The following is a 55,903-nucleotide window of genomic DNA, read 5'->3' on the forward strand; positions in this document are numbered from 1 at the left end:
TAATTGTAATTTTGTTGTTGATGAACTCCTAAAGGCTGTAAATTTAGCATTCAATATATCACCAAATAGGATTTTTGTAAGTAAAAGATCGTCTAGATTTAGTTGATTCATATCCCATTCTGAATTGGGGTCTAAATCTGGGGATGGAGTAATAAAGCTAGTTACCAATATACCTCCTGGAATTAATGCTTTGAAAAACTGTCGGTATAACTCCGTAACTTTTTCATCATCAGGTTCATAAACATTTAAACCATTGCTCCTCAATAGCGTAAATTCATCTTCAAAAGGCAAATTCCACGCATCTTCCTGGTGAAATTCTACTTTTTCAGATAACCCATATTCTTCAGCTAATTTTTTTGCCAATTCTAAACTTTCATAATCAATATCAATTCCCACTAAACGGAAATTTTCTACACCTGAAAAATCCAACTTCAACAAATCTCTCATTATTCCACAAGGTAAAGAAGCAAAAACTAAACCATCTTGCACATAATCCTGAATAACTTTACCGAAATTGACATATCTTTGCTGTGTAGACAATAAACTTTTATCCAGCAAAAATTTTTCCAATTCTGTTAAACTACGACCTTCTCTATCAACACCTGTCACCCTTCCTTGATACTGATGTTCCATTACATAATCTATCCAATATCCATTAAAACCTCCATTTTGTAATAAAAATTTTCCTAAAGGAAAACCTGTTAACTCATTCATAAGTTCTAATTGTCTAGCAACAGTAACATGAGGTTTATCTCCAGTCTGAATAATTCTTTGTTTAACCCTTTCTATAGTTTCTTCAAGAGTTTCATTTTGATTTCCATGAGAGAGGATACGTTGTTCGTTAAATTCTTGAGATTGTTTAGTCATTGACTTTTTTTTGATTAAATTACGCTGTTTAACTATAACTTTTTTCGGGCAGCTATCGCCACCTTAAAACTAATATTTTCAACATTTTTGACAAATAAAATATAACCCACTCATATCTCGAGCCATACTATAATTATCAACCTTATATAAGAGTTCCTTTCTCAACCCTGTTTCTAACATTTCTTCATGTTGAAGATGCTAACCCTCCTGAACCTGCACCTATCACAAATAGATCGTAATCGTATGCCATAATTTTATATCCTTAAATTGATATGTTAATTATTGTGTTGAGTAAATTATAACAAAATATGGCGTTGCTGATTCTGGGTATGATTTGATAATTTTGTATTTAGGATTTTTTATTTTTTATGGTTTGAACTACTTGCTAATATTAACTGTTTCCTATTCCCTATTCCCCATTCCCTATAAACCTACTTTCATACCTTAATTCAGCAGTGCCCAAAATATAAACAAACTCAACTATTTAGATTCTAGTTGAGCGAACAAACTTGAGAAATAAAGTTTGAATATCAGCCAAATCTTCTGGTCAAAAAAGAAACTTCTACACGCCCTATTTAGGTTTACGCCCTACTACTGTTGGGTACATCCTGGCATTATCCCAAATTAATTCTATTTCATCAAACCCAACAGTTTGTAATTGTAATTTTGTCGTTGATGAACTCCTAAAGGCTGTAAATTTAAAAAACAAGTTCCGACAAAAATTTTTTCCTTGATTAATATAATTATCGTCGAATTTTTGATAATTTCCTTTGTTATGATTTCTCTGTTATGGAATCTTATAGAAGAATTATATTTACTTAATCTTTTAGCTCCCACGTTTCTCTCAGAAAGCCATGGTGGGGATCTGTGAAAACAGAGCCATCAGGCATAATAGTATTATAAAATACAGCATCTTTCATACTACCAATAAGGTTATCAGCATTTATCATATTAGTACCAGTGAGATTAGCACCATCGAAAATAATAGAAGTTAAACTAGCATTAGTTAGGTTTGCGTTTGTTAAGTTAGAACCACACCATTTGCTGTAATCTAAATTAGCGCCACTCAAATTGGCATTAGTAAAATCAGTATTACTAAAGTCAGCCGACTCTAAGTTTGCATTTACTAAATTGGTATTACTAAGGTCAACATCGTTCAAAATAATCCTTTCCAAATTAGCTCCATTTAAGTCTATCCCTCGCAAGACTGTTCCATTAAATACTCTCTGTCCTGCCATATAATATTTGAGAAATTCTTGTTTGTTCATAACTCCTCTGAAAAACCTATTTATTTGCTTAAAGTTATCTAAAAAATATCCTTTCATTAATTTATAATTGATAATGGATAATTGATAATTACCTCGGGTTTTAACCTTTACGGAATTGAATATAAGGAAATATTATTTCTTCTCTTGGTCGATGGTCGGACAGCGAGGAAACCTCGCCATCCCACCCTTCGGGAAGCTCCGCTTTACATGTTGCGTAGCAAAACGACCGCTTTTTTCCCCGATCAAGGGGAGGCTTCAAGGCGCGAATTATTTAATTATTAATTATTAATTATTAATAATTCGGTAAATCTAAAACAAATCCAGGCAGAATATTTTCCCCTGATAAAGTTGCTGGATTTTTGATAATTTTCACAGTTTGATGAGGGCGATAAATTTCTACCTGCTAATTTCAAAGCTAATATCGCGACAACACCTTCCTGTTATATTTCCATATCTTTTATCAAAATAACATGGGTCTAAAACCCCGCCTTGACTGGCGCAATATTTTTGGAGCGGGGCTTAAATCCCCTACTTCCCCTCCTGGGAGGGGTTAGGGGTGGGTTAACTTCTGACTTGGGGACTTGGGGACTTCTGACTTCGTTAACCCCTCCCACTCAGTTTGACCCACAGCAATAAACCCTTGAACTAATTCAGCTCCCAAAGCATTTTTGAGAACATCATTGTTATTAAAGTGAGCGATCGCCTCATCTTTTCAATTGCCATTCTTTATATTAGCTCTAGAGAAATTTAGAAAAGTTTTACTTAATCTATGGAAGTATTAAATTTGATTTGAAATAACTTTTTGTTGCTGTGGAAAAATCAGGTTTGTTGTTGTGCACTAAAGACATCTAGAAATTGGGTGCCTGAAATTTACATCTTATTATCTACTATTTGTCAATAGCTAGAATTACTTAGACATTTATACTTATTCAAAATTTGTTTTTTTGAGGTTATCTAACTCTGCTGAAAATTAGCAGATTTGAGATGCAATGAACGTAAATACAAGGTTATAGCTTTCTTTAAAAGGTCTTTTTTTGGATTTAAATATAAGACTGGCATCATATCTCAATGTACAGAGTATGATACAAATCGCTGAAATAACGCAAGTTCGTGAAATATTTTGTAATAATTAGCGAAAAATGAGGTTGTTTTGATTGGGATAAATCATATTAAAAATTAATTTGATTAGTATAATTTATGTTGAAGGGTGAGAATTTAGTTTTGTTTTTGAAATTAATTTTGCGCTCTCTTGGAGAAAGTAGAACAGAAAGTAATGGTAACTTTCTGATTACTTTGTCATACTTTAAGTGGTTGGAGCGATCGCTCTATTTTTGATTTTTTATCTTTTGAGAGTTAAGTAGGTAGGTCTAATTAAACGTTAAAAAAATTGTCGGGGGTAGGTTTAACCGAAAGCTTTGACTTAAGCGCGCTCGAGTTCTAAAAACCCGCCCTCTAATATTGCGTTTATTTATGCTCAACTACTTATACCAAATTGAAATGAAGCTGCATAGAATAATATTTCAAGCATAATTGACCGCAGATAGGAGTAGATAGAGATAGATCGATTTAATGAGTTTCATAATTCTATGCAACCTCATATAAAACTGGTATTAGTAGGGAGGTTTTCTGCGACAAATTTTATTTAGTTGTAAGCATTCAGCTATCAGCAGTCAGCTATCAGCAATTAGTAATTATTCATTACTTCTAAGGTTTAGGAAGGGGACTTTAACACCTAGTAAATGTTTTTCCACAACTGCCGAAACTTCATCAATATGAACATGACTATACCAAACTTCCTCCGGCAAAACTAAAACCATCGGACCATTGCCACATTTACCCAAACATCCGCTTTTTTCAACTGCAATATTAGGAATATCAAATGTCTGAAAAGCAGCTAATACTTTTGCCGAACCTTGCTTCTTACAAGTGCGATTTTGACAGACCAATAAAAGTCTCTCAAATTGACTATTTTCCATCATAAATCATCTAAAATTATGTAAGTATTTAGCTATTAACTGTTAGTTCTTAGCAATAATACTAATTAAAAAAAAGGTAAGCATTCAACTATTAACAGTCAGCTCTCAGCTTTTTAATAAATTAAGTAAACATTGGTTTACCTTCTACTACATTTTCAACCTATAAATTAAAGCACAAGAACAACGACTTGACTTGTCAACTAAAGGTAATTAAGCTGATAGCTGACGGCTGTTTGCGCAGCATTCCGGAGGAAATGCTTACTAAAAAAGAATGCTACGAATAGTAAGGGCAATATGGTATAATACCAAATTAAAAAAATAATGCTATACTTAAGTGGTACTTCAATTATTAAGTAATTAGCACAGACTGAATAACTTTTTTAATAATTATAAGCTAGTTATTGTTAATTATTCTTGTTTTTACTTCTCCCCTACTACCCAGCTTAAGAAAATGTAGCAAACATTGATCAAAATTGTATAATACCCCGCTTTTAAGAACATGTTTTAAATGAGTATAGACTTTAACAACTTTTTTAGTAAAATTACAGTTATAGCTCAATTAATACAGCTTTAAAACCCACGAAAAAATAGCTGATAGCTGATAACGCAGTTCCTCCGATAGGAGGCTAGCTGACAGCTAAATGCTTAGAAAGTTATACTTCATCCGGCAATAAATTTTTAGCAGCTAACCACTCACTATTAAATAATTTTGATTGATAACGAGCGCCACTATCACATAATACAGTCACAATAGTATGACCGGGACCCATTTCTTTTGCTAAAGCCACTGCTGCACCAACATTAATTCCTACAGAACCTCCCATAAATAAACCGTCTTTTCTTAATAGTTGATAAACTACTCTAACCGCCTCTTTATCATCAACCCTAATTGCATCATCAATCGGCACATTTTCCATATTTTTCGTAATCCGACTATTACCAATACCCTCAGTAATAGAATTACCCTCTGTAGAAATCTCACCAGTTTTCACATAACTATAAATACCACTTCCCATGGGGTCAGCTACTACAGTTTTAATTTGGGGATTTTTTTCTTTTAAAAATAATGAAACACCAGCAAAAGTTCCACCAGTACCAGTAGCAGCTACCCAAGCATCTACTTTTCCATCTGTTTGTTCCCAAATTTCCGGTCCGGTTGTTTCATAATGAGCGATTCTATTTGCCAAATTATCAAACTGATTTGCCCAGATAGCATTTTCCATTTCCGACGCTAATCTACCTGACATTTTTACATAATTATTCGGGTCTTTATAGGGAACCGCAGGAACGGGACGAACCTCTGCACCTAAAGTTCTCAAAGCATCCATTTTTTCAATAGATTGAGTTTCCGGAATAATAATCAAACATTTATAACCTTTAGCATTACAAATATGTGCCAAACCAATTCCTGTATTACCAGCAGTTCCTTCCACAACTGTTCCACCAGGTTTCAGTAAACCTTTTTCTTCTGCATCTTTAATAATATAAAGAGCAGCTCGGTCTTTCACCGAACCCCCTGGATTAAGAAATTCTGCTTTGCCTAAAATTTCACATCCAGTTTCTTCACTGAAGCTATTTAATCTAATTAATGGAGTATTGCCAACTGTACCGATAAAACCTTGTTTAATATCCATTTTTTGACCAATATTTTATTTACAAAATATTATTTTACCAAATTTTGCTCATATTTAAAACAAATCCAGGCAATACTGATTCTCCACTCAGACTGTCAGGATTTTCTAAACATTCGGTAGTCGTTCCTGGGCGATAAATATAAACTTTCTGTTGTTTTTTATCGATTAACCAACCCAGTTTTACTCCCGGTTCTTCCATATATTCTGTCATTTTTGCTTGGAGAGTTTTCAGACTATCTGAGGGTGACATTAATTCCACAATAAAATCTGGGCAAAGAGGAGCAAACTTTTCTTTTTGTTCTGGGGATAAACTATTCCATCTTTCTAATTTTATCCAGGAAGCATCTGGAGATTTTTTTGCCCCTGTAGAAAGAGTAAATCCTGTACTATAACTAAAAGCTATACCTGTACGATTTTGTTCTGACCATATTCCTAATTGCACACATAGATTAAATTCTCTATTTCCTGTTTATGAACCAGTAGGAGACATAATTAATAATTCTCCAAATTTATTAGTTTCTATGCGTAAATCTCGGTTAATTTGACAGAATTCAAAAAATTGTTCCTCTGTCATTTGTAAATCTGGAGGCATTTGCAGAATAATTTGGTCGTCAAGCATAATTTATTTCCCTCCCATTTACCAAATTTTGCTCATATTTAAAACAAATCCAGGCAATACTGATTCTCCACTCAGACTATCAGGATTTTCTAAACATTCAGTAGTAGTTCCTGGGCGATAAATATAAACTTTCTGTTGTTTTCTATCGATTAACCAACCCAGTTTTACTCCCGGTTCTTCCATATATGTAGAATATGACACTAACAGATTGGGTATGTGTAATATGAGGTTATTTGTGGAATCCAGACCTTGTTACAAAAAAACTATTACTCGTTACCAGGAAGGAAAACCAATTCTTTACTATGCCTCTCAACCTGAATGGATATTTAGTGCCTTAAAACAAGGAGAAGATGTAGTTTGGTTGGAAGTTCCTTTTACCTTGGATAATCTAACTGAAAAAGATACATTACTAGATAGAAAAAATCTTGGTTTTCCAATAGTTCAACAACGTATTGTTGCTAACAAAAAATTTCTAGAAGCTAATCCAGTTGTTAAAAGGTGGCTGGAGTTAGTTCAAATTCCTCTGGCAGATTTGAATGTTGAAGAATTACGTATAAAAGAAGCTATAGACAGGTTAGAAAATAATGTTTCTGATTTTAGTCTCTATCGATTAGAAATAGAAAAAATTTATTCCTTTTTAGATCGTAACTTAGGAAGTAGTCATCGCCAAGCAAAAAAATGGGTAAAAAATAATCAGCAACAATTTGATAGATGGTTAAAAGAGGCAAAACAAATGGAAGCTGCTACTACTAATCAAGGCTGAAAAATTAGAGGTCTCAATCAAATAATTGAATCATAAAACATGAATTTTACTCCTAAAAATTATCAGTATTCAGTACTCAATTATTAGCTATGAGCTATTAATTCATTGCCTTGAGAAAAAAATTGTTATTAATATCATGTCCGGTTGAACAGTTATAAATAAACTACTCAGAATTCAGAATTCAGAATCCAGAATTCAGAATTCAGGAGGGAAGAAAAAAGAAAAGAAGGAGAAAGTTTTTTTATCACTAATTATCCGGACATGATATAAGAGATAGATTAAGGGATTAAGTAAAAAAGCAAATCTAAACTTTAAACAATCAATCTATATTTAATTAAGGATTAAGAATCCTAGTTAAAATCTTAATCCTCAATTAAATTATATAGCAAGGAACGAGTTGATATTTGACTTATGTTGTAAGCTTTCAGCCGTCAGTAATCAGCAATCAGCTATTGCTTTTAATTTTAGATAAAAGCTTTACTGATTGAGTCAGAATTTATACTTACTATAAAAGCTGGCCGAAACAGTATATATTCATTAAAACCCCCTTTTTTTTGCTGAGAGCTGACTGCTAATAGCTGTTTGCGCAGCATTCCACAGGAAATGCTTACCTTTTGTTGATGATGAAACTGAGAAAGAAAAAAGCTTTTGCTACTGTTCTCTGCTCCCTACTATAACTTTACTTATTTGGTTGAGGGGTCATCCGCAAATATGACTTAACTTCTGTGTAACCTTTGGGGAATTTTTCTTTCAATACTTCTGGATCTTTTAGAGAAGGAACAATTACACAATCATCTCCATCTTTCCAATTTACAGGAGTAGCAACTTGATAATTATCTGTTAGTTGCAAAGAGTCAATTACTCTAAGAATTTCCTCAAAATTACGACCTGTACTAGCAGGATAAGTAATAGAAAGACGGAGTTTCTTTTGGGGGTCGATAATAAAAACAGTACGAATTGTGAGATTATTTAAAGAATTAGGATGAATCATATCGTACAAATCAGAAACCTTTTTATCCACATCTGCCAGGATAGGATAATTAACCGTTGTACTTTGGGTTTCATTAATATCTCCAATCCAACCCTTATGAGATTCTGCATCATCCACACTTAGGGCTAAAACCTTAGCACCTCTTTTGTCAAATTCTGGTTTGAGTTTGGCAACTGTCCCTAGCTCTGTTGTACAAACAGGTGTGTAATCAGCAGGGTGAGAAAATAGCACTACCCAGCTATCTCCAGCCCAGTCATAAAAGTTGATTTCCCCTTCAGAAGAATTTTGGGTAAAGTTGGGTACTGTATCACCTAATCTAAGGCCCATAGCTTAACTTCCTATATTGTTTATAGTGAACAATTCTCTATGTTTTCATCCTATAATCATTTAAGCTTTTAACTTTATATAATCTTAAAAATTGGATTAAGTTGAAAGTTACGTTATCTGTTATGAATTAGTAACCATGTTTCAATTTATTTATTTTGTTATTCATGCCATACAACCATTTTTGGTTCCTTTCTGTTTTGTCCTTGCTTGGGGATTGATAATTTTAACGGTTTGGAGTATAATCAGCGCCCTTGTTGATTCAGTCCGTAGAGCGAAACAAATGCACGAAATTCCCTGTGCTAATTGTCTATTTTTTACTGGAGATTATCACCTCAAATGTCCTGTACAACCTAAAGTTGCTCTTTCAGAAAAAGCAATTAATTGTATTGACTATAAACCTAAATCTGTGAGTTGGTACGACCGGATTAATTCCTATTGAAGAAGGAAGAAGGCAGAAGGCAGAAGGGTTCAACAATTAATAATTAATAATCACCTATCTTTGAAAACGGATAGGATTGACTAAAAGGAAAATTTTTTCTTTTTTCTCCTTTAAAAGAGAAGCTTTAAACCTTAACTATTCAGTAAATATTGAAAGAAAGGGAAAAACGATAAAGATAACTATCTAAAATGAATTGGAGCAGCTATTTTTAAGCATATCCAATCAAGATGAACTTTTGATCGCATTCTTTTTTTAAACTGATATTAGGCAATAGTTAGGGTTTGCGTATGGAAAGTCTTTTTGCTCTTTGTAGGAGACAGCTATACTGGAGACAACCCACCCGCAGGCCCCTCCCAGGAGGGGAAGACAGGAGGAACGGGGAATTTCGAGGAGATAGGAGTAAGAATTGCCCCAAGATTGTTCTGCCCAACTATGAGCCTAAAATACGCTCCATGCATGAGCATGAAGAGCTGAAAAACAAGTACTTTTTTCGATCCCAAAAAGGCTAAAGTCTTTATATTTCAATGCTTTTAGATTTAATCACCAAGCCCTAGTTAGAAATAGTTTTGATCAAAACAATTGGGTCGCGCCACCCCACCTTTTAAGGCGAAATATTTTTGGAGGGAAGCTCAAATCCCTGTTACAAAAATAACTTCTAACTTCTAAATTCTAACTTATGACTTCGTTAAGCTTGCTACTTTTTGATTTGAGGCATATAAATTTAATTTCAAAAAAAACAACAGCCTATTCCTGCCCAATATCTATTAATACTTTTAATACTCCCTTCTTCTGAGCATGAGCAAAAGCATCAATTCCTGCCTCTAGGGGATAATGAGCTTGGATTAATGGCCTAATATTAACCTTCTGTTGTGATAAAAGTTCCAATGCAGGTTTAAAAGGTCCGCAACGAGAACCAACTAAAGTAATTTCATCCACCACCAACGACGAAATATCCAAACTCAGATTCCCAGCATAAGTACTTTTGAGGACCAAAATACCACAAGGACGAAGGGCACGACGAGCGATCGCAAATCCCTCTGGGTTGCCAGTACATTCGACTGCCACATCAAAAGCTCCTGTAGTTACAGCATCAGCAAACCCAGTTTTAATTCCCCGCTCTTCTAAATTTGCCAGTTTTTCCCGGTGACGACCGACAACCAATAACTGACAATCAGTTAAAGCTAAAGTTTGTGCCACCAACTGTCCAAGTTTGCCATCCCCCACAACTAAAACTTTATCTACTGGACAAATTTGTATCTGTTGCTGAATTTCCAATGCTGCTGCCACTGGCTCAGTAAATGTAGCTTCATCGGTTGAGACATTTTCAGGTACCGGATGGAGATTTTTTGCTGGCAAGGTGAGATATTCGGCAAAAGCTCCATTGCGGTTAACTATTCCCAAGACTGTCCGATTTTCACAATGGGTGGGTTGGTTGCTTAAGCAAAAGCGACAATGACCACAAGCGGCATTAATTTCTCCGACCACTCGTCGATTGAGTAAATTTTCGGGTCCTTGTTCGACCACACCGACAAATTCATGGCCGAGGATACCTTTGTAAGGGTAGTAACCTCTAAGAAGTTCTAGGTCTGTATTGCAGATACCAGCACGCAAGACCCGGACAAGTGCTTCTCCTTCTGGGGGTTCGGGTGTGGAGAGGTCGGTGCGGAGTTGGAGTTGTTGGTTTTCTAGCCAGATTCCTTTCATTATTTCTATTGTCTTTTTTGAGTAGGTCTGCTTAATTTGATTTTAGCTAAATCGTCGAGAAGCCTCGCGCCATAATCTCTGATTTGGCGACCAGATTAATCGGCGGTAAATTAATGGGGTGAGTACGCCTCATTAATTTACAAATATTGCTTTTTGCTCAAGACTTCAATTGTTGACGTTATCATAACAATGAGCGAACTAATGTTGATAGTAATGCGGACAGCTTATCAGTACAAATTAAAGCCTAATAATGAACTTGTGTCTACCATAGAACTATGGCTGGACTTGTTGCGTCGGCAGTACAACTATCGGTTGGGGGAGCGGTTTTCGTGGTGCTCAGAAAATCGCTCTTCCGTTAATCCTTGCCCTTTAATAATGCCAATTCCTCAACTAAAAAATAACCCGGATTATTACTCGTAAGAATTAAGATTTAGTCAATACTAAAGATAAATTTCCTGACTACAAGCTAATTCATTCTCAAGTATTGCAAGATTGTATTAAACGGGTCATTTCAGTTATCAGTTATCAGTTATCAGTACCTCTGCAATAAGGAGGCAAGAAAATACATAATTTTATTTTTTTTATCCCCTTAAAAAGGGAGGTGCATACCTACAATTGCTCGGTAAAACTTTCCTTTGATAGATGGTTGAAGGCAGATAAAAATGGGCATAAATTAGGCAAGCCAAGGTTGAATGGAATTGGTCGTTATCGTAGCTTTACTTATCCTCAAATAAAGCAAAATTGTATTGAGGGAAATAAGATTAATTTACCGAAAATTGGTAAAGTAAAGTTGATTCAACATCGACCATTGCCGTCAGGTTTTCAAATTAAAACCGTTACTATTAGCCGTAAAGCTGATGGCTATTATGTCACGCTATCCTTAGAATATAAATCGGTTCCTAAATTTAATTGTGATGTCGAACCGACAACAGAAAATACTCTCTTAATCGATATGGGGCTGAAAAACTTCTTGGTAACAAGTGAAGGAGAATCGGTTTCAATTCCTCAATATTATCGCTCATCTCAGAAGCGATTAAAGACTCTACAAAAACGTTTATCCCGTAAAAATAAAGGCAGCAAAAGATGGTTAAAAGCTCTTCTAACTGTAGCTAAACAACATAAAAAGGTAGCCGATAAACGTAAAGATTTTCATTTCAAAACAGCCAATGAATTGTTATTAAAAGCTGAAGTTATCCAATACGAAAACTTAAATATTAAAGGGCTAGCAAAGACCCGTTTGAGTACATCAATTAATGATGCGATTTGGGGGACAATTCCTGTATATTTTGACTGTCAAAGCCGGAAATGCTGGAGGTGAAGACTATAGCAGTAAACCCCAAAAATACTAGCCAAGATTGCTCGAATTGCGGTGAAAAAGTCCCGAAAGAATTAAACATACGAACTCATTCTTGCCCACACTGCGGTATCGTTATGGACCGCGACTTAAATGCAGCAATAAATATAAAAAATAGGGCGGTGGGGCATCCCGTCCTTAAAGCACGCGCTTGTCCGATGCAGTGGCAGGACTGCGAAACGAGAGAGCTTACACTATAACGTCAGCTTAGTGTGGGAGTATGTCACCGAGTAGTTTCTTTCGGGCATAGTTGAATTTTTGAGAAATTATTCCAAAAATGATAATTGTAGGCTTTTGCTAGACTATAACTAATGGGACTCACACAAAATAGAACCATAAAACCCACATCCAGATTACAGGCAACAGTTACAAGCCCTAACCTAAAAAGATCAAAAATCAAAAATAGAGTGATCGCTCCAACTACTTAAGAGTATGACAAAGTAATCAGAAAGTTATCATTACTTTCTGTTCTACTTTCTCCAAGGGAGGGCAAAATTAATTTCAAAAACAAAACTAAATTGTCACCCTTCAACATAAGTCATACTAATTAAATTAATTTTTAAGATTATTTCTTCCAATCAAAATCGCCTCATTTTTCGCTAATTATTACAAAATATTTCACGAACTTGCGTTATTTCAGCGATTTGTATCATACTCTGTACACTAAGATATGATGCCAATCTTATGATTAAATTCAAAAAAAGACCTTTTTAAGAAAGCTATAACCTCGTATTTACGTTCATTGCATCTCAAATCTGCTAATTTTCAGCAGAGTTAGATAACCTTAAAAAAACAAATTTTGAATAAGTATAGATGCCTAAGCAATTCTAGCTATTGACAAATAGTAAATAATAAGCAGTAAATTCCAGGCACTCAATATCTAAATTTCTTCAAGTGCAGAAAAACAAAGCTGATTTTTCCACAGCAACAAAAAGTTATTTAAAATCAAATTTAATAGTTCTATAGATTAAGCAAAACTTTTCTAAATTTCTCTAGAGCTAATATAAAGAATGGCAATTGAAAAGATGAGGCGATCGCTTACCTTAGTAATAAGAATGTTCTGAAAAATGCTTTGGGATTTGAGTTATCTCAAGAGCTATTTATATAGTAAAGTTTCGAGCGCAGTGGAAAATCACCAACAATTTTATTGTGTGAAGCTCCTAAAAAATTGCAGGTCAAAGGGAAGTAGGTTGAGTTGAGGCAACGCTCTTCGTAGCTTATCCGTAGGATAAACCCAAAATATATAGCACAACACATTTAAGGTTAGGGAATCCTGCTATTAATATTCTGGTGCTTTTTTCAAGCAAAATTTACTCTCTTAAGTAAAAAAAACTACTGCCATACAAGTTTTTGTCAGGTTGCGCTGTCTCTTAACACAACCTACAACTAAGTTAAGGCAATTAGGAAGTAATTTATAGATAGGAGAAAAATATGTATATTATGAAATTTCGCTTTGATAGATTTTTGGCTTAAATTCCCTAAAAGAAAATTTTTAACTGCCTAAAATTCTCTACAGTTTCTTAGGTGAAAGGATATCTTAAAAATTAATAAAACTCCCAGTTATATTTCTGAGGCAAGAAATAAAATCAGATAAAGATAATTGCAGGGTAAAAATAGCAAATAAATGAGGTAATCAAATGTTAAAGACAATCAATACAATTACAACTAGACTATTTGTTGGTGTTACAGCTTTTGCCTTAATAGTTGGTTCTTTACCTAAAGAAGTAAATGCAGGAACAGGAGATGGAGGTAGCACAGGTTGGGAGAGAGTGAGTACCACAGATATCGTAAGCTGTGAGCAGAATGCTAAACAAGAAATGGACAGATTGGTACAACAAGGGACAATCCAAAAAATTCCTGGTTGGAACAGTCGCTTTAAAAAAGGAAATAATACTGTTTTCAATGTTATCTGTACTAATGATGGTCGATGGGTAAGGGTTGACGTAATTTGTTTTAATCAGTGTGCAGATGGCTTTAGTCGTATTCGCAGTAAAATAGAGGCACTTCTAGTATGGTAAATCAAAGCATTTTCAGCATTTGTAGGTTGACTTGAGGTAAGGAAACCCAAATCATATAGCATAACGTACTAAAATTAGGAAATCCTACTGTTAATATTCTGGTGCTTTTTTCAACCAAAATTTATTCTCTTATAGCGCTTTTCAAATCAATACCTCACGTCGCAAAATATAGTACGGACGTTCCATGGAACATCCCTACCACTTTGGTTTACCAAAATGAAAACCACTGTAACTAAAAAATGTACTGCCATACAAGTTTTTGTTGGGTTGCGCTGTCGCTTAACCCAACCTACAACTATATCCCTCCTTCTTCCTCCTTCCTCCTTCCCTCTTCCTTCTTCCTACTCCTCTAAATCTCCTATTCCTCCTGAGGACTGAGGACTGACTCCTTCTTCCTACAATAAATCCTTAAACTTAGGATGATTAGCCAAACTCTTCAAAACTTGCTTAATATCCTGAGACCGCTCCTTTTTCACAATCAAAGTCACATTCCCATCCCTAACAACAACCACATCCTCCAAACCAATAGTCACAATAGCATCATCATCACTCGTGGCATAAAAAATCGACCCCTCCGTATCCAACCCCAAATGATTAGCCAACTCCACATTAACTCCATCACCCTTAACCAAACGTTCCAAAGCATTCCAGTCACCCAAATCATCCCAACCAAAAGCCACAGGTAACACAAAAGCCTTATCAGTCTTCTCCATCACAGCATAATCAATACTCTTCTTCTCCAACTGAGAATAACCCTCAGCACCCATCGCCTCCAAAACAGTCATCATCGTCGGGGCATATTTTCGTAACTCAGCCAACATTACTCCCACCCGGAACACAAAAATACCCCCATTCCAACTAAAACGACCAGTTGCCAAAAACTCCTCAGCCTTCTCCCGGTTAGGCTTTTCCGTAAACCTGGCCACCCGATAAGCATCAAACCCACCAAAATTTCCTGCTTTTTCTCCCTGTTCAATGTATCCATAACCAGTAGAAGGGAAAGAGGGCTTCACACCGAGGGTGACAATAGCCTCCTGGTTCATTGCCAACTCAGCTGCTGCCTCCAAGGTCTTCTGGAATACTTCCGGTTCCCCAATCCAATGGTCAGCCGGAAAAAACCCAACTACTGCATCTTCCCCATAACGACGTGCTGTCTCTATTGCTGTCCACGCAACAGCAGGAGCTGTATCCCTTCCTTCTGGTTCTGCCAATATATTTTCCTTTGGCATCTGGGGTAACTGTTGTGCTACACCTTCGGCCAACATTGCCGATGTTACAACCCATAAACCATCCCAATTATTAGATAATGAGAGTAATCTCTCTGCTGTTGTTTGTAACAAACTTTTACCACTACCATCCAGGGAAAGAAACTGTTTGGGTCGATGCTTTCGACTTAAAGGCCAAAAACGTTCTCCTTTACCGCCAGCAAGAATTACAGGTATCATCAGATTTTAGATTAATTAATAGATTAGACTATTCAATCGTGAACTACCCCAACTTGCTAGGCTGAAGTGGGGCTTCTGAACTCACAGGGGAATGCCTCAAGACGGACTTACGCCCAGCTTTTGGTCTTACTTCCCCTCCTTCCCTACGGGACGCTGCGCGAACAGCAGCAGTCCTTCCAAGACCGATAATTGTCTGATGCCTTCTGTTCTTAATATTCTTGCTGGCATTTTCATCCCTATCATGGTGTGTGCCACAATTCGGACAAGTCCACTCTCTCATCTCTAATGGCATTTCTGACATTTGGTAGAGACAATTACAGCAAGTTTTAGAACTAGGAAACCATCTGTCAATTTCTATTAACAAACCACCTTTTTGTTGTAGTTTATAGTCAAGGAAATTGACAAACATACCCCATCCGACATCAGATATTGCTTTAGCTAGCTTATGATTACAAACCATACCCTTGATATTCAAATTTTCAACGACCACTACCTGATTATCATTGACTATTTTTCGAGATAATTTATGTAGAAAGTCTTGACGGACATTACTAATATGTTCGTGAACTCTAGCCACTAGCTGGCGTGCTTTTTCTCTTGAAATACTTCCTTTTTTCTTACGAGCTAATTTAGCTTGTTTTCTTGCTAAGTTTCTCTGATGTTTCTTGAGGTGTCTAGAATTATTATATTTAGATGTTTTTTCTCCATCATGGGTAATACAAAAATCCTTGAGTCCTAAATCAATACCGACTACTTTATCAAAAATCAACACTTCCGGAGTTTCTTGTTCAGTGTTGAACAACAATGAGGCATAATACTTTCCTGTAGGTGTTTTAGTTATGGTTACAGTTTTTAATTGACCGTCAAATAATCTATGAATTGAGCCTTTAATTACCCCTACTTGAGGAATTTTCACTCCATTGTCAACTACTTGACAGTTTTGAGGATACTGTGCTGATTGTTTCCCATGATAAGACTTGAATTTAGGGTAGTTAGCCCTTTTCTCAAAAAAGTTCTTAAATGCTTTGGTTAGGTTCAGGGTTATTGACTGCAAAACTTGAGAATAACATTCTTTCAACCATGCAGTTTCTTCAGATTTTTTGAGCTTGGGCAAAACTTGATTTAGAGCAACTTGGCTTAATCCTTTGCCTGTTTGTTGATAAGTTTCATTGCACAGGTTTAAAGCATAGTTCCACCACCATCTAGCACACCCCATGACTTGAGTTAGTTTTTGGGATTGCTCTGATGATGGATAGATTCTGACTTTGATGGATCTGTACAAGGATTTGAGGAAGACTCAAGTTGACTGTAGATAATATTATCACAAATTTTTAGACAATAATATTAACTTTATTTTATATTATGAATAATACTTCTCCTACCGAGTCCCGGTCTATTTTGCAGAAATGGTGGTTCTGGATACTTGTATTAGTTTTGAGTGGAACTACAACTACTTCGTTTGGGGCAATAACTGCTCTATTTGCTCCGGTTGAACCACAGTTTTTTAGTCAACTACTCCAGAAATTTACCTCAGATGTCTTGTGGCGTAAGCGTCTGCCTTACCAACTATCAAAACCTATGAATATTCTAATTATGGGAATTGACCAAGTTTCAGGAGTGGCAGAAAATTCTCCAGATGTGTTTGAGGGTCGTAGCGATACTTTACTATTATTACAAGCTAATCCCACGACTCAGACTGTCAGTTTACTTTCAGTACCACGAGATACTCAAGTCCTAATTCCTGAAATTGGTATTGCTAAAATTAATGAAGCTAATGTTTATGGAGGGCCAAAACTGGTAGAAAGTGTTTTAGAGAGTACTTTAAGTGGTTTTGAGATTGACCGATATGTGCGAGTTAGTAAAGGAGCGTTTCGAGAATTAGTTGAACAACTTGGTGGGGTAGAAATTTTTGTTCCTCAACCTATGTCTTATACTGATAATACTCAGCAGTTAAAAATAGATTTAAAGTCTGGTTGGCAAACTCTCAATGGAGAACAAGCAGAACAATTTGCTCGTTTCCGAGAAGAAGTTTATGGAGATATTGGTCGTATTCAACGACAACAAGTTTTGCTTAAGGCGCTCCGAAACCGCGTTACTAATGTGGCAGTTTTACCTCGGTTGCCTCATATTATTCAGGTGATGCTGAAGTATGTTGATACTAATTTAAGTTTTCCTGAAATGTTGGCTTTGGTGAATTTTAGTCTTGATTTAGAACGAGATGATTTGAGAATGGTAATGTTGCCAGGAAGAGCTAGTTCTAGTAATGAGTATTTGACTAGCTATTGGATTATAGATCAACCTGGTCGAGACCGAATCCTTGAACAATATTTTAATTTCAAGTTAGAAGAGTTTAATTATAACGATCTATTTCATCCGCAAAAAGCTAATGAAACTTTGTTTTTTGAGGCTAAAATAGCTGTTCAAAATGCCTCTAGTAATTCTCAAGCAGCAACAAATTTTGCTCAGTATTTGCGCGAAAAAGGATTCTACAATGTTTATGTGCTTTCTGATTGGTCTGACAAAGAACCTTTGACTCAAATTATTGTTCAAGGGGGTTATTTGGAGTCTGCTGAAGTTGTGAAAAATGCTTTGGGTTTTGGTAAGATTGAGCCTGCTTCTATTGGTGAAATTGGTTCTGATTTTACTGTTCGATTAGGGGAAGATTCGGTTCAAAAATTAATAATTAATAATTAATAATTAATGTAAGCATTTCCTGCGAACTGCTGCGCAAAGAGCTATTAGCTGTCAGCTTTTCCTGCGGAATACTGCCCAAACAGCAACAAGACTTTCTCTTTAAGAACAGTGTTTAAATTAATATAGACTTTAAGGTCAAGAGAACCAACTTTTGTAGTAAGACAATTAATAAAGCTTTGATCGTAAACTAAAAGCAATAGCTGATAACGTAGTTCCGACCATAGGAGGCTAGCTGACGGCTGAATGCTTACTAATTAATAATTAATTATTAGGGCTTGCTGATTAAATCTAAAAGTCTTTACAGATCAAGATTTTAGCCTTTTTAAGTATCAAAAAGTGGGAGGTTTTAGGTAGTAATGGTTCAAAAATTCAGGATTTTGGCCAAGAGTTGGGCAGAGCAATCTTGGGACAATTCTTACTCCTACCTCCTCTAAATTCCTCGTTCCTCCTGTCTCCTGTCTCCTGTCTCCTGTTTCCTGTTTCCTACCCCCACTAAAAGACTTTTTCAGCAAACCCTAATTATACTTGCCAAAATAAGTTTGAAAAACCTGTTTGGCCACAGGAGCAGCAGCAACAGAACCATAACCTCCATTCTCCACAATGACAGCGATCGCAATTTTTGACTGATAAGCTGGCCCAAAACCAACATATAAGGAGTGGGATCTTTGTCCAATTACTTCTGAGGTTCCCGTTTTCCCTCCTGTAAGAGGAATAGTACCATCATTAAGAGATTGTGCTGTACCATAATAAACTGCATCAATCATGCCTTCCCTAATCATCTTTATCTGTTCGGGTTTCAACCCTGTGGGAGTAGGCTTAATTTTTGGACTATTAGTTTCATTTGCCAACAAGTGAGGCTTAATCTGTTTACCACCATTAGCGATCGCTGCTGCTGCTGCTGCCAACTCTAATGGTGTCAACAAAACCAGACCTTGGCCAATTGCCATAGTTACTGTATCACCCAAATACCAATCATCATTATAAATCCTGCGTTTATCTTCTTCAGTAGGGATTAAACCATTATATGTAGCTGGTATGCCCAAAAGGTTTAAATTTTCACCACCCAAACCAAGCTGATGTGCCCATTTAATTATTTCTTGAGGGCCAATAGCCATACCTATTCGATAAAAGAAAGTATTACTACTGTAGGCTAATGCACTTCTAAAACCAATTGAACCATATCCTCCACTATGTTCATTGAAACTAATACCTCCAACATAAATTGAGTCAGAAGTATAAACAAGGGAGTATGGTGAAAATTTTCCAGACCCCATAGCTGCTGAAGAAGTCACTATTTTAAAAGTACTACCTGGAGGATAACCCTGGAGAGACCGATTTAAAAAAGATTGCTCTTGACTATGAATATTCTGCCATTTGCTTTGAGGCATAGGTTTTGTAAACACATTGGGGTTAAATCTGGGATAACTTGCCATCGCTAAAATTTCCCCTGTATTGACATCTAGAGCAACTACTGCTCCCTTGCGAAAACCCAGAGCTTTTTCCGCTGTTTTCTGAAGGTCTATATCAAGAGTTAACTTTACTGTTTTTCCTTCTTGAGGCTTAATTTCTCCGAGACTACCTATTTCCTGATTTTGGGCGTTGACCTCTATCAAACGCTTACCCCATTTTCCGGCAAGTAAATCATTAGCACTAGCTTCAACCCCTAATCTACCAACCATCATTCTCATTTGATATTCTGGGTTAGCTTTTAGTTCTTCTGATGTAACTTCACCAAGATATCCAATTATATGAGATGCTAATTGTCCATGAGGATAATGACGAGTTGATTCCGACCTAACTTCTACACCGGAAAATTCCGCAGCTCTTTCCTGTAAGGTTACAAAAGTATCGCGATTCACTTCATAGCTAATATTTATATTCCTTTCTCCTAAATTTATAGCCTGCTCTACTTTTTTAATGATTTTTTCGGCGGGTATATTAATTATGGGGCTGAGTTTTGCTGCAGTAATTTTCCATTGCTCTTTGGGTTGTTCTTTTGGCCATAAATATATGGAACGGGTGAGATGGTTAGATGCAAAGGCTTTACCATTACGGTCTAGGATTAGTCCTCGATTAGAAGCTACTGGAATTGGCCTAATACGGTTGTTTTCTGCTCGGTCTCTATTCTGTTGACCTTGAATTAGTTGTAGTTGAACCAAACGACTAACTTGTAGACCGATTATAGTTGTGGTTAATAGCATTAACACAATTGCTCGGTAGATTGAGCGTGACTGATGTTTTTGAGATGAGAGGTTATTCTCTTCTATTTTTCGTAGTCCAAAAGCAAAAGAAAATTCGCGCACCATGATTTCTTGATTTATGAATTTTAAGATAGACTAAATAGACTAATTGTTTTTTAGTTGTTAATCAATAATGGGATAGACTTCACAGCAGTTTAAATAAAAATTCAAAGTGCTGCAATAATAATTGTATCTTTCGCTGTCTGAAAATCAATAAATTCATTGCCAAAATCTATAAAAAATGACCATTCCCGAAATAGTTAAATAATTAATTTTACTAGCTTTACAGAATTTACTGCTTGCTAGATTTAGATGATTTATTTTACATGATTTTTCAATTTTTACTCTTGATTTATATCAGTAACTAAACTATTGATTTTTTATTTTTTTCTATGGCTTCCCCGTTTTTTGATTATATGATTAATCCTTCCTGATTCAGTTTCACTAATTCACATATTTTTTTTCACTATTTGCTAAGATTTTTCCCTTTTAATCTGAATCTTTAACTTGAGCTACTCTGATTTTTTTACCGAATAATTAAGCTTTAAAGCCTCTCCTTTAAAGGATAAAAAAGCGGTTGTTAGCGCAGCTTCCCGTAGGGTGGGATGGGGAGGTCTCGGAGCCATATCCAATCGACCAAGAGAAGAAAAAATTTTCCTTTTAGTCAATCCTCTCCTTGAAAAGAAGAGGTAATTGTTAATTATTAATTATTAATTATTAATTATTAATTTTTGAAAGTCTTGTTAGATGTTCAACTACTATTATTTTTTGCATAAAATTTTATCTTCCTTTATTCGTAACTGTCTAATTAAAGAACAATTTTTTTAATTTTATTAAACATTATAGTGTCATTTATTTAATTTTTAGTTTGACAATTGCAATGGGTATAATAATAGGAAAAATATGAATATACCTCTTGCAAAAGTAAAAATTAAATATTTTTGGGTCGATTTTCCTCAAAATATATCCCTCTATTACCGAATAATTAATAATTAATAATTAAATAATTCTGCTTTAAAGCCTCCCCTTTTAAGGGAAAAAAAGCGGTCGATGCATAGCGAGGTCTCCTAGCCATATCCAATCGACCAAGAGAAGAAATAATATTTCCTTATATTCAATCAAGAATGGTTTTAACCAGAGATAATTATCAATTATCCATTAATAAACCATTCATCCTTACCTAGACCTACTTATGCAAGAAATCTAAGAAGTCTAATAATTGAGTCTAATTGTTATATTATATCTCTTGAAATATCCACAAATAAAAAAAAATGCGAGGGAGACCAGGACAAGGAGAAAAGAGTAATAAAAAGGAAGAGGAAGATTTTTTTTGTATTCTCAATAGAATCGATAAAAGTATTTTTATTACCTATAATTAATGAGACTTGATATTAGATATTCATCAAAAGCAAAATCTACTGAAAACTTGATATCTAGTATGCAATGCCACGATGAGAATAAAGTTATCAATAAATGACGATAATTAATCTCCTAAACACCAAGAAACAATTAGCAATATTATTGACAGACATAACCATCGAGGAATATGTAGCCATTGCATTAAGTCCATTGGTTCCAAGACAAAGATGGAAGTGAATAACCAGCTTAAGAGCAATACCACAGTTATTAAAAATAACGACATAGTATTTTCCGAAAAATAAATAAAAATTTGAACAACTTATTTGATTCACCCTTAAGTATAATGTTAAATGACCTGCTCAACCAAAGATGGTAAATTCTCGTGTTTAAGACCCTTCTAACTGACTTCCGAATTATCTTTGATAGAGACCCTGCAGCTCGCAACTGGTTGGAAGTTCTTACTTGCTACCCTGGTCTTCAGGCCTTAATATTTCATCGCCTAGCTCATGGTTTGTACAGTCTGAAAATTCCTTTCCTACCTCGTTTAATTTCCCACATAGGCCGTTTTTTGACTGGGATTGAAATTCATCCTGGGGCTGTGATTGGTCAAGGAGTTTTTATTGACCACGGTATGGGTGTGGTGATTGGAGAGACTGCTATTGTGGGAAACTATTGCCTAATTTATCAAGGAGTAACTCTGGGTGGCACTGGCAAAGAAACTGGCAAACGACATCCTACCTTGGGTGAGAATGTGGTGATTGGTGGGGGTGCCAAGGTTCTTGGTAATATTAATATTGGTAATAATGTCCGTATTGGTGCTGGATCGGTAGTACTTAGGGATGTTCCTTCTGACTGTACTGTTGTGGGAGTGCCTGGGAGAGTTGTATATCGTTCTGGAGTTAAGGTAAATCCTTTGGAGCATGGTAGTTTGCCTGACTCTGAGGCTGAGGTTATTCGTGCTTTGGTGGATCGAATTGATTCTCTTGAACAACAGGTGGAAAGTTTACAAGATAAATTATCGCAGTCTCTTGTGGTCAAGTCTGACACTGCATCTTCTGTTAATTACGCTAGTTGTAATCTCCAAGACTGAGCAATTCAAGATTGTATTGATGGCTCAGGAATTTAAGGATTTATATCTTGAGTAGACCAAGTTTTAGAGTTATCAATTTGATAAAGCCAGCGGTTTTGTGGCTCTCCTTTTAGTTCTAGATGCTCGACTTTTGTTGGCTCTAGTAATAATAGATAAAAGTTTGATAGGGGATAGGTAGGATTTGGTGGGGACAATTCAAAGGCACTAATATCTACTTTACTTTCTCCAGGCTTAGGCCAAGTAAATTGCTGTCTAGCGTTGTCCGAAATTTCTTGCCATGTTGTTTCTCTGGCTTTAGCAAGTTTGGGGTGAGGATTATTTGGTTTGATTAGGTAAAGTTTCCCAGTCAGACGAAATTGTTCTCTAGTTTTAGGAAAATACCAACAGACCTCGCCCCAAGGATTTTTTTCTATTTGTTCTACTTTGTTGCTACGACTGTCAGTGATGAATTTTAGCTGGTTGGTTTCTTCTAAAAAACCTCGGAATACGATGGTACGATTTTTTGGTTGGCCTTCAGCAGTAACTGTTGCTAATTGGAGATAACGGGCATAAGTTAGGCTTCGGTTTCGATGTAAAGCTCTGGCTAAGGGCGATCGCCAAGGTGCTAATTTTTCTGCCTCTACTAAGTTAAGAATTCCCATGATTATTGGCCATTTTTGCTTTTTGAGTAGAGGAGATATTTTAGATACTTAGATTTCGATGAAAGCTCCTCTTTTCTTCCTTTTTGTTCTTTACTTCCTCCCTCCTGACTCCTGACCCCTGACTACTCCGTCGTTTATTTATAAGTATTCAACCGGACATGATATAATTTGTTCTTTTGCTGTTAAGGGTGTCATCAATTAAATAAGAGAATAGTTCTTCCTCATCAGTATAATGATACTGTTTGACATCCTCCCGACGTTGCGCTTACAAGGGCAGCGCGGGATTCCTAAACCTTGCGGCTCAGGACTTTCTGCTTCCTCTTGACAGAGGAGCTGCGCTAACGTAGCACCTGCCTCCGAGGCCTTTCTCTCTTTCTGGTCTAAAGGCGCGCTCCACAGACAAGCCAGCGCGGTCTTGGGGGTTTCCCCCATGAGCGACTGGCGCTGAAACTGCTAGCCCAGCAGCCTAATTCTATTTAGGATAGCATACCCTTGTAAGAACCGCTCTTATTGATTGGTTTTCCCATCCCTCCGCTCCCCTAATAGCTGCCGCACTTGCTCCGCCTTTTCCTGACGGAATGCTCCGCTTTCCATGTCGGCGACAGCCGTTAACGCAGTTATGCGCCAGCAAAACGGGAGAGCGCGGGTCAAGGGCCAACCTTGAGATAAAAGTTGTGATTACAACTGTTTGGGGGAAATTCCCCTGGTGGCGCTCGCTCAGGGCAAACGCACACAAAATTGTCGCGATCGCAATACTTGCCAAGACCCCATGTACTCAATATTGGCACAGGAGTAACGACCGCCACCCTTCGTTCTGGACTGCTGGAACTGAAAGGCAGTTCGTACCCTTGGCAATACATAGGTCTAAGTCCGTCCTAGGTGTCGGAAACTGCCAACCCCTAGATCGTTAACGAAGTCAGAAGTCCCCAAGTCAGAAGTCAGAAGCGAGTGTGTAATTCTGAGGTCTCCTACGGGGCGCCTACTGTGCGGAAGTAATTCCGTACACAGCCCCTCCAGAATGTAAGACACACTTCATTACAGTCAGAAGTTAACCCACCCGCGGGCCCCTCCCAACCCACCCGCGGGCCACTCCCAGGAGGGGAGGGGAAGTAGGGGATTTGAGCAACTCTACAAAAATATTTCGCCACTTCCCGGCGGGGTGGCGCGACCCTGATGATTTTGATAACCAACTCTTCAGACAGCACCCTTTTAATGTTTTTGGCCACTGGAGAGGTGTCTCCATCACCAAATAAATCTAAAGTGCTGGAACTTTTTTCTAATATAGCGCTACGCATTCGGCAGTGAAGCGATCGCGCGCCAGAAAAAGGCTTTGAAACTGAACTGTTGTGCTTCGGTGATTTGGGAAAGATCGCCGAAATAATTAACCAAATACTGAGCTGTGATTCGAGTTAGGGGATTTTGACTGTTTTTTGCCTGGAGTCGTTGTGCTTTTTCATCTTTTTTTCCGGGTAAAAATGGCTGTTCAGATGTTGAACTTCCAATTAGATATCCTGAAGGTTCAATCAGAAAAACTTGACCTGAAGGACTAATCGTAAGTCCACGCAGAAAATCACTAATCAAGCTGAGAAGAAGGTCAATTGCTAAAACTCCCTGAAAGTTTCCGGCTTTATCCTGAATGGGTGCAGAGAAAGTAATTCCAAGTATGCCATCTGAGAAATTGTAAACTTTACCCCAGGTGGGATAACCCGCTTCTACTGCGGTCACGTACCAAGGTCTTTGGCGGGGATAAAAGGGTTGAGAGTAAAGCAACTGAGTTCGCTGACCTTGCTCATCTATAGCATAAGTATTGCGAATTGGAAAATCTACAAAGTCTCTAACAACAAATGTTCCATCAGGTTCACGTCGGGCGAAGGCATATTCTCCAATTTCAGGGTTACCTGCAAAATAAATACTACGAACAGATTTGAAAAGCTGAACTTGTTTCCATAAATGCTGTTCTAAAGCAGCCTGATTATCTACACTCAGTTGCTTCAATTGAAAAGCATTGATATTACTTTGAGTAATAATTTGAGGATATTCTAAGTAATCTTTAATGTGGTCTTCAACCCGGTCAGTGATTTCATTTTGTAACTCAAATGCCAATTTGTTAACGGCTTTCTCTGCATTTTTGAAAGAAAGATAACCTACCAATCCAACAGCTGTGATAATTTGCAAGATAAAGGGGATAATTAAAACGATTCTGAGAGATTTTTTGTGAGTTAATTTGTTGATTAGCTTATTCATACTTTGAATTAATCAATATATTTTTTTATAAATGTTTCCAGGTGTTTAAGCTGGAAACTATTCGCCAATTGTAAAATTTCTTGTGCAAAAGGAGTAAAAGTTACATCAGAAATCTGAAGATGTTCAGCAAGTTTGACAACACCTTGAATATTACCATCTTTTACTAAGGTGAGTAATTCCTGTAATACTTGACAATCAGGGGGAATGAGGGCATTTGCTTGCACAACTTCATTCACTTGAGCTGATACTGTAGTCTGTTGCCGAACGACCCACTCTAGATTCAGATACTGCTGTAAAATTTCTAATAGTCTGTCAGTCTGTATAGGTTTGGGCAAAAATACATCAGCTCCGGTATCAATGGCCTCTTGTTGATGACTTTCAAACACACTAGCAGAAGTAGCGATCGCCACCACATCCTTCAACTTTTCCGAACTGCGGATATATTTCAGTAATTCATAACCATTTATTACTGGCATCATTACATCAGTAATCACCACATCTGGCAACAATACCATCATTTTTTCTAAAGCTTCCTTTCCATTTTCCGCTTCACTCATTTCAAAGCCTAACATTTCTAACAAACTCACCACCACCGAGCGATTTTCCCAACGGTCATCAACAACTAAAACATGGTATTTTTTACCTTGATAACCCAATATAGTTCCCTGCTGATCAGTGCTAGAAGTCATTGCCCATTCTTGTGCTTCTGAAACTTCCACATCAAACCAGAAGGTACTACCTTTACCTACTTCACTCTTTACTTCCAGTTGACTATCCATGAGTTTGACAATCTTTTGACTAATGGCTAACCCCAAACCTGTGCCTTCTGTCTGTTTTTTGCGGTCGCCTACTTGTTCAAATGGCAGGAATATTTTCGCCTGTTGCTCTGGGGTCATGCCTACACCTGTATCTTTGACTTCAAAGTGCAGGCGATATCGACCTGACAATTTTTGTGATGTTACTGCAAAAGTGACGTTACCAACATCAGTAAATTTAATCCCATTGTTCAGGATATTGATCAATACCTGCTGTAGTCGTTTTTCGTCAGCAAGAATGCCTATGGGTAAATTTCCATCTGGTGTGTAGTAAAAATTTATGCCTTTTTGTTCAGCTCGAATGCGACATATTTCCGCCACTCCTTGGAGGAAAGAGGGAAAATGAAACTCGCTTACCAAAAGGTCGAGTTTGCGGGCTTCAATTTTGGAGAGGTCGAGAATATCATTGATTAACTTCAGCAGGTGAAGACCACATTGTTTGATAATATCAATACCTTTGTTTTCTTCCTCACTCATGGTTTCAGAATGCTCAAGGATTTGAGCATAGCCAAGGATACCGTTGAGGGGAGTGCGGAGTTCATGGCTCATATTGGCAAGAAATTCACTTTTAGCTTGGTTGGCTGCATTAGCAGTTTCTTTCGCTTGTTCCAATTGCACGATGTAAGCTTGCTCTTCAGTCATTAACTCTTTGACACGGCAGATCAGTTGATTTAGGGATGTTGCTAATACACCTACTTCATCATTGGTTTGGACTGGTACTTGCAGATTGAAGTTAGAATCACGAGTAACTAATTGAGCAACATCTGTAACTGTTTGCAGTGGCTTGGCGATCGCATGGCTGGTATATAAAGCCAGAATCAAAGCGACTCCTCCTGAAAGGCCAAAGCTAAAAACAATAATTTGATTTCGTAGAATTTGGGCATTATTTAAGGCTTGCTCGCCATCTATTTCTCTTTGAATTGCGAGCTGATAAAACTCTCCCATCAGATCGGGAGCTTCAATAAAAGCAACAAATTCTGGACTTTTAACCAAATTTATCAAGAGTTGTTGAGCAGTTTCTAAACCCTCCACTTTCTGGGTCAGGGGTTGTACTGTTTTTTTAAAGGTAATTGCACGCTCCCTAAACTCCTCAACAGTTACTTCATAGTCTTCTAAAAAAGCTTGCAAATCTTCCAGGGTTGCTGGTTTTCCTGAATTATTGTGTTTAGTGAGCAAATCCTGAATATTTTGCAGTCGTTTGAGCAAAGCACCACTCTCTCGACGAAAAGCTTCAGGGTCTTGAAGGTAAGGAGCAAGTTGTTTGGCTGGGCGGTTGTAGAGAACATCAAGTTGCAGGGCGCTCAGAAGTCGGTTTTCGTAGGAGGCTATCTGTTGTTCTTGTTGTGCCTTGTTTTGATAGTAGTTACCAATAGCAAAACCTAATGCAGTTCCTGCAAATGCTACACCTAAGGCGATTGCATAGCCATAAATAATTTTATTTTGGATGGACATAAAGTGAAATTTGAGATAACGGAATTCACTATAAATAGGAAGAGTGGCAACAGTTAGTTTTACATATCTTTTTGCCTGCATATCATCTTTTTCTGTTAGGTTTAATACCCCGCCGTCTACAGGGTGTTTACAATTGGTTGGGGTTTGAGTCCCCATCAACTTATTCCTTATTCCTTCTTTTTTCTTCCTCTCTTGGTCAGCATTCCCTCTCTTGGTCAGCATTCCCTCTCTTGGTGCGCTACCAGATGCGACTGTCGTCGTCGCGGGGTCTGACCGCTTGCGTCTGTTGCCGACGCGGGGTCTAACCGCTTGCGTCTGTTGCGGACGCGGGGTTGCACCACTTTTTCCTTCTTCCTTCTTCATGTGGTTTCAATCATCGGAATTTTAATTGTAAATGTTGTTCCTTGTCCAAATTGGGATTCGACTGTGAGTTTGCCATTGTGCTTTTCTACAACAATTTGCTCGGCGATCGCCAGTCCGAGACCTGTACCTTTACCAACAGGTTTAGTCGTAAACATAGGTTCAAACAAACGTTGTTGAATGGATTCGGAAATGCCAATCCCGTTATCTGCAATTTGGATAACGATTTGTTGATCGGAGTTTATTTGAGTTGTAATCTTAATTTTGGGAACTCGATCGCCCAATTTTCCCTGGTTCATTGCTTCATCAAAGGCATCAATTGCATTTGCTAGGATATTCATAAATACCTGATTCATTTGTCCTGGATAACACAGCACTGAAGGCAATGAGCCATAAGACTTAATTATTTTGATTTGGAGGTGATCGGCATTACCTTTGAGACGATGTTGCAGAATAGTTAGTGTACTATCCAAGCATTCATGTAAATCTGCCAAAACTTTAGTTTCACTATCGGAACGAGAAAAGGTGCGCAGTGAGTTTGAGATGTTTTTTATCCTTTCGGCACCTAATGTAAAAGAGTCTAAAATTTTGGCCATATCTTCTAAGACAAATTCTAGATCCAAATCCTCAATAGCTTCCTTTAACTGTGGTGAGGGTATAGGATACTCCTGCTGATATAGATTGATAATTTCAGCCACTTCAGCTATATGTTCTCGTAGTGGCTGAAGATTGTTGGCAATAAAGTTAATCGGATTATTAAGTTCATGGCCAATTCCAGACACCATTTCACCAAGGCCAGAAAGTTTTTCTTGCTGCACCAGTTGCACTTGAGCTTTTTGTAAGGCAGCTGTGCGATCGCTTACCTGTTTTTCCAAAGATTCTGTCAAGCGTTTTAGTTGAAGGTGTACCCGCAGTCGGGCTAAAACCTCAGCCTGGTCAAACGGCTTGGGAATATAATCAACAGCACCAAGAGAAAATCCTTTTGTTTTGCTTTCTATATCAGCAAGGGCAGTGGTAAAAATAATAGGAATGGATTTGGTTACAGGATTTGCTTTGAGCCGACGACAGGTTTCAAACCCATCTATTCCAGGCATCTCCACATCCAGTAAAATCAGTTCAGGGCTATTGCGTTCAACTAAGGCCAAAGCACTTTCTCCATCCATTGCCACTCGAAAACGAAATCCAGCAGCACCCAGCGTTTCTGAGAGTACGGATAGGTTGGTAGGGTTGTCATCCACAATTAATATAAATGGAGAGTCTTTATTGATTAACATAACACTCTTCTTCCTATTTTCAACAATTATTACACTCCTTACAAAACAATATTAGAATTAAGTTAAGCTTTATTGAGTTTAATCATTATTACTTATAATATCTTAAAGGAGAGGAAATGATTAATTAAGAATAGTTTCTATTTGCTCGTGTAGATTTAAGGATATCGAACGCCGATTTCAATCAAAAAAACAATAAAAAAACATAGTATTTTGCAGGATGAAACATTTATTTCATCGTCATGGAAAATCGAATATTTTTGGTAGATAAAATATTTTTTTTAGGTGATTAAATTACTCCTAAATTAGAGTGAAGTTGTGAATATTATCATTATCATAAAAACAGAGCATATTCTAATTAATATTATGTTTATTCTACAGTTTAAATAATTTTTAGAGATAGAATGATGGGATAAAGATCAGAATATATAAGATATATGAGCGTATTTTTGTCCGACTATAGATTGCTATAATTTTATTTATAAGCAATTATCTGAACATGATATAGCGGTCTTAGATAGAATAGAAAAATTAGCTACATATCAAGAGCAGTCACCCTCATATAATGTTCGCTTGAATACTTATAAATAACTTAGCGAAAATTCATAACTCAGGAGGGAAGAAAGAAAGAAGTAACAAAAATAAAGATAATTTCAGTATTTTTTCGGTACTGTCAGTTCTTAAATTTTATGGCGTTGGTGAAGCGCGTATATGATATTAATTGAAATTACTTAGGAGTGAGGTAGAGGAGCCGCCGGTAGGGCAACGTACAGGAGAAGAGAGAATCACAAAGATTTAGTAGTTATAAGGATTGGAGGGATTGGAGAATTTTTTTATGTCTAACCATACAGATTTGATGTGACCCGCCCGAATATGATATCAGTAGACCTCTCCGGAAAAGAGGGAGTAGGGACGTTGCATACAACGTCCGTACAGAGTAGGAATTAGAGGGAAAGAATTGATGATTTATCTACGATAATTGATTTTATTTTTGATTATTGGAGAAGTCTAGTATTTAGATAACTAACAAAAGAAGCTTGGCTCCAAAAACAGAGCCAAAGCGGTAGGCTCATAAAAAAGTAGCTGATATCAGAGCGGACGCACTGCATAAACTGACAAAGGGGTGAACGGCCGTTCACCCCTACTACCTGTGGTTATTATTCGTAATATCATGTCCGGATAATTAGTTATAAAAAAACTTTCTTCTTCTTGTCCTATTCTTCCTCTTCCTTCTTCATTTCTTCCCTCCTGACTCGGTCCTTCCCCTCCCCTCCTGGGAGGGGTTAGGGGTGGGTTGGGAGGGGGAGGGGCGAGGGGTGGGTTGACTCCTGAGGACTCCGTAGTTATTTATTTATCACTGTTCAACCGGACATGATATAAGTCCTGTGCAAGTTATTTTTCAAACAATCTCTATGAAATCATCAATACCGATCGCACTTCTTTCTACACCCTGTAAAATAATTGAAAGTTGGTCGCCACTAATGCGAGTATCATTACCTATCTCAGAAATAGTTAACTGCTCAAAAGTCAGACCTCCCTTTAAACCAATAATATCTATTCCATCTTCAAAATCAGTGATAATATTGTCGCCATTACCAAACCTGAACTCAAACATATCCCCACCTGCTCCACCAGTGAGAATATCATTACCTATTTGACCACCAATAATATCATCTCCGATACCACCATCAACTGTATCATTACCTTTGCCTCCGTATAGCAAGTCATTACCATCCGAACCTTGGATAATATCATTACCTCGATTTCCGTACATGAGATTATTTTCAGAAGTTCTGATTAAATCATCATCATCATTTGTACCGATAACAACATTAGGAGCAATAACCGACTGAGTTCTCTGCCAAACACTTTCCCCTACTTCTCGCCCTAACTCCCGACCATTTAGATCGCCATCATCAAAATGAATACCACCATAAAGCCGAGAAATACCAGCTTCATCAGCAGCTTCACTAAAAGTATCCCACTCCAAAATAACAGTTTCTTGAGGTGTCACACCAGGTTCAAAACGAGACTCTCCTACAGCAAAACTGACTGAAGCACCAAAATCATCACTACCAGTAAACCGTTCCAAAATTTCAGCACCCGCAGCACTAAAAGTACTATGACCAGATACATATTCAGCAAAAGGAGGTGAAGGGTCACTACCAGGTGTTTGAAAGGTGAGAAAATCAGTTGCCAAAATAGTTTGCGTTCCTTGTGCAGGACCTGCCCAAGCATCAATAGCAAAACCACCAAGCTCTGGATTAAATTCTCCAATTAAACCCAGTTCTCCTAATTCCCGGACAGTGCGTACAGGTCGAGCATAATCATAAAAAGTTTTAGCATCCCAAGCAGCAATACCAGCATCGAATACTGCATTACCCAAATTAAAGAACAGTTTCACATCCTGGTCTAAAGTATGATTATCCCTGGCGGAAACAAATTCTCCGAAAGTCAGCCAAGTTCCGGGAGGAAATGATGTACCGCCTCCATCTTCCCAAAATTCGGCAATTAATTTTTGCTCGTCTGTCAGGTTAGCACTGAGGTCAACAACTCTTTGTGTCTGTTCAATAAATCCTGGATTAATAATTGTACCAACAATATCAGGAGTAATTTCAACCACAGACTGGTCTGCTAGAGTAATTGTGCGTGCTTCTAAGTCTACCTCACCATCAACAAGTAAAAATGGTTCTGGTGCTTCTGGTCGTATTTCTTCAACAGATGTGAGACTAAAGGGTGTAACACTGCCCCACTGAGGTGTTAAGAATGTTTGTATTCTTTGTTCCTCACCGGGTAAAGCATCAATAGGAACTCTTTCGGGAGTCCAAGACTCTATGTCGATAGTTTCTCCAGGAAAATTAAGGGGTTGATAGTTAGTAATATCGGAGTAAGGAGTACCGTTACCGTTAGGGTCATTTCCTAGTTGATTTGAGCCATCATTACGACGGAATGCTAATAGTGCTTCAGCGGAGACGTTACCAATGCCAGCAGCAGTGGTGGTATCGGTGGTTGTGTTGTTGGGGTCAAAGCCTAATTCAGCCATGACATCGTTGAAAATTTCTACTTCGCTAGGGAATAGTTCCGATAATACCCGATAAGCAGCAAAACTTATAGCTTCAGTTTTGTTGGCATCAGTGTTTTCTGACTGGGGACGTTGGAGGTTATCCTCTAATTGAGTTCCCACAGCTAATGGATCGTAGGCGCTCCAAGCGTCATAGGCGGCTGTGTGTAGGATGCCATAAGCACGAGAGGCAACAGTCGGACCGGGGGAGGTGTTGATGACTGCTTGTTGTACTGCTCGATCCCAGAGTACGGATATGCTTGGTGTTGGATTTTCTACTGTAACGAGTTGAGTTTCTGGGTTGAGGGTGAGATTGATATTGTTGTTAGGATTTGGAAATGTAGAATTCATAATATTATTGAATTAATAGAAATAGCTAATAATTTTAAGCTACTATTATGTTGATTTTGTTCGGTAAGAATTTGCAGTCATTTTCTGATGACTTGCCTTTTACTATGATGCACAACTTCTGATGACTTGCCTTTTACTATAATGCACAACTTTTCTATCAACGACAACAGTATAATTACGGATTTATCACAATTTATTTTTCTATAAATTATCTCAAATTAATAGTAATAATACGTAAGTATTTCCTGCGGACTGCTGCACAAATAGCTATTAGCTATCAGCTCTCAGCTCTCATTAGGGGGTATAATATCATGTCCGGTAGCATCGGAGCGTGTATAAAATTAAGGTGATAAAAGGAGAAAGCCTTCTGCCTCCTGCCTCCTGCCTTCTGCCTTCCTTCCACCAAAGTCTAATTATTCAACCGGACATGATATAAATAGACTGTTTCAGCCAGCTTTTATAGCAATCATAAATTCTGACTCAATTAGTAATATCATGTCCGGATAATCAGCGATAGAACCCCGTTCCGCTGACGCGACCAAAAAACCTTCTCCCTTTGAACCTTTCTTTCCCTTCTACCCTCAGCATAGCTGCCTTCTGTCTTCCTTCCACCAAAGTCTAATTATTCAACCGGACATGATATAAAGCTTTTATCTAAAACTAAAAGCAATAGCTGATGGCTGATAGCTGACGGCTGAATGCTTACGATAATACTGAAGAATAGAGAACAAGGGAAAACTTGTTTGTGCAGCATTCCGCACGGAAAAAATATTCTGGCTTCGACAGCTATATAATATTATGGCTAATTAATGAGACTTCATTTTACAGCGAATATTATGTTAGGTTGAATGCTTATAATAACTTAGCGAGGAGTCAGGAGTCAGAAGTCAGGAGGGAAGAAAGATCGCTTTTCTTGATCTCATTTACGGTAGCATCGGAGCGTGTATAGAATTAAGTTTCAATTGAGAGAAAACCTTCTGCACTCTGCCTTCTTTCCACCAAAGTATCAGTATTCAAGCAGAGATGATATGATCTCATGTCCGGTAGTATCGTTTGTGTATAAAATTACAGCGCTTTTCATTTGAGTAGACCACAAAATTATTTTTGGCTAGGGAGTAGGGAGTAGGGAGTAGGGAGTAGGGGGTAGAAAAATGCTTTTGGGTTGCCCATACTAACTGTAGTCTATCCATGTGAAAAGCGCTATAAGGTGACAATAGGAGAAAACCTTCTGCCTCCTGCCTCCTGCCTCCTGCCTTCCTTCCACCAAAGTCTAATTATTCAACTGGACATGATATGATTTGTATCAGCAAACATCACAGAAAAGTAGGAAGTTGCATATTTGTTGGAGGAATTCTAGTTTTAGAGAAAGAAAAAGTAAAATATGAGATTTAACTTTCTGCAAAGATTCATCTCTGGATTCAGTAACGCCAAATTTTTTGTACAGTATATAATATCATGTCCGGATAATTAGTAGACATAGGCGTGGTCATAAAAAATAAAATCAATTATCACACAGAAATTATCAAAATCATAAGGGTCGCGCAACCCCGTTTTAAGGCGATCGGGTTTTTGGAGCGAAGCTCAAATCCCCTACTTCCCCTCCTGGGAGGGGCAGGGGTGGGTTGGGGAGGGGCGGGGGTGGGTTAACTTCTGACTTCTGACTTCGTTAACAATTCTTTCCCCCTACTGCCTACTCCCTCTTTTCTGGAGATGTCTAGTGATAGAAAAAACTTTCTCTTTCTTCTTCTTTCTTCCCCTCCTGGGAGGGGCTAGGGGTGGGTTGACTCCTGACTCGGTCCTCCTGACTCCTCCAATGATAAGTATTGAACTTTCGCCAATCAAAAATATATTTTGTTAACTCACAAGACTAGAAGTGACAGCCATTTTATGAGTATGTTCGTGGAGATATTCCAAAAATGCTTGAGCTACTACCGATAATTGTTTGCCAGCTAGATAGGATACATACCACTGCCGCTTAATTGGAAAATTTTGAACATCTAGGGTTGTGAGTTCCCACTCAGAACTTTCGCAGTAGAGAGTATGTTTTGACAAAACGGAAATTCCTAACCCTCCAGCGATCGCTTGTTTAATAGCCTCATTACTACCAAGTTCTAGGCGCACTTTCACAGCAATTTTATGCTTGGCAAATAGTTTTTGCACCGCCTGGCGAGTACCAGAACCAGATTCTCTCATAATAAAAGCTTCATTATTGAGACGTTTAATAGGAATATTTCTCTGGCCTGCCAAAGGATGATTTTTGTTTGCTACTAAAACTAGAGGATTATCCATCAAAGCTTCACTACATAGAGGTATATCTTCAGGAGGTTGACTGGATATATATAGATCGTCTTGGTTTTCCAACATTCGTCTAGTGATGTTTTGGTGGTTTGTCACTTCCAGAGAAATATCTACACCTGGATACTCTTGGCAGAAATAACCTAAGATTCTGGGTACAAAATATTTAGCAGTGGTAACTACTGCCAAACGTAATTGCCCTTGTTTAGTCCCCTTAATATCAGCCACCGTCATCTCAAAGCGATTGAGCTGTTCAAATACTTCCTGACAAGTGGCAAATAATTCTCTACCAACATCTGTTAAGTAAAGCTGCTTGCCAATTTGCTCAAACAAAGGCATACCTACTGCCTGGCCCAGTTGTTTGACTTGAGCAGAGACAGTGGGTTGAGTAATGAATAACTCTTCAGCAGCCTTAGTAAAACTACCGTGAAGGGCCACTGTCTGAAAGACTCTCAACTGATGTAAGGTTGCCTGAATCAAGAACTTTTCCTCCTAAATATAAGAAAAATAAAGAAAATCTTAAGACTGGTATAAGCAATTACAAACTATCAAGTATTGCATTCCCAATTGATTTCTATAATAATCATCACATAGACTATAGTCAATGGTTAATATGTCTATCATTGACTTAATTAAATAAAAAAGAAAAACTTATCAATCTTTATGGCTTTTGCTACACAAGTTTTCAACAAAATAAATTTTAGGAATATCAAGGGCGATATGTTCGGCGGTTTGACTGCTGCTGTCATTGCCCTCCCTATGGCACTCGCCTTCGGTGTCGCTTCGGGTGCTGCCGAGGCTGGCGCACCTGCTGCGGGTTTGTATGGTGCTGTATTAGTTGGTTTGTTTGCAGCACTGTTTGGTGGTACTCCCACCCTGATTTCTGAGCCTACTGGACCGATGACCGTGGTAACCACTGCTGTGATTGCTCACTTAACTACCAGCAACCCAGAAAATGGTCTGGCAATGGCTTTTACCGTAGTCATGATGGCAGGAGTACTCCAAATTATTTTTGGTTTATTGCGGTTTGGTAAATACATTACCATGATGCCTTACAACGTGATTTCTGGTTTCATGTCAGGCATCGGTATAATCCTGATTATCCTGCAAATTGGTCCGTTTCTCGGACAAGCTAGCCCCAAAGGTGGTGTAGTTGGGACTATTCAGAATATACCTAACCTTTTAACAAATATTAATCCTATAGAGACAGGTTTAGCAGCTCTGACAGTAGCTATACTCTTTTTGGTACCAGCTAAGGTCAAGAAATTTGTGCCACCACCATTATTAGCATTAGTAGTAGGAACAGTAATTTCTGTTTTATTTTTCTCAGATGCTGGTATTCGTCGCATCGGTGAAATTCCTACTGGTCTACCTAGCTTACAGTTACCTTACTTTACTCCAGATCAATTGCAGTTAATGGTAGCTGATGCGGCAGTCTTAGCAATGCTTGGCTGTATTGATGCTTTGTTAACTTCCGTGGTTGCTGACAGTTTGACTCGGACTCAACATAACTCCGACAAAGAATTGATAGGTCAAGGTTTAGGTAACTTAGCTTCAGGATTGTTTGGTGGTCTTCCTGGTGCTGGTGCAACAATGGGTACTGTAGTTAATATCAATACAGGTGCTCGCTCTGCTTTATCTGGTATTACCCGTGCTTTCATTTTAATGATTGTGGTTTTGGGAGCTGGTAGTTTAACAGCAAAAATTCCCATGGCAGTTTTGGCAGGTATCGCTCTCCAGGTTGGTATTAAGATTATTGACTGGGGTTTCCTCAAGCGTGCCCATAATATTTCTTGGAAATCTGCCATGATTATGTACGGTGTGATCGGTCTGACTGTGTTCGTTGACCTGATCGCTGCTGTAGGTATTGGGGTGTTTGTTGCTAATGTTCTAACTATCGATCGCTTGACTCAACTTAAATCTGAGGATGTGAAAGCTATCACTGATGCTGATGATGCAATCATCTTAGACAATGATGAGAAAGAATTACTAGACCGTGCTGAGGGTCGGATTTTATTATTCCACCTCAGTGGTCCGATGATTTTCGGTGTTTCTAAAGCTATCTCTCGCCAGCATACACTTCTGAACAACTATGAAGTGTTGATTGTAGATTTGAGCGAAGTACCTCACATGGGTGTGACTTCTGCTCTAGCAATAGAAAATGCAATTCAGGAAACTGTTGATACCGGTCGTCATGTATTCCTAGTTGGTGCTACAGGCAGCGTCAAACGACGTTTAGAAAAACTGGGAGTTTTAGAGATTGTACCTCCACAAAATATGTTGGTGGATCGCAGGCAAGCATTGGTCAATGCTGTTGCTTTAGTTACTTCTGATGCTAATATCAATTCTAAAAATTCTAAGGTAACTAACGAAACTCCACCCAGTTTTGATAATCTGCAAATTGGTCAAAAACCTTAATGAACAAATTAATTCAAAAACTTCGTTCAATGATTTGATTTGTAGAGCAAGGAGAATCAGTTAATATTAACTCTCTGAGGTTGTTTGTAAAGTATTAAGTGTTTTACCCCTCGTAAATTGGGTATTTTAGCCTATAAATCTGGGATAAATAACCAAGTTGTTACAATTTAAAGGTCAATCATTGTATATTAAAAAACTTTACAAACAGTCTCTAATATCATGTCTCTTTGAATACCAACAATACAAAATTTAGGTAATAGGGAACAGGGAACAGGGAACAGGGAGAAATTGATCGGGGAAGACATTTTTATTATGGCTAATTAATAAGACTTGATATAAGCCAAAACTAGGGAGGCTGTCACGAACGGCAATCTACCTCAAAGTCCTTACAGGACAAAGATTTCATAACTCCGATTTTGAGAATATGGCGTTTGCTATATTAAGAGCAATTTTTGCAGCCTTTGACTAATCTCTGCAAAATCAATAATTTTAGGATTATAACTAAAGGAGCTTCCGCAGAAGGCTCTATGATTCTAACAAGCCATTGCTAATGAATCACCACTGATGAAAACGTATATATGACAATAATCATAGTGATTACTTATTAAAAATTATTTTGCTAGTCTCAAGTATTGAAAGCAGCAAAAATGTTTTAAAATATTAAATATTGCCCTTGATCACACTTTAGTCGGAACTTTCTGTACACCGCAGGAGTTTCCGCAGCAGGCTTTATGATTCTAACAAGCCATTGTTAATGAATCACCACTGATGAAAACGTATATATGACAATAATCATAGTGATTACTTATTAAAAATTATTTTGCGAGTCTCAAGTATTGAAAGCAGTAAAAATGTTTTAAAATGTTAAATATTGCCCTTGATGACACTTTGGTCGGAACTTTCTGTATACCGCAGGGGCTTCCGCAGCAGGCTCTATGAACCTAACAAGCCATTGCCAATGAATCTACCACTGATTAGCGATCATTTGCGCTCGCTGGAGCTAAACCTTATCTTCCAGCATACGAGACACCAGGATGCAGATGCATTCTTAGTGGCGGGTTGACTTGCTGCTCACCCGGATGCGTGGAGCCAGCCACCCAGGATTCGAGGCCACCCTTGCCTGCCGTCCTAACCCATAATATCTAAAAATTAAAGAGGAATTACAACATGGATTTTTTTTCCGATTTCTTGGCTCTCTTCCTAGCGAAGTTGCAGTCCCCGACACTTGGCTTTCTGATTGGTGGCATGGTCGTTGCCGCCGTCAATAGCCGACTAGCAATTCCAGATGCGATCTATAAGTTCATCGTCTTCATGCTGCTCATCAGGGTCGGCCTGAGTGGCGGCATGGCGATCCGCGAGGCCAATCTGCTGCAGATGCTGTTGCCTGCGGTGTTCGCCATGGTAACGGGGATCGCGATCGTGTTCATCGGGCGCTACACCTTGGGCTTGCTGCCGAACGTCAAAACCGTGGATGCCATTGCGACCGCCGGCTTGTTTGGTGCCGTGAGTGGCTCTACCCTCGCCGCCGCCCTGAGCCTAATGGAAGAGGAAAATATCCTATACGAAGACTGGGCCGGCGCACTCTATCCCTTCATGGACATCCCAGCCCTCGTGACTGCGATCGTCTTGGCTAGTGTTTATCTCAGCAAGCAGCGCGATACCGCACACCAGGATCTCAGCAAGCAGGACTATATCAGCAAGAAGGGCATTACCGCACGTGGGTATCCCAAGCGCGATACCGCAGGCCAGGGGGTTAAGATATGGCCGATCATAAAGGAAAGCCTCCAGGGTTCTGCCCTATCGGCACTGCTGCTCGGCCTCGCTCTAGGCATACTAACCCAGCCGGGAACTGTCTATACTGACTTCTTCGATAAGCTCTTCCGCGGCCTGCTTTCGATACTGATGCTGGTAATGGGTATGGAAGCCACGGCAAGGCTCGGCGAGCTGCGTAAGGTAGGGCTATGGTACGCCCTATATGCCTTTGTGGCACCGCTGCTGCATGGGTTCATAGCCTTCGGTTTCGGTATGATTGCCCACTTCACCACAGGATTCAGCTATGGCGGCGTCGTAATCCTGGCTGTCATCGCTGCATCCAGTTCAGACATCTCAGGGCCGCCCACTTTACGAGCTGGTATCCCGTCAGCCAATCCCTCTGCCTACATCGGCTCGTCCACAGCCGTCGGTACGCCGGTTGCGCTTGCCTTGGGAATACCGCTCTTCATCGGGCTCGCCCAGGCGCTGATGGGCAACTGATTCCAGACTGGTCGCGGTCTGTCAGCGAACCGCTGGTCTGGCGACCAACGCGAGGGCTATCAAAAATCTTAAAAGAGGACTCCCGTTATAATCGCGCTGATTTAACGGTGAGACGGGGCGTATAAACTGCGCGGGAAACCCACGCAGACAGCCCCAATGAGAATTTCAAAGTGGTAAGTTAATTGAGGGGTTGCAAATTAATCCAACATCAGTTACCTTGATTAATAGCCGTGCGGCACACGGTCAAAGAAAAGTGCACCGCCTGCACTGAGGTTTCCTCAGCGTAAAGACAGAGCAAGAAAGCTTGTGGAGATGGTAGTAGCGGGGGTACAACTCAACTTGTTTGATTTGTTACCTAGTTAAGAATCTGGGTTAGCGCAGCTTTGCGTCAGCAAAACAAGAATCTCCCGTTATAATCTTTGATTTAATGGTGAGAGTGCCAAAGGTCTGGGCTAATGACTTCTTCGCCGATATCAACATCCTACAGGTACGAAACACGGTCACTAAAAAGCCGGGGTCATGGCCTCGGCTTTTTTGGTTTGATCGACTGGATTTTGAATCAGAATTTGTGCGCGTGCAGTACCTCCATCACGCTACAGATATAAGCGATGCCTGAATAATCGTCGAAAAACTGCGCTGCGACTTCATCCGAAATCTTCACCGCCATATCCCGATTGGGGGTAAGCACCTCGATCTTTATATTCGAGTAGGTTTCGGAAACGGTGGGTCCTCCGGACGAGCGCACGTTGCGACTGCCTTTACCGCCAGCGTCCACCACCGTATAACCGGTAGCCCCGGCTTCGTCGATGATCTTGGCGATCTTTTTCAGCAGCAACTTTTCCGTGACGATGACGAGCTTGCTGGCTTGCTGGGTCATGTGGGTTACCTCTTGATGCGTGTAGTCATTAAACTATAAAGAAACTCAGGAAAACGTTAGCACCACGCGCTATCGTGCCAATCCGATTCGGCGAAGGGAATACAATCGCGTTCGTATACAGGTTGTGTAATAGCGCGCTTGCCATACTGAATATGCTAACACCATACCATCGATCAGTCAAGAGGAGAGGTACTAGGGAATTTGTGATCCACCTGGATGGGGAGCGTCGGGATGTTTGAGCAGCACGACCCAGGAAAAACCAATCAATCGCATAACCACAACTTATGCTAGGGGTTAACGGTCGCTAACCCCTATAAATGTTGTATAATTTCGTATGGGTGCGTAAGTCCCGATTACTTCAATCTCCCCTACTCCCCACCCCTAATTTATCCACCAACAGGTTCAAGCCGAATTAATTGTCCGTTAGGTCGATCGGTGAGAACATACAATAGTCCATCAGGACCTTGTCGCACATCCCGCACTCTCTGACCAATAAAAATAGATTCTTGAGTGACAACATTACCCGCTTCATCTACCTCAATGCGATGGATATCTTGCGATACTAACCCACCTGCAAACAAATTACCCTGCCACTGTGGAAAGCGATCGCCACTGTAGAAAGCTAAACCAGAGGGTGCTATTGATGGAGTCCACACTACTTTAGGGTCTACCATACCAGGGCGAGATGTTTCCGGGGAGATGAGTCCTCCAGAATATTCACGACTGTGGGTGACTGCTGGCCAACCGTAGTTTTCTCCGGCCTCAACAAGATTCAGTTCGTCGCCACCTCGAGAACCATGTTCTGTTGCCCAGACTCTATTCCTTGTGGAGTCAAAGGTGATTCCCTGGATATTGCGATGTCCGTAGCTCCACACGGCGGGTTCGGCATCTGTAGAAGTTGCGAAAGGATTATCGGAGGGTACAGAACCATCGTCATTTAACCGTAAAACTTTGCCCAGATGACTACGGCGGTTTTGAGCTTGTTGGCGGATAAATTCGCCATTAAACTCAATAGGTGGGTTGCCACCATCACCAATTGTCATTAGTAGAGTTTCATCAGGTAGCCAAATAATGCGTGACCCGAAGTGTTGCGCGCCAGTTTTTGTCTGAGAAACCTCGAAGATTACTTGCAGATCGCGCAGAGTATTATTCTCAAGTCTTGCTCGTGCGATGCGGCTGCGGTTTGCTGACCGATCGCCGTGGGAATAAGTCAGATAAATCAAGCGATTTTCTGTAAAGCGCGGGTGAACTGAGACATCCATTAATCCCCCTTGGCCAGAGGCAAATATTTCGGGAAGTCCTGCAACCGGAGTAGGATCTAGAACTCCATCACGCACAATTCGCAATCTACCTGGTCGCTCGGTAATTAGTATAGTGCCATCAGGAAGCCAGGCCAGACTCCAAGGATGTTCTAGGTTTTCTACCATTGTAATTTTCTGCAAACCTGAATTAGTCGCAACATTTTTAGGAGAGTCGGTTTGATTATTAGAAACTGATGCAGTTTGAGTCTGAGCAGCAGTAGACGAATCTAGTTGAACATTAGTGGTACAACTTACATTCCCGAATAGAGCGATCGCTATAGTAGTGCGAAATACTATTTTACTTCCTGCTGTTATGAGGCGATCGAGTAGATCGAGCGGTTTTTGGTCTGACTTATAAAACAAATTGTGTTGAAACATAGTTCATTATGCTGATTTTTTTTATGACTATAGAATCTTTATTACTAGACATCTCCAAAAATACTCAAACGCCTAGCCTTACTACTCACATTCCCCACGTCAACTTATAACATTAAAAGTAGTATAAAAATCGGTGGTTTTATCAGTATTTATACTATATAGATCGTATTCATTGACCTTTCTCAAAGTCAAATTCTTAGGAACATATTAAGTATAAATATTTAATTATTTACTCCTATTAACCACTATTTTTTTCTCCTGATATAGAATCCGGTTATATAGTATATGTTTATAACTATACTTCAAGCCTTAAATCTCCCCTACTCCCCACATTCCCCTCCTGGGAGGGGTCCGCGGGTGGGTTCCCTACTCCCCCCAACTATATAATAAGTGTTCAACCGGATTTGATATGACTCCTGAAGACTGTTTTTTTATACTACATTTAAAATACGTATGTGGGTTATATCATGTCCGGTAGCATCAGTATTGTATAGCGAAGGTAAGGAAGAAGGAAGAGGGAAGAAGGAAGAGGGAAGAAGGCTTAAAAGCTTGAAAAAACAAACGTAAATTTTTTGTAGATATTCACCCTTGGTTTTACACAAACGATACCAACGGACATGATATTACTACCTTTCTCTAGAGCGATATAACTACCGCTAGACTGTGCCAACGCCATAGTCAATTTCTGTGGTTTAATCAGTCTTAGAGTTATTTGTTGTTACTAATTAACATCTTTACTCCTAAAGAGTTAACCAATCTATAACTGTTCAACCAGATTTGATATAAGGTGTCAATTATCCTCACAACATTAGATCGAGTTTATTATTTCAACATTTAATACTCAAAACTTTATTTACAAAATTAGCGGTTTAACAAAAATTGTTTTTGCTTCTTCTCTCCTAATTGCTAATTCTGTACTGATACCTACTCTGATATGAAGTGGTCCGCCAAAGCAACTTTTTCGTAATACCATTATTTGTTTTTCTGGCACAACTCCCATAGCTTTAAGACGTTTGACTAATACTTCACCATAAGTATCTATTTCAATTCTTTTAATAATTGCTGAATTTTGGATATCTAGGCAAGATAAATCTATCAGTTGTGTAGTAGTTTTACTATCTAAATCTTGCTTATTTTCTGCGTCAAAAATTATTTTTTCTGGATGATTAGACAACATTTTTAAAGTATTTTTTTTATCTTGATAAGTGTGAAGTATTATATCATTTCCGGTTAAACAGTTATAAATAAACGTAAGCATTCAGCTCTTTAGAGACGTTGCATCCAATGTCCTTACCGAAAAATTAATAATTAATAATTATTAATTAAATAATTCAGCTTTATTAGCCTCCCCTTTCAAGGGGAAAAAAGCGGTCGTTTTGCTACGCAACATGTAAAGCGTAGCTTCCCGCAGGGTGGGATGGCTCCGAAACCTGCGCCATATCCATGAGACCAAGAGAAGAAATAATATTTCCTGATATTCAATTCCGTAACGGTTAAAACCCGAGGTAATTATCCATTATCCATTATCCATTAATGAACTACTCCCTACTTCCTCTTTTCCGGAGAGGTCTAATGACTGCTGTTTAAACTTATTAATGACTCCTGTTGAAACTTATTATAGGATATTATTAATCTTTAATTAAAAAATTCCCATGTCTCGACCTACATTATATATTGCTATTACTAACCATGGATTTGGTCATGCTGTACCCATATCATCAGTTGCTAATCTGGTGCAAAAAATGTGTCCAGATGTTTTATTGATTATGGTGACAACTGCTCCCCGTTGGTTATTAGAATCTTATATTTCTGGTGATTTTATTCATCGTCCTCGTGCCTTTGATGTGGGAGTTATTCAATCAGACAGTATCACAATGGATAAACAAACTACCCTAGAAAAATTGAAAGAAATTCGGAGTAAAGAACGGTCAATTATTGCTGGAGAAGTTGATTTTATTAAGCAAAATAGAGTGGATTTATTATTAGCAGATATCCCGCCACTTGCTGCTAAAATTGCTCAAGCTGCCGATATTCCTTGTTGGATGTTGAATAATTTTGGTTGGGATTTTATTTATCGTCCTTGGGGTGGTGAATTTGTGGAAATTGCTGATTGGATAGGAGAATGTTTTGGGCAGTGTGACCGTTTATTTCGCCTCCCATTCCATGAATCCATGGACGCTTTTCCTAATGTTTTTGATGTGGGATTAACTGGAGGAACTCCACATTATCAACCTGAAGAAATTAAAGCAAAATTTGGCATTTATACAGACAAAGAAAAAACTGTTTTACTGACTTTTGGTGGTTTAGGTTTAGCACAGATTCCCTATCAAAATATATCCCGTTTTCCTGACTGGCAGTTTATTACTTTTGATAGTAACGCTCCAGAGTTTCCCAACCTTATAAATGTCAGAAATAAATTAGATAAAAATCACAATAATTTACTCAATATTCGACCTGTAGATTTCATGCCAATATGTGGCAGAATTATTTCCAAACCAGGATATAGCACATTTGCTGAAGCCTTAAAATTAGAGATACCTGTTGTCTCATTAATCAGAGAAGGTTTTGCTGAATCAAAATTATTATTAGAAGGTATTCAAGATTATAGTTATCATCAAATTTTACCACCAACAGAATTTTTTGATGGTGATTGGGAATTTCTCAGACGACCCTTACAACCACCCCGTAAATCTGAAAAATTAGATAAAAATGGCAGTGAAGCGATCGCTAAAGCAGTTGTAGATTATTTACATTGAAGAAGGCAGTTCATTAATTGATAATTGAAGCGTGGATAATTGATAATTACCTCGGGTTTTAACCGTTACGGAATTGAATATTATGCCAGCGCACATTGCTATACTTTCAACTTTCTAATTAGGGCTTGCTGATTAAATCTAAAAGCATTGACATATAAAGATAAGTGCCTTTTTGGGGTCGAGTTGCAGTGCCTGGTTTTCAGCTCTTCATGCTCAAAAGGTTAGTATTTTAGACGCATAGTTGGGCAGAAAAACCAAGGGACAATTCTTTCTCCTACCTCTTCGCTCATTCCCATTTCTCCCCTCCACCGGAGGGGGAGGGGCGAGGGGTGGGTTGTCTCCTGTCTCCTGTCTCCTGTCTCCTAACCCAGCAAAAAGATTTTATTCAGCAAACCCTAATTACTGCACAATCTATTCAAGGAAAACAATTATGATCCCTAAAATTAATATTAACAACTTCATTGAAATTGACATTAACAGCATCATTGCAATGGGAGTTGAAATCGTATTTCTAATATCTCTCTTTGTAGTAATTAAATTTTTTGTCAACAGAGCATATAAACAATTAATAAAAGTATCATCAATTAAAAAAAAGAAAAAAGATGTTGAAGTTATCTACCGAAATATTCAGATATTATTAACTATAAGTTGCTTACTATTATGTTTATTAATTACCGGAATTAATGGATGGCTTATTTATCGGGGAGAAAATTTAATCGAATACCAAACTTCCTTGATTAAAAGTATTTCCTTTGATTACCTGCTAGCTATAGGAATTAGAGTACTCAAAATCTTAGGCATACTAATTTTAACTAAATGGAGTATTCCATATATAAATAAATTTATAACCTGGTCAAAAGAGTGGGCAAAAAACGTTGATAAAATCACTGCAAATGATGCCAGTATTGACAATTTATTTGAATTTTTCAAGAGCAACTTTAATAATATGATTTGGCTGTTATATGTGACTCTATCAGCTCAAATAATGGTATTCCCAGAAGTAATTATCAAATATTTGTATATAAGTTTGCAGGTTTATATGATTATTATTACAGGATTACTATTTATTAAAGCTAATACAACAGTTATTGATACCTTAGATGGTCTTAGCAAGAAATATTCCGATAAAAGAAATATTTTGCGGGTCTACGATCGCCTAAGTAAATTAATTCCTCTTGCCAAACGATGTCTTGAATATGCAATCTATATTACTACAGCTACTTTATCTATTCAAAAAGTTGATTTTATTGCTGGTTTAGCTCCTTATGGTCCTTTATTTTTGCAAATAATTGGGATTATATTTATGAGTCGTGTTGTGCAAGAAATTGGTCAACTGTTACTAGAAGAAGTTCTACTGCGTGAGGGCGATCAAGATGATATATCTAAACAGAGACGACAGACATTTCTACCCCTATTTCAAAGTTGTATTAAATACCTGATTTACTTTGGTACAGGGATAGCAATTCTTTATACTATTAAAATTGACCCGACTCCTATTTTAGCAGGTGTAGGTATTTTAGGTTTAACAATTGGAATGGGAGCACAAAGTCTGGTTGAAGATATAGTTGCAGGTTTCTTTATTTTGTTTGAAAGTTACTATTTGGTAGGAGATTTTGTAGAGATAAATGGCGTAAGTGGTTTTGTCACGGGAATAGAATTAAGAACAACTCGCATTAATGGTGGAGATAAAAATTATATTATTCATAATCGTGATGTTAAGGATATAGTTAATCACTCCAGCTATAGTAGTGCAGTAGTCATGCTAAAAATTCCTTATCAAGTTAAGATTAGTCAAGTCTATGAAGTTATAGAAAAAGTTGGAAAGAAGTTGCTAGAAAATTATTCGGAAGACATAATTGAACCAACAACAATAGGAGGAGTACAAGAATTTTCAGAAAATCACATATTAATCGAAATAGTTACAGAAGTTAAACCAGGAAAACATTTCAGGATTCAGAAAGTTTTAGGTATAATGATTAAAGAAGCTTTTGAAAAAGCAAATATTGAACTTAGTGTGGTTAATCATGTAACCCTGAGTAACGATCGACCTATTCCAATATTTTTAAAACCTCTACGATAAATAGTGATATCAAATTCGGTTAAACAGTTATAAATTGGTAGTCTTTAGGAGTCAGGAGTCAGGAGTCAACCCACCCCTAACCCCTCCCAGGAGGGGAACGACCGAGTCCGGAGTCAGGAGTCAACCCACCCCTAACCCCTCCCAGGAGGGGAACGACCGAGTCCGGAGTCAGGAGAGAAGAAAGAAGAAGCAAAGAAGAAAGTTTTTTGTTTGCTAGCACACAATGCACGTTAACGCAGAGCCCGGAACGGAGTTCTATCCCACTCTTATCCGGACATAGTATCATACCTCAAATCACCAATGCCATAATTCTATAGTTACTTCAATCTCCCCATCTCCCAGACTCCCCATCCCCCCATCTCCCTACCTCCCCATCTCCCACAACTATATAATAAGTATTTAACCGAACTTGATATGACTCCTCCCTGATTATTTATAACTATTCAACCGGACATAATATAAATCTGAAAAATTAGATAAAAATGGTAGTGAAGCGATCGCTAAAACTGTTGTGGAATATTTAAAATAATTATTGCTAACTATTCAACTATTGAAAAATCTATGTAACGAAAAGTTAAGTTATCAGCCACTTGTCCTTTATCCATCTTATCATAAAAATAATTTTTCATGGAAATGAAAAAGCTGTCGTTAGCGCAGTTTCCCGTAGGGTGGGATGGCGAGGAAACCTGCGCCATATCCAATCGACTAAGAGAAAATCAAGTTTAATATTTCAAGCCTCTGACTTTCCTAGGTCATGCTGCGCAAACAGGCAGAGAGAGGTACTGATAACTGATAACTGATAACTGATAACTGAAATTACCTACTTATCATTTCTCAAATTGATATGAATAACATCATTGTAATTGGAATTGAAATCGGATTTATCATATGTACCTTTCTGACAATTAGATTTGTTTTCAGTAGGATATATAAACAGTTAATGCAAATTTCATCCATAAAAAAAAGGGAAAACAATCTTCAAGTTATCTACCAAAATGTGCAGATATTAATAACTATCTGTTCCTTATTATTATGTTTGGCAGTAGCAGGATTTAATGGATGGCTGATCTATCAAGGACAAGACTTAATAGAATACAAACGTTCCATTATTCAAAATCTTTCCTCAGATTACTGGCGAGAAGTAGGAATTGGAGTTATCAAAAGCTTAAGTTTATTAATAATAACTATCTGGATTATCCGATACATAAATAAATGCCTAAACTGGTTGAAAGAACAGGCAGAAAATTTTGAAAAACTTACTGCTAATGAAGAAAGTATCGAAAGTTTCTTTGAATTTTTCAAAGGCAACTTTAATAACATTATCTGGCTGTTTTATGTTACTTTATCCGCTCAATTCGTGCAACTACCAGCAGTAACTATTCAATATTTATATATAAGTTTGCGGATTTATATAATTATTACTGTAGGGTTGCTCTTCATCAAGGCAAGTACAGCTATTATTGATACTTTCGATGCCTTGAGCAATAAATATTCCGACCGACAAAATATCTTGCGTATTTACGATCGCCTGAGTCGTTTAATTCCTCTAGCAAAAAGATGTATTGAATATGCAATCTATATAATTACAGCTACCTTAGTAGTTCAGCAAGTTGCTTTTATCGCCAAACTAGCTATATATGGACCTATATTTATTCAAATAATTGGCATTATATTTATCAGTCGTGTTATTGAAGAAATTGCTAAACTTATTCTCGAAAGATTATTACTCCGTAACGATGATTCGAGTAATTTATCTCAACAAAGAAATCAGACATTTCTACCTTTATTTAAAAGCGTTCTCAAATATTTTATTTACTTTGGTACAGGCATCGCTATTCTTGATACTATTGGTATGTATCTTGGCCTAATTTTTGTCCAAATTTTACCAGCAGGTGTAGTTATTCTTGGTTTAGCAGTAGGAATGGGGGCAAAAAGTCTAATTGAAGATCTAGTTGCAGGTTTCTTTATTTTATTTGAAAACTACTACTTAGTAGGAGATTTTGTAGAGATAAATGGTACTTATGGCTTTGTCACAGGAATAGAATTAAGAACAACTCGCATTAATTATGAAGATAAACATTACATTATCCATAATCGTGATGTTAAGGATGTAGTTAATCATTCACACCATAGTAATTCAGTTGTCACTCTGAAAATTCCTTATCAAAGTGATATTAATCAAATCTATGAAATTATAGAAAAAGTAGGAAAGAAGCTTCAAGAAAATTATCCAGAAGAGATAATGAAAAGAACAGTAGTAGATGGCATAGAAGAATTTTATGACTATCAAATGTTAATTCATATAACTACAGAAGTTAAACCAGGAAGACATATTGATATGAAGAGAATTCTTGGTACAATGATTAAACAAGCTTTCCAGGAAGAAAAAATTGAAATTCCTGTGATTCACCATTTAATGATGAATAATCAAGACAGAACAAATATTAACCTGAATAAATAGCTGAAGCGCTGATGGCTGACTGCTGTTTGCTTACCTGATAACTGATAACTGATAACTGATAATTGAAATGACTCACTATCAACAATTACTCCAAATTAATACTTCTGGTAAATCTTTATCCAAAATCACTTCCAAAGTACAAGAAGCTGTAGCAAAATCAGGGGTAAAAACAGGTTTATGTAATCTATTTTTACGGCACACTTCCGCTAGTTTAATAATTCAAGAAAATGCCGACCCAGATGTATTAGTTGATTTGGAAAACTTTATCTCAAAATTAGTACCAGAAGGTTATCATTATATTCATAGTGCTGAAGGTCCTGATGATATGCCAGCTCATATTCGTAGTGTTTTAACCCATACTTCAGAACAAATTCCGATTAATAATGGCAGATTAGTATTAGGTACTTGGCAAGGAATTTATGTTTGGGAACATCGCCAACGTAGTCATACCCGAGACTTAGTAATTCATGTCAGTGGAGAATAATTTTTAGCAGAAGGAAGAAGGAAGAAGGAAAAAATAGCCCATTCATTCATTATTTACCAAAAAAATGAGGTTCAAAGCCTCCCCAAAGCCCCCCAAATTGGGGGACTTTTACCAGCTAATGGATTCTTGTTCCCCCCAGAATTGGCTTGCTCGGGGGACAAAATTCAGTATTAAACAACTTTTCAGATATCCTCTTAGAATTGGTTCAGATGATAAGACACGAAGTGCCGTGTCGAAGACTATCCCCATTCACTTCTTCCTTCTTCCTTCTTCCTTCTTCCTTTTTCAAGGCTTTGTTAACAACTGAACTAACAAACCATAGCAATATCCACCCAACAAAATTCCTCCTGCACCAATTAAACCCATTAATGGAGGGACTGGTGCAGGTAGTTTAAGCCAACCAAATACAACACCAATTATCCAACCTCCGAGTAATGCCATTCCTGCATCTTTGAAAAAACTCATAAGAAATCTCCAAATTAATTCCAAGTTGAATACTCTGAAGTTTCAATATAGCAGAAGGAATAAGGAAGAGGAAAGAAGGAAGAAGGAAAAATCCTGCGTTGTCTAAGTTTTAAGCTTTAGCAGAAGAAAGTCACGCACTGCTTGCTGTTGGGGCGTTGCTGAATTAAAGTATGAATGCGCTATTGTTTGGTTCTGGTAAAGCCCCCGCGCATCGCCCATTCAACAAAAAGCGAAGCAACATCTGGCTTCCCCCGATCCTGCGGGGGACGGGAGGGGGATTAATAAAGGGGACTTTTAGAGTTTTATTCCCCCCAGAATTGGCTTGCTCGGGGGGCTTGCATCATACCCAGAATCAGCAACGCCGCTTTTGGATAGTGTGTTATATCATGTCCGGATAATTAGTGATAAAAAACTTTCTCTTTCAACTCCAGTTCTTCTTCTTCCAACTTCAGTCTTCCCTCCTGACTCCTGACTCCTGACTTCTGCCCTCTGCCTTCTTGTATAACCCGGAGTCTCCTGTATCACTTCAACCTAATTTCAATCTGCACCTCACTCCGTTTCAAATCTTCCGGTGTCATTGGTGAATTATACAACAAGCGTCTTGGCGGACTCACAACTTCATATTCTGGGTGTTGCGCCAACCATTCTTTCAGCTTTTGCAAATTTTGTTCGTAGCTCTCCCAACTGTAAGCACCCTGTACCCCAATACTCACAACCGTCATTGGCAAAGTATCTCTCACCATCACCTGAGAATCAATTTTTTGGGGAGTCATATCCGGGGTCGAATAGAGAAACGATACTTCTGTCTCTTCGCTTTCCTTGACATAACGTGCTTCCACAGGGGTTGTCATGGCAATTTGATTACTGCTGATATGTTGATACAGTGGGTCGAAAGCTGCTCTGGTTGCCATCCGGGAATCACCTGTATGTTTGTAGGTGACAGCGCGATATTGAGGATATTCTTTAACTTCGATGATATTTGCCTCAGTGGGTTGAGGAAAACCTTGGGGTAAAGATGCAGACATTTCAAAATTTGGCTTGATTTACTATTCCATTATACTTGTTATAGAATAGACATCTCCATAAAAGAGGGAATAGGGGGAAATAACTGATAATTTATGTACGATAATTGATTTTATTTTTTATTTTTGGAGATGTCTAATAGATAAATAAACATCAACCAGGGAAAAATTAGCGCTGGCGAACACTTTTGTAACTATTGTCCAATAAATAAATCAAAATCAACCAGGGAAAAATCAGCGCTGGCGAACACTGCTGTAACTATTGTCCAATAGATAAATAAACATCAACCAGGGAAAAATTAGCGTTCGCTAACACTGCTGTAACTATTGTCCAATAGATAAATAAACATCAACCAGGGAAAAATTAGCGTTCGCTAACACTTTTGTAACTATTGTCCAATAGATAAATCAAAATCAACCAGGGAAAAATTAGCGCTGGCGAACACTTTTGTAACTATTGTCCAATAGATAAATCAAAATCAACCAGGGAAAAATTAGCGCTGGCGAACACTGCTGTAACTATTGTCCAATAGATAAATAAACATCAACCAGGGAAAAATTAGCGCTGGCGAACACTGCTGTAACTATTGTCCAATAGATAAATAAACATCAACCAGGGAAAAATCAGCGCTGGCGAACACTGCTGTAACTATTGTTCAATAGATAAATAAACATCAACCAGGGAAAAATTAGCGCTGGCGAACACTGCCTTTTGGCGGTGCAATTTATGAGCTGGAAATTTATCCAGTGGTTAACCGTTGTCAAGGGTTAGAAGCAAGAGTCTATCACTATCAACCTTTGGAGCATTGTCTGTATCAAATTTCCGATCAGAATTCAGATAACGTTCCATCAACTCCCTAAAACACTACGAGCGCCTCATCCAGACATGGTATAAATCAAAAGGGGCAGCCATCAAATGCTACCCCAAAAAATTCTATCAGATATCGTTTTAGGCTACAGCTATCTAACGATAAAAGTTGTTGACCCTATTTACCATGTTATTCCTGATAAATAAAACGGCTACATCCCAATAGCGATCGTCTGTATCTTTTAGATCGCACTTGATTTTCCATTCTTCATCCTCAATAACAGGCATGATCGTCAACGCTGAGACTTTGTGTTTCTGCTGTGCTCCAGAATTAAATCCGGCAATAACTGCAGTCCATTCTGATGCTTGATATCCAGTTTTGATTGTGGGATTACCTTTGACCTGATAAATCCGATATTCCATAGGTTTTTGCTCAGTCGCTGATGTGGGTTCGGTGGTTGTTGATTTGGTGTCAGTTTCACCAGTAGGTTTGGTGGTTGTTGATTTGGTGTCAGTTTCACCAGTGGGTTTGGTGGTTGTTGATTTGGTGTCAGTTTCACCAGTGGGTTTGGTAGTTGTTGATTTGGTGTCAGTTTCACCAGTGGGTTTGGTAGTTGTTGATTTGGTGTCAGTTTCACCAGTAGTATCTACTTTCATACATTCATTAATTTCTTCTTTTGACAATGCTCGGTTATACACCCGCAGGTTTGACATTTTACCATGAAACAATTGATCTGCTGACCAGTTACTATTACCAACGTAGTTTTTGGTGCGGTTAACACTATTGGGGATAGCTACCAACCCACTCCCTACTTCTTGACCATTCTTATACACCTTGGCATTTCCTGACTTGTCAATTGTTGCTGTTAGATAGAGCCACTGATTCTTTTCGAGTATCCCTTTTACTTCAATAGCTTTTCTCGTAGAACCAACAAATACAACTAATAATCCATCGTTGGTTGTAGTACGATTGCCAAAGATGATATTGTTCTTACCAGGACCATTCGCGAAATCAATAACCCTTGACTGGTTCTTGAAGTTCTGATAATATACCCAAGCTTCTACGGTAAAACCTTGTGAATAGTTGATATTCATCTCAGGCATTTGGATATAATCATCCACCCCGTCAAAGTTGATACAGTTACCAAAGTTCGGGTCAGCTACAATTTCAGGAGACCCATTAACTTTACCATTAAGTTTTGATGCTGAAACATCAACAACTTCTTTTTCTTTAGCTGCATTTTCTACTATTTCATTGAGTGGTAGATGCAGTTGTAAGCCTTTATTTATATCCATTGGTGCTGGTGTTTGCTCTACTGGTGGTGGTGTTTGCTCTACTGGTGGTGGTGTTTGATCTACTTTCATACATTCGTTAATTTCTTCTTTTGACAATACTCGGTTATACAGTCGCAGATGAGCCATTTGCCCTTCAAGAGCTTGGTTGACATCAAATCCTCCTGCCAATTTATCCTGTTCTTGCCCTAGTACGAGTGATCCCCCAGAAGTAATTTTCTTTCCTTTACTCAGAGTACCTGAGTCTTTCTCTTCCCCATCTAGATAAACCTTTAATTGTCCGTCGCTGCTGTTCCAACTTACTGTTACACAATGCCATTTACCATCATTGAAAGCAATTCCTGTTTCTTTTGTAGCCCCTGTAATGTAAAGTATAAGTTTTTTAATGTCATACAAGATCAGGGCATTATCTGTTTGAGAATTAGCATAGGAAACAGGTGTTCCTGCTTTTTTTGTATTGTTTGATTTAACCCAACATGATACTGTAAGTACTTCTGAGGGGAAATTTGCCATGGGATTAATAATAATATAATCATCATTCCCATCAAAGTTTAAGCAACTGCCAAAACGCGAGTCTGCTACAACTGTTGCACCATTGACTTTGCCATTGAGTTTTGATGTTGAGACATCAACAACTTCTTTTTCTTTAGCAGCATTTTCGACTATTTCATTCAGTGGCAGATGCAGTTGTAAACCACGATTAATATCCATAGCTGGAGGAGCTTCATCCACTTTCATACATTCATTAATTTCTTCTTTTGATAACGCTCGGTTATACAGTCGCAGATTTGACATTTTCCCATGAAAAAATGCATCTGCTGACCAGTTACTCTTGCCAATGTAATTTTTAGTGCGATTAAGATTATTAGGTAGATGTACTAAAGCACTCTGTACTTCTTCACCATTCTTATATACTTTGCCACTACCTGAGCCATCAACAGTTACTGTTAAATAAAGCCACTGGTTTAACTCTAGCTTTCCATCTGCTTTAATCCTGTTTCGAGTAGCACCTTGATAAACATCGAAGACTAAATTCTGAGTAGTACCTTCATTCGCAAACAGAATGTTGTTGTTACCCGGACCCTTTCCAAAATCAATAATTCTTGACCAATTCTTGAAGCTGTTATACTGTACCCAAGCTCCTACAGTCAAACCTTGTGAATAGTCAATATTCATTTCTGGCATTTGGATATAATCATCCACACCGTCAAAATTTAGACAATTGCCAAGTTTGGAGTCTGCTACAACTTTTGCTTCCCCATTGACTTTACCCTTGAGTTTTGCTGGAGAAACATCAACTACTTCTTTTTCTTTAGCAGCATTTTCGACAATTTCATCCAGTGGCAGATGCAGTTGTAAACCACGATTTATATCCATAGGTGGAGGAGTTTCATCCACTTTCATACATTCGTTAATTTCTTCAGGAGATAATGGTCGGTTATACATCCGCAGATGCGACATTTTGCCATGAAAATATCCATCTACTGACCAGTTACTCTTACCAATGTAGTTGTTAGTGCGATTAAGATTATTAGGTAGATGTACTAAACCACTCTGTACTTCTTCACCATTCTTGTAGATTTTGCTACTACCTGACCCATCAACAGTTACTGTTACATAAACCCACTGGTTCAACTCCAGTTTGCCATCTGCTTTAACCCTGTTTTGAGTAGTACCTTTATTAACCTGGAAGGCTAAATTATTAGTAGTAAGTTCATTAGCAAACAGAATATTGTCATTTGGAGCACCATTTCCAAAGTCAATAATTCTCGACCACTTCTTGAAGCTGTTATACTGTACCCAAGCTCCTACAGTCAAACCTTGTGAATAGTCAATATTCATTTCTGGCATTTGGATATAATCATCCACACCGTCAAAATTTAGACAATTGCCAAGTTTGGAGTCTGCTACAACTTTTGCTTCCCCATTGACTTTACCCTTGAGTTTTGCTGGAGAAACATCAACTACTTCTTTTTCTTTAGCAGCATTTTCGACAATTTCATCCAGTGGCAGATGCAGTTGTAAACCA

At 38.1% G+C, this 55,903-nt stretch carries 37 protein-coding genes and 3 pseudogenes (1 of these 40 running past the window's edge); 15 read left to right on the forward strand and 25 right to left on the reverse strand.

Annotation, left to right across the window (positions count from 1 at the left end):
* From F6K15_RS05220 to F6K15_RS05230, 3 genes and pseudogenes are all read right to left on the reverse strand, one after another.
* On the reverse strand, nt 1-867 hold the 5' portion of the coding sequence (locus tag F6K15_RS05220; RefSeq protein WP_293057937.1) for a class I SAM-dependent methyltransferase. Its footprint begins 84 nt before the window's first position; 867 of the gene's 951 nt are visible here — the first part of the coding sequence; it begins with the start codon at nt 865-867; its stop codon lies beyond the left edge, outside the window.
* A gap of 818 nt (nt 868-1,685) precedes the next feature.
* Nucleotides 1,686-2,135 (reverse strand): pentapeptide repeat-containing protein, encoded by a 450-nt coding sequence (locus F6K15_RS05225; RefSeq protein ID WP_293057939.1) that lies wholly within the window; start codon nt 2,133-2,135, stop codon nt 1,686-1,688.
* Nucleotides 2,136-2,427: 292 nt separating this feature from the next.
* A pseudogene (locus F6K15_RS05230) lies at nt 2,428-2,538 on the reverse strand (Uma2 family endonuclease); the annotation flags it as partial.
* A gap of 794 nt (nt 2,539-3,332) precedes the next feature.
* Here F6K15_RS05230 and F6K15_RS05235 point away from each other — a divergent pair.
* Entirely contained in the window at nt 3,333-3,470 is a 138-nt protein-coding gene (locus F6K15_RS05235; protein ID WP_293057941.1) for a hypothetical protein, read from the forward strand.
* A 356-nt stretch (nt 3,471-3,826) separates the two neighbouring features.
* Here the strand turns inward: F6K15_RS05235 and F6K15_RS05240 are convergent, their stop codons facing one another.
* The 4 genes and pseudogenes from F6K15_RS05240 to F6K15_RS05255 form a co-directional block, all read right to left on the reverse strand.
* A complete protein-coding gene (locus F6K15_RS05240) occupies nt 3,827-4,114 on the reverse strand; it encodes a (2Fe-2S) ferredoxin domain-containing protein (RefSeq protein ID WP_363267312.1) in 288 nt (95 codons plus the stop codon).
* 650 nt (nt 4,115-4,764) lie between these two features.
* Nucleotides 4,765-5,745 (reverse strand): cysteine synthase A, encoded by a 981-nt coding sequence (locus F6K15_RS05245; protein ID WP_293057943.1) that lies wholly within the window; start codon nt 5,743-5,745, stop codon nt 4,765-4,767.
* A 34-nt stretch (nt 5,746-5,779) separates the two neighbouring features.
* Nucleotides 5,780-6,364, reverse strand: a pseudogene (locus tag F6K15_RS05250) (Uma2 family endonuclease).
* Nucleotides 6,365-6,382: 18 nt separating this feature from the next.
* Nucleotides 6,383-6,550, reverse strand: a pseudogene (locus F6K15_RS05255) (Uma2 family endonuclease); the annotation flags it as partial.
* A 49-nt stretch (nt 6,551-6,599) separates the two neighbouring features.
* Here F6K15_RS05255 and F6K15_RS05260 point away from each other — a divergent pair.
* Entirely contained in the window at nt 6,600-7,127 is a 528-nt protein-coding gene (locus tag F6K15_RS05260; protein ID WP_375341046.1) for a glycine betaine ABC transporter substrate-binding protein, read from the forward strand.
* A gap of 679 nt (nt 7,128-7,806) precedes the next feature.
* Here F6K15_RS05260 and F6K15_RS05265 read toward each other — a convergent pair.
* Entirely contained in the window at nt 7,807-8,445 is a 639-nt protein-coding gene (locus F6K15_RS05265; protein ID WP_293057945.1) for a peroxiredoxin, read from the reverse strand.
* Between the two features lie 136 nt (nt 8,446-8,581).
* On the opposite strand from F6K15_RS05265, the gene F6K15_RS05270 reads away from it, so the two are divergent.
* Nucleotides 8,582-8,884 (forward strand): hypothetical protein, encoded by a 303-nt coding sequence (locus F6K15_RS05270; protein ID WP_293057947.1) that lies wholly within the window; start codon nt 8,582-8,584, stop codon nt 8,882-8,884.
* 744 nt (nt 8,885-9,628) lie between these two features.
* Here the strand turns inward: F6K15_RS05270 and F6K15_RS05275 are convergent.
* Entirely contained in the window at nt 9,629-10,588 is a 960-nt protein-coding gene (locus F6K15_RS05275) for an alcohol dehydrogenase catalytic domain-containing protein (RefSeq protein WP_293057949.1), read from the reverse strand.
* A 153-nt stretch (nt 10,589-10,741) separates the two neighbouring features.
* On the opposite strand from F6K15_RS05275, the gene F6K15_RS05280 reads away from it, so the two are divergent.
* The 4 genes from F6K15_RS05280 (at nt 10,742) to F6K15_RS05290 (ending at nt 13,960) form a co-directional block, all read left to right on the forward strand.
* Complete coding sequence (locus F6K15_RS05280) at nt 10,742-11,008, forward strand: helix-turn-helix domain-containing protein (RefSeq protein WP_293057951.1); 267 nt, start codon at nt 10,742-10,744, stop codon at nt 11,006-11,008.
* A 181-nt stretch (nt 11,009-11,189) separates the two neighbouring features.
* Entirely contained in the window at nt 11,190-11,906 is a 717-nt protein-coding gene (locus tag F6K15_RS05285; protein WP_363267315.1) for a transposase, read from the forward strand.
* Complete coding sequence (locus F6K15_RS38150) at nt 11,894-12,142, forward strand: transposase (RefSeq protein ID WP_363267317.1); 249 nt, start codon at nt 11,894-11,896, stop codon at nt 12,140-12,142. Before F6K15_RS05285 ends, F6K15_RS38150 begins: the two co-directional genes overlap by 13 nt.
* A 1,437-nt stretch (nt 12,143-13,579) precedes the next feature.
* The gene (locus F6K15_RS05290) at nt 13,580-13,960 is read left to right on the forward strand and encodes a hypothetical protein (RefSeq protein WP_293057953.1); all 381 of its coding nucleotides are present in this window, start codon (nt 13,580-13,582) and stop codon (nt 13,958-13,960) included.
* A 395-nt stretch (nt 13,961-14,355) separates the two neighbouring features.
* Here the strand turns inward: F6K15_RS05290 and F6K15_RS05295 are convergent, their stop codons facing one another.
* Nucleotides 14,356-15,405 carry a mannose-1-phosphate guanylyltransferase gene (locus F6K15_RS05295; RefSeq protein ID WP_293057956.1) on the reverse strand — a complete coding sequence of 350 codons (1,050 nt, stop codon included), beginning with the start codon at nt 15,403-15,405 and terminating at the stop codon, nt 14,356-14,358.
* A 43-nt stretch (nt 15,406-15,448) separates the two neighbouring features.
* Nucleotides 15,449-16,687, reverse strand: coding sequence for an RNA-guided endonuclease TnpB family protein (locus tag F6K15_RS05300; RefSeq protein ID WP_293057958.1), 1,239 nt, complete (start codon nt 16,685-16,687; stop codon nt 15,449-15,451).
* Nucleotides 16,688-16,767: 80 nt separating this feature from the next.
* Here F6K15_RS05300 and F6K15_RS05305 point away from each other — a divergent pair, with 80 nt between their 5' ends.
* Complete coding sequence (locus F6K15_RS05305) at nt 16,768-18,099, forward strand: LCP family protein (protein WP_293057961.1); 1,332 nt, start codon at nt 16,768-16,770, stop codon at nt 18,097-18,099.
* A gap of 515 nt (nt 18,100-18,614) precedes the next feature.
* Here F6K15_RS05305 and mrdA read toward each other — a convergent pair.
* Nucleotides 18,615-20,405 (reverse strand): penicillin-binding protein 2, encoded by a 1,791-nt coding sequence (gene mrdA, locus F6K15_RS05310; protein WP_293057964.1) that lies wholly within the window; start codon nt 20,403-20,405, stop codon nt 18,615-18,617.
* Nucleotides 20,406-21,822: 1,417 nt separating this feature from the next.
* Entirely contained in the window at nt 21,823-21,981 is a 159-nt protein-coding gene (locus tag F6K15_RS05315; RefSeq protein ID WP_293057967.1) for a hypothetical protein, read from the reverse strand.
* A 99-nt stretch (nt 21,982-22,080) separates the two neighbouring features.
* On the opposite strand from F6K15_RS05315, the gene cysE reads away from it, so the two are divergent.
* Nucleotides 22,081-22,788: a serine O-acetyltransferase gene (gene cysE, locus F6K15_RS05320; RefSeq protein ID WP_293057970.1), complete on the forward strand. Its 708-nt coding sequence runs from the start codon at nt 22,081-22,083 to the stop codon at nt 22,786-22,788.
* A gap of 32 nt (nt 22,789-22,820) precedes the next feature.
* Here cysE and F6K15_RS05325 read toward each other — a convergent pair whose 3' ends face one another.
* The 6 genes from F6K15_RS05325 to F6K15_RS05350 form a co-directional block, all read right to left on the reverse strand.
* Nucleotides 22,821-23,429, reverse strand: a complete 609-nt coding sequence (locus F6K15_RS05325; RefSeq protein ID WP_293057973.1) for an Npun_F5749 family FMN-dependent PPOX-type flavoprotein — start codon at nt 23,427-23,429, stop codon at nt 22,821-22,823.
* 1,287 nt (nt 23,430-24,716) lie between these two features.
* The gene (locus tag F6K15_RS05330; protein ID WP_293057976.1) at nt 24,717-25,673 is read right to left on the reverse strand and encodes a cache domain-containing protein; all 957 of its coding nucleotides are present in this window, start codon (nt 25,671-25,673) and stop codon (nt 24,717-24,719) included.
* A gap of 8 nt (nt 25,674-25,681) precedes the next feature.
* Nucleotides 25,682-28,303 carry an ATP-binding protein gene (locus tag F6K15_RS05335; RefSeq protein WP_293057978.1) on the reverse strand — a complete coding sequence of 874 codons (2,622 nt, stop codon included), beginning with the start codon at nt 28,301-28,303 and terminating at the stop codon, nt 25,682-25,684.
* Entirely contained in the window at nt 28,300-29,574 is a 1,275-nt protein-coding gene (locus F6K15_RS05340) for a sensor histidine kinase (RefSeq protein ID WP_293057980.1), read from the reverse strand. The genes F6K15_RS05335 and F6K15_RS05340 overlap by 4 nt, the downstream gene beginning before the upstream one ends.
* Before the next feature lie 1,396 nt (nt 29,575-30,970).
* Complete coding sequence (locus tag F6K15_RS05345; RefSeq protein WP_293057982.1) at nt 30,971-32,983, reverse strand: DUF6851 domain-containing protein; 2,013 nt, start codon at nt 32,981-32,983, stop codon at nt 30,971-30,973.
* 1,854 nt (nt 32,984-34,837) lie between these two features.
* Nucleotides 34,838-35,758, reverse strand: a complete 921-nt coding sequence (locus F6K15_RS05350) for a LysR family transcriptional regulator (protein ID WP_293057984.1) — start codon at nt 35,756-35,758, stop codon at nt 34,838-34,840.
* A gap of 183 nt (nt 35,759-35,941) precedes the next feature.
* Between F6K15_RS05350 and F6K15_RS05355 the strand changes: the two genes are divergently transcribed.
* Nucleotides 35,942-37,696 carry a SulP family inorganic anion transporter gene (locus tag F6K15_RS05355; protein WP_293057986.1) on the forward strand — a complete coding sequence of 585 codons (1,755 nt, stop codon included), beginning with the start codon at nt 35,942-35,944 and terminating at the stop codon, nt 37,694-37,696.
* 1,167 nt (nt 37,697-38,863) lie between these two features.
* Nucleotides 38,864-39,949, forward strand: coding sequence for a sodium-dependent bicarbonate transport family permease (locus F6K15_RS05360; protein ID WP_293057988.1), 1,086 nt, complete (start codon nt 38,864-38,866; stop codon nt 39,947-39,949).
* Between the two features lie 559 nt (nt 39,950-40,508).
* Here the strand turns inward: F6K15_RS05360 and F6K15_RS05365 are convergent.
* The 3 genes from F6K15_RS05365 to F6K15_RS05375 all read right to left on the reverse strand — a co-directional run bounded on the left by F6K15_RS05365 (nt 40,509) and on the right by F6K15_RS05375 (nt 43,763).
* The gene (locus F6K15_RS05365; protein ID WP_124142929.1) at nt 40,509-40,826 is read right to left on the reverse strand and encodes a P-II family nitrogen regulator; all 318 of its coding nucleotides are present in this window, start codon (nt 40,824-40,826) and stop codon (nt 40,509-40,511) included.
* A gap of 386 nt (nt 40,827-41,212) precedes the next feature.
* The gene (locus F6K15_RS05370; RefSeq protein ID WP_293057995.1) at nt 41,213-42,505 is read right to left on the reverse strand and encodes a PQQ-dependent sugar dehydrogenase; all 1,293 of its coding nucleotides are present in this window, start codon (nt 42,503-42,505) and stop codon (nt 41,213-41,215) included.
* Nucleotides 42,506-43,358: 853 nt separating this feature from the next.
* On the reverse strand, nt 43,359-43,763 hold the full coding sequence (locus tag F6K15_RS05375) for a FeoA family protein (protein ID WP_293057997.1): 405 nt from the start codon (nt 43,761-43,763) through the stop codon (nt 43,359-43,361).
* Nucleotides 43,764-44,157: 394 nt separating this feature from the next.
* On the opposite strand from F6K15_RS05375, the gene F6K15_RS05380 reads away from it, so the two are divergent.
* The 4 genes from F6K15_RS05380 to F6K15_RS05395 all read left to right on the forward strand — a co-directional run bounded on the left by F6K15_RS05380 (nt 44,158) and on the right by F6K15_RS05395 (nt 50,286).
* Complete coding sequence (locus F6K15_RS05380) at nt 44,158-45,261, forward strand: glycosyl transferase (protein ID WP_293057999.1); 1,104 nt, start codon at nt 44,158-44,160, stop codon at nt 45,259-45,261.
* Nucleotides 45,262-45,691: 430 nt separating this feature from the next.
* A complete protein-coding gene (locus F6K15_RS05385) occupies nt 45,692-47,341 on the forward strand; it encodes a mechanosensitive ion channel family protein (protein WP_293058001.1) in 1,650 nt (549 codons plus the stop codon).
* 940 nt (nt 47,342-48,281) lie between these two features.
* Nucleotides 48,282-49,802: a mechanosensitive ion channel family protein gene (locus F6K15_RS05390; protein ID WP_293058003.1), complete on the forward strand. Its 1,521-nt coding sequence runs from the start codon at nt 48,282-48,284 to the stop codon at nt 49,800-49,802.
* Between the two features lie 67 nt (nt 49,803-49,869).
* Nucleotides 49,870-50,286, forward strand: a complete 417-nt coding sequence (locus F6K15_RS05395) for a secondary thiamine-phosphate synthase enzyme YjbQ (RefSeq protein WP_293058006.1) — start codon at nt 49,870-49,872, stop codon at nt 50,284-50,286.
* A gap of 285 nt (nt 50,287-50,571) precedes the next feature.
* On the opposite strand, the gene F6K15_RS05400 is transcribed toward F6K15_RS05395, so the two are convergent.
* From F6K15_RS05400 to F6K15_RS05410, 3 genes are all read right to left on the reverse strand, one after another.
* On the reverse strand, nt 50,572-50,751 hold the full coding sequence (locus F6K15_RS05400) for a hypothetical protein (RefSeq protein ID WP_293058009.1): 180 nt from the start codon (nt 50,749-50,751) through the stop codon (nt 50,572-50,574).
* A gap of 521 nt (nt 50,752-51,272) precedes the next feature.
* Nucleotides 51,273-51,776 carry a heme-binding protein gene (locus F6K15_RS05405; protein WP_293058012.1) on the reverse strand — a complete coding sequence of 168 codons (504 nt, stop codon included), beginning with the start codon at nt 51,774-51,776 and terminating at the stop codon, nt 51,273-51,275.
* Between the two features lie 961 nt (nt 51,777-52,737).
* Nucleotides 52,738-55,903, reverse strand: a 3,166-nt coding sequence (locus F6K15_RS05410; protein ID WP_293058015.1) for a LamG-like jellyroll fold domain-containing protein, incomplete at its 5' end; no start/stop codon positions are given.

This window comes from Okeania sp. SIO2B3 (assembly GCF_010672525.1).
Taxonomy (GTDB): domain Bacteria; phylum Cyanobacteriota; class Cyanobacteriia; order Cyanobacteriales; family Microcoleaceae; genus Okeania.

What these genes read in the sequence shown, in the direction of transcription:
- F6K15_RS05380 (WP_293057999.1), top strand. Translation starts at nt 44,158, where the DNA reads ATGTCTCGACCTACATTATATATTGCTATTACTAACCATGGATTTGGT.
- F6K15_RS05245 (WP_293057943.1), bottom strand. Translation starts at nt 5,745, where the DNA reads ATGGATATTAAACAAGGTTTTATCGGTACAGTTGGCAATACTCCATTA.
- F6K15_RS05325 (WP_293057973.1), bottom strand. Translation starts at nt 23,429, where the DNA reads ATGGGAATTCTTAACTTAGTAGAGGCAGAAAAATTAGCACCTTGGCGA.
- F6K15_RS05375 (WP_293057997.1), bottom strand. Translation starts at nt 43,763, where the DNA reads ATGCTTACGTTTATTTATAACTGTTTAACCGGAAATGATATAATACTT.
- F6K15_RS05390 (WP_293058003.1), top strand. Translation starts at nt 48,282, where the DNA reads ATGCAAATTTCATCCATAAAAAAAAGGGAAAACAATCTTCAAGTTATC.
- F6K15_RS05240 (WP_363267312.1), bottom strand. Translation starts at nt 4,114, where the DNA reads ATGATGGAAAATAGTCAATTTGAGAGACTTTTATTGGTCTGTCAAAAT.
- F6K15_RS05385 (WP_293058001.1), top strand. Translation starts at nt 45,692, where the DNA reads ATGATCCCTAAAATTAATATTAACAACTTCATTGAAATTGACATTAAC.
- F6K15_RS05225 (WP_293057939.1), bottom strand. Translation starts at nt 2,135, where the DNA reads ATGAACAAACAAGAATTTCTCAAATATTATATGGCAGGACAGAGAGTA.
- mrdA (WP_293057964.1), bottom strand. Translation starts at nt 20,405, where the DNA reads ATGGTGCGCGAATTTTCTTTTGCTTTTGGACTACGAAAAATAGAAGAG.
- F6K15_RS05305 (WP_293057961.1), top strand. Translation starts at nt 16,768, where the DNA reads ATGAATAATACTTCTCCTACCGAGTCCCGGTCTATTTTGCAGAAATGG.
- F6K15_RS05295 (WP_293057956.1), bottom strand. Translation starts at nt 15,405, where the DNA reads ATGATACCTGTAATTCTTGCTGGCGGTAAAGGAGAACGTTTTTGGCCT.
- F6K15_RS05395 (WP_293058006.1), top strand. Translation starts at nt 49,870, where the DNA reads ATGACTCACTATCAACAATTACTCCAAATTAATACTTCTGGTAAATCT.
- F6K15_RS05275 (WP_293057949.1), bottom strand. Translation starts at nt 10,588, where the DNA reads ATGAAAGGAATCTGGCTAGAAAACCAACAACTCCAACTCCGCACCGAC.
- F6K15_RS05345 (WP_293057982.1), bottom strand. Translation starts at nt 32,983, where the DNA reads ATGAATTCTACATTTCCAAATCCTAACAACAATATCAATCTCACCCTC.
- F6K15_RS05405 (WP_293058012.1), bottom strand. Translation starts at nt 51,776, where the DNA reads ATGTCTGCATCTTTACCCCAAGGTTTTCCTCAACCCACTGAGGCAAAT.
- F6K15_RS05355 (WP_293057986.1), top strand. Translation starts at nt 35,942, where the DNA reads ATGGCTTTTGCTACACAAGTTTTCAACAAAATAAATTTTAGGAATATC.
- F6K15_RS38150 (WP_363267317.1), top strand. Translation starts at nt 11,894, where the DNA reads ATGCTGGAGGTGAAGACTATAGCAGTAAACCCCAAAAATACTAGCCAA.
- F6K15_RS05270 (WP_293057947.1), top strand. Translation starts at nt 8,582, where the DNA reads ATGTTTCAATTTATTTATTTTGTTATTCATGCCATACAACCATTTTTG.
- F6K15_RS05335 (WP_293057978.1), bottom strand. Translation starts at nt 28,303, where the DNA reads ATGAAGAAGGAAGAAGGAAAAAGTGGTGCAACCCCGCGTCCGCAACAG.
- F6K15_RS05400 (WP_293058009.1), bottom strand. Translation starts at nt 50,751, where the DNA reads ATGAGTTTTTTCAAAGATGCAGGAATGGCATTACTCGGAGGTTGGATA.
- F6K15_RS05370 (WP_293057995.1), bottom strand. Translation starts at nt 42,505, where the DNA reads ATGTTTCAACACAATTTGTTTTATAAGTCAGACCAAAAACCGCTCGAT.
- F6K15_RS05365 (WP_124142929.1), bottom strand. Translation starts at nt 40,826, where the DNA reads ATGACCCAGCAAGCCAGCAAGCTCGTCATCGTCACGGAAAAGTTGCTG.
- F6K15_RS05290 (WP_293057953.1), top strand. Translation starts at nt 13,580, where the DNA reads ATGTTAAAGACAATCAATACAATTACAACTAGACTATTTGTTGGTGTT.
- F6K15_RS05340 (WP_293057980.1), bottom strand. Translation starts at nt 29,574, where the DNA reads ATGTTAATCAATAAAGACTCTCCATTTATATTAATTGTGGATGACAAC.
- F6K15_RS05330 (WP_293057976.1), bottom strand. Translation starts at nt 25,673, where the DNA reads ATGAATAAGCTAATCAACAAATTAACTCACAAAAAATCTCTCAGAATC.
- F6K15_RS05265 (WP_293057945.1), bottom strand. Translation starts at nt 8,445, where the DNA reads ATGGGCCTTAGATTAGGTGATACAGTACCCAACTTTACCCAAAATTCT.
- F6K15_RS05315 (WP_293057967.1), bottom strand. Translation starts at nt 21,981, where the DNA reads ATGTCGTTATTTTTAATAACTGTGGTATTGCTCTTAAGCTGGTTATTC.
- F6K15_RS05360 (WP_293057988.1), top strand. Translation starts at nt 38,864, where the DNA reads ATGGATTTTTTTTCCGATTTCTTGGCTCTCTTCCTAGCGAAGTTGCAG.
- F6K15_RS05235 (WP_293057941.1), top strand. Translation starts at nt 3,333, where the DNA reads ATGTTGAAGGGTGAGAATTTAGTTTTGTTTTTGAAATTAATTTTGCGC.